The sequence below is a fragment of the Dyadobacter sp. HNCC25DJ184 genome (genome assembly GCF_056895215.1).
Genome location: NZ_JBXHAQ010000008.1, coordinates 1 through 57,671 on the forward strand (window position 1 = coordinate 1; position 57,671 = coordinate 57,671).

Genomic DNA, 57,671 nt, shown 5'->3' on the forward strand with positions numbered 1-57,671 from the left:
ATATTGATTCACTGCAAAAAAACTACTTTTTTAGTCGCCCCCCAACTTTTCGGACTGATCCTAAAAAATGTGACGAGCTGTTGTTCGCTATTTAGGTGGCGATGATGCGATTTTTAACAACGCGTTGCAAACGCTTAACCATAGCGACCCGATTGCAAATCGGGCCGAGCTTTGAGCGTTATTTCAATTTTGCGACTTGTTCCTCATATCTTTTTGGATCGTCTTTGGCTATTCTGGCGGTATCCAATGCTTTTTTTGCATATTTTACTGCTTCCTTTTTTTGACCCAATTTGCGATATGCTTCTGCTAATTCATAGTAAAGTCCGGCCATGGCTTTTGAATTCAATTCATCAGGTTTTGCGGATTTGATACCCTCATTTGCCCAAACAGGCATATTCGGCAGATAGGAATTGTCGGTCGCTTTTTCGTTAAAATATTTCATCAGGTATGCATAATCGGGAAGGCCGATATTTTTTGCATGCTGGCGGTATTCGTTAAACCGGTTTGCGGCGCCCTTTGTGTTTTTATCGCGCAAATATGCATCCAATTCTTTCAGCAAAAACCTTGCATCGGCATCCGCTTCGGCAGTTCCCAAATCCACCATACTCTTGCGCATCTGCAGAATTTTCGCAACGGGATAGGTGTCACCTTTTGGACCGTAGAGTGCATAATATAAAATGGCTTCACCGGCTTCCTTCACATCTCTCGTGGGATATTTAGTGCGGTATTCATCCAAATGAGTAAAGAAATAAATGGAAAGCGGATTGTCATAATCATTCATCAATCGCTGCAAAATGTAGAATCCCGTCTGGCTGATCATATCGGCAGGAGTAGTCAGCGTTTTTCCAAGTGCGTCGTTGACTTTATCCAAATTTGCCTGATCCTTGATCGTTTTGCAGTGTTTTCCATAATTGATCAAAAACGTCAATTCACGGTCGCCGTCCTTAAATCTTGCTGCATAACTTCCGGTACGTTTTGCGGGGTCCAGCGCCGTTGTCCCAATCGCTATGATTTCGTTGACAAAATTTGCTTTTAATTTATGTTCCGCGGGTGTTGCGAGATGTATCAGATTTCCATTGCTATCAAAAAAGAATAGCACAGGGAATTCCGGATATGCAACGCTTTTCAACTTTTGGAACGCGATCGATTCCTTAGAATTGGCCTCCGTTTTCCAGCTTACAAAATTCTTGTTATAAAAATCACCGACTCCCTTGTCTGCCAAAATAGGCGCAAGGGCTTCGCAATGTGGACAGCCGGTCAGATATACTTCCACAAAAAGCGGCTTGTTCGCTGCTTTTGCTTTTGCCAAAGCAGTTTGAAAATTTCCGGGTAAAAACTGAATCCCATCAGAACTCGCAGTCTGCGCAGTGGCGACAATTAGCGAAATATTTAGTATGAATATTGTAAGCAGAAATGACTTCAGATATTTACTGTTATACATGAGTGTAGTTTGGATGATGATTCTGGTGTAAAATAATGGAAATATTGATTGATGAAGAAACAGGAATGGGCATATTTTGTCAATACATCATCTATTAGCCGGGTGGAAGCCCCGAGGAGAATCCTTAGGCATATCCCGCGCTTTGCTCAATTGCTTTTTTGGCAGTCATTAGGTGTTGGGAATCAGGATGCAGGGGGAGTTTTTTTAAGAAATGATTCCGTATAACGCCGTTAAATAATTAAACATGCGCCTTTGAATAATTTACAGTATTTTGATATTAAATTGTAATTATCTACCCACAGGTTTGTGTGGTTTCCCAAAACTTGTGGATATCCTTTAACCATAAAATTCCTGAAAACATGGCAGACTGGGGTCCATTAGCTGCTCGGTACGAAACTGAACAGCCTCGTAAAATTCTTGCCCTCGATGGCGGAGGTATCAGAGGTGTTTTGACGCTTGAAATTTTGTATGAAATTGAACAACAGCTGAAAGCCAAATTAGGGAAAGGCGACAGTTTTCGCCTGAGTGATTATTTTGACTATATCGGAGGTACAAGTACGGGGGCAATTATCGCCGCCGGATTGTCGTTGGGCATGTCAGCTGGCCAGCTTCTGGATTTCTACGAGGCAAAGGGTGAAGCGATGTTTGATAAGGCATTTTTATTAAAAAAGGTAAAGTATTTTTACAATGACGGGCCGTTGGTAAAGGAACTTCAGAAGACCTTTGGTACGGGCAATATTTCCGTTCAAAGCGGGGTATTTAAAACCTTGCTGCTCGTCGTGACCATGAACCGTTCGACAGATTCTCCCTGGCCGATCAGCAACAATCCTTTTGCTAAATACAACCTCGTAACGCGCCCGGATTGTAATTTACAAATTCCACTATATCAGCTTGTTAGGGCGAGTACGGCCGCTCCTGCATATTTCCGTCCAGAGACGTTGCAGTGGGATAAGAATAACCCTGAGAAGACATTTGTTTTTGTCGATGGAGGTGTCACGCCATATAACAATCCTGCATTTTTACTGTACCGGATGGCAACTCAAAAACCATATGGTCTGAACTGGAAAACGGGTGAAAAGGAGTTGTTAATTGTATCTGTCGGCACGGGATCTGCGCCAAGCCCGGGTGCATATGACAATATTCTGGAAACAGTTAAAGAACTTCCAAACAACCTCATGTACGCCATGCAAGTGGATCAGGATATCAACTGCCGTACAGTGGGAAGGTGCATATATGGCGCACCGATCGACCGGGAAATGAACGATATGATCCCGCTTGATTCAAATGGAAAGATATTGCCGTTGTCGAGCGAAGCCAATCGTCACTTTAGCTATATGCGTTATAACGCGGATCTGAGTTGGGCAGGTTTGGATGCTTTGGGACTTAAAGATATTGACAGCGACGAGATCAGAGAAATGGACTCTGTTAAAAACATTGCAAACCTGCGGAGAGTTGGAAAAGCGGCAGCGAAGCAAGTAAGTATGGGCCATTTTGCTTCATTTTTGCCGACCGTGCCAACAGTCTGATTCTCACCAATTCCCTAAAAATCAACGATATGTCGTCAGTGTTCATCGTCCGTCCATTTGGAAACCGGCCGGTTCTTAAAAAAATCAAAAATAGCGCGGATACCGAGGTTGTTAATTTTGATTTTGATAAAGTAGAAAAAGAGCTTATCAAACCAGCCATGAATGCCTGCAAGCTTACGGGCGGCACCACGGGTGAAGTCTTTGCGGCCGGTAATATCATGGAGGATATGTTCTCGGAATTATTGCTGGCCGATATCGTAATTGCCGATATTACCATTCATAATGCCAATGTGTTTTATGAATTGGGCATAAGGCATTCACTGCGCGACAAACGGACGATTCTGATCAAAGGTTCTGGTTTTGATGAAACGCCTTTTGATATTATCGGTTACCGGTATACGGCATATTCGAAAGATAATCCGGCAGAAGCGCTCGAAGCGCTGATCAAATCAATGAAGGAGACTATTGAGGGTGATCGTAAGGACAGTCCGGTTTTTAATATTTTACCGCTACTCAAATCTCAGGATCCGGAGAGATTTTTGGCTATTCCGGAAGATTTTGTGAAGGAGGTAAGGATGGCGACAGATGCTAAATTTGAAGGTCGTCTTGCCTTGTTAGCATCGGAGACAGAAGGTTTTAGCTGGAAATTTCCTGCGCTTAGGTTCATCGGAGAAACATTATACAAGTTGAAAGCCTTTGCGAGCGCGAAGTCCATTTGGGAAAAAATTGATTTAAATAAACCTGGAGATAGCGACGCAAATGACAGACTCGCAACAATTTACCAGCGATTGGCGGATTTAGAACTTGCAACCAATACAGGTGGAGCAGATGCGTTGCTCTTTAAATCAGACCTGTCGATTGAAACTTTATTGAAAGACCCGAGCCTGACCGATACCAAAAAAGCCGAGACTTTTGCGCTTAAAGCAAGAAATGCAAAAACGCGTTGGGTAAATTCGTGGAAGGATCTGGAAGGTGATCAATTGGTAAAAATTGCGTTGTCATCGCCCCATCTGACTGATGCTATCAAATTCTATGAAAAGGGATTTTTTCAGAATCTGGATCACTTTTATTCTGGCTTGAACGCACTGGCGTTGCTTTTGATCCTTCTGGATTTGAGTCAGAGAAATCCGGAGGCTTGGGAGTTATTATTTGATAGTAGCTCGGAAGCGCAGCAAAAACGGCTGGAATATACTGATAAGGCTCAGAAATTGGCTCCGGCGGTAAAGTTCTCAATTGAATCCGCCAAGGTGAGGCAAGAGAGTTTGGATAAAATCGATATATGGATCGATATCAGTGCTGCCGATTTGATGTGTTTGACATCCGAAAATGCCGCCCGTGTGGCCAATATGTATACTCGGCTTTTGCCAAACGCCGATAATCAAAGTATCGATTCAATCGTCCGTCAGTTGCGGTTGTTTGAAAAATTGGGATTCAAAACCGCGAACGTAAATGCCGCTTTGGCCGTTTTTCCACCCGTTGACATAAGTCAAAAAACATATTATCTTCTTTTCACTGGTCATATGATCGACAAGCCGGACCGGGCCGAACCAAGATTTCCTGTATCTAAAGAGCTGGCGGTCAGGCAGAAAATCAAAGATCAAATAGAGGCCGAACAAGCAAGGCTGGGGCCTGATCGACCCTTGATGGCAATCACGGGAGGAGCCTGTGGAGGAGATATTCTTTTTCTGGAAGTTTGCCAGGAATTGGGTATTAAGTCGCAGATGTTTTTAGGATTACCTCGCGAGGATTTTCTGCAGTCGTCGGTCGATTTTGCCGGTATAGGTTGGCGGGACAGGTTTGATAAATTGTACCAGGCTTTGCCGCATCCCATATTATCAGAAAACAGTGATTTGCCGAAATGGCTGAGCAAAAAGCCAAATTACGATATCTGGTCGAGAAACAATTTATGGCTTTTAAATAATGCGTTGGTTAATGGAGGCATTAACGCAACTTTGATCGCTGTGTGGGATGGAAAGGGTGGTGATGGTCCGGGCGGAACCGAGCATATGGTGGCTGAAGCAAAGAAAAGAGGAGCTCGTGTTCTCGAAATCGATATCAAAACTGTCTCGGAATAACTTCCGGTCGACTATCAACATTAAAACAAAAACGGGAGATACCTGCCCGTTTTTGCTGTTTATTTTGACTCCTTCAGCACCATATCAATCGTGATCGCGCTTGCGAGAATGGCAACCTTATTTTCATTGTTGGCATAATTGCTATCGATATTGACATTGTACTTGTCGGCCGAGGTGAAAACTTCCTTCATGGCTCCCGCCCATTTTTTGCTGATGGTGCCTATTTGAGCTCCTGACTCGTTTTTGATATTAAAATTCCATGCTTTCCAGTCCCCGGTAATTTCCGCAATTTGTATTTCTGAATTGTTGAATATCCTGAAAACCGGTTTAAAGAATTTGAATTTTTGATTAACAGATCCAATCAGGTTTTCGTTGGCGTCATGAATCTTGATTTTTGACATAAACAGCGTCCATCCACGGGAGATGGTTGCTTCCAGTTGTTCGTCGGTATTTACAATTTCGAGTTTAAATGGAAGAATTGCTTTGTTGATCAGAATTCGCATTAGTTTGTGCCCAAGTGAAATCCTTTGTCGAACAGATCCAATATTTCGACCTGAATCATTATAAACCTGATAGGTGTTTTCGAACTTAAAAAAATTTACTTTTTCGTCAATGAAATAGCTGTGACCTTCAAAAAAACCGGTACTCATACAGGTGGATATAGTGGATGGTGAACCACAAATATACACGAATTCCAGAATGAGAAAAGAGATATAAGTCAAGCTGGGTCGAGGCGCATCAGAATATTTTTTAGCTGGTGTACATGCCTTTTAGAGTGGCAAAGTACAAAATATAGCCATTCGAGCCGGGTGAATTCTCCTATATTCGGAAATGTTGCGTCGCTGCAAGTCATTGATAAATCCAGACTTCCTGCAAGTGAAATCAACCTGTTCCTTATATCAAGTAAAGTTCGGATCGATGTTTCGCGATCATGTGGTCCTTTCGATGGGACGATAAATTCAGGTGCTTTGAGCTTAGTATCAAAGTTCAGGAAAACAGATGCAAGCATTTTGAAGTGCTGATCCGGCGCTCTTTCCGTTGGTTTGGTATTGTTGACAAGTACTTCAGGAAGGCCGCCTTCAGATTTTATCAAATGTTCGGCCAGTTGTCCTGCTGTCCAGCTTTCTTCAAACGGAACAACGTTGAATTCTTCGGCACTGAAAGCCATAAGGGTTTCCAGCAGCTCCAGTGTCGTTTCCTTCAGATCGTTAACGAGTTCTTCCGATGTCATAGCATGTTTTTTTAAGTGTGAACCAGGATAAATCAGAGACAAAACCAGTGCTAAAATCCGGACATTCTTTTCAATTTTTAGCGCGTCTTGTTCAAGCTCCACCTATTTTCAGTGTCGCAATAGTCTCATACCTTTCCTTGGACTTATACGGTCGCTTGTATATCACAATTTTGTCAAAAAATGAGGAGGTCGGGTAGGGAATACTTTCCGCTCTAAACTTATCGAAATAAGCGAATTGTGCGTATCGCGCGAGGGTGAGGTGCAACTTCAATTTCGTAGTTTTTACACCGAGTGCGTCCATCAATGTCTTATTGAATGCAAGTATATCGTCTGGATTTGTGATTGACAAATAGACGGTCAAGCCAGGGAATGATTTGACTTCACCGAAACTTACTGCCACCGGATCCAATCTGCTGATGGTTTCTTGGATCGTTGCAATGATATTCGCGTCGTCTTCATAAGTCACCTTTCCATCGATCGAAATATGATGTAATTTGGTAAGTTGAGAAGCCTTAATTCCTTCCTGCCGTGCTAATAACTCATTGATGTCCTTTAGGGTTTGGATAGTCGGATCGCTAGGGACAAGCAATGGATAATATTCATATTTAACTGCGGATGTTTCGAAAAGGTCGGTTTGGGATTCCATTTCAGGGAATTTAAAATGAATTAGATCCCGAAAATTAGACGTTATGGGGAAGAAAGGCAAGCAGCATTACATGCTATATCGTAAACCCAAAACAGTCAATTGGACTTTGAAATAAATGAAAGATGTAGTTAACAGCTAACGAAGTATTAAAACAGTACCTCGAAGAGTATGAGATTTATCTTCTAAGACAAGCCTAATAGTGAAAGGATATGAGCCAACAGCAACGGGACTTCCATGATACGTTCCGTCCCAAGGTTTTTGATATCCGGTTTTGTCGCTAAAAATTAACTGTCCCCAGCGGTTGTATATCAGGAGCTCAACTTTATCAAATTTCTCAATTCCGCGAATGCTCCACTGGTCGTTAGCGCCATCTCCGTTTGGTGAGAAAGCATCTGGTACCAGTAGCCAGTGAGCGGGGAAAGGAGGCTCGCAGACTATATTGACTTCAACGCTGGACTCGTTGCTGATACAATCACCAATACTGCACGAAGCGCGATATATGTAAACGTCGTCATCTCCCGAAGGCCTGACAGTAGGCGCGCCGGGATTCCAGTTGACCATGGCGCCGGCTATTGAGCACCCTGCATTGAGTGTTACCGTAGTATTCGGGCAAATTTCTGTCTGGCTGGCAGTCAGATTTGACACAAGGTCTACAAAGGGTATGGGAGCAGCCAAATTTAAAGGCGCATTACCCGAGGCTACGGTAAAGGTACCGCCATTCAAATTTTGTATCGTTCCCTGATTGTCTCCAATGTTGCTGTTTCCCGAAGAGTTTTCCATAATTGTCCCCGAGTTGGAAAATCCCGGACCGCCGGAAATAAAACTATTGGAAGCTACATTCAGCAGCGCATGGCAGCCTTGGTTATTGAAAATTCCAGCCTTGTTGTCAATGCCGACACTTCCGATCGCCGCTTTGTCGCCCATCACAATTTGTCCCATGTTTGTAAGGGTACCCGTCCCACGGTTAATGAAGCCAATCACAGTTTCAATATCTGCGGAGGACTGACTGGCATTGTTGATTGTCAGTTTGCTGCCCGAGGTGTTCGTAAATTGTGCGTTATTTGTTTCAAGAGCAAGCCCGATACTTTGAACGTTGGGGTCAGGTACTTTGACGGGAATCAAACTGATATCGATTTTTGAGGAATTGGTAAAGGAACCGGCTCCTACAATCAGGCCTGTGTTCGTCACACTTTCTATTATAATTTCTCCTCCTGTATTGTTTGCAAATGTTTTACCGACACACCAAAGTCCTACTCCTTTCGAAACTTTGATATTGATTTTTGAGTCGTTGATGAAATTTCCACCACTTACCAGACCAGTACTGTTTGTGTTGCTGATCTCAATTTCCCCGCCTTTGGCATTTGTGAAGTTACCAGTCTCAGCCAATTGAAAACCTTCCTGTAAACCAGGTCCGACGGTGGCGATTATTATTTTGCCCTCGTTAACCGTCTTGCCATATGTGATAAAACCGGAGCGTTTTGCCTGCACAATTTTGACCGAAGCACCCAACTTATTCTCGAACGTTCCGTCATTAATGAAGCCCCAAAATCCCATGATATTGGACTTTTCATCTCCAACTATTATGCTACCGCTATTCGTAAGTATTCCATGATTGTATAAGCCGATCTCAGCAAAACTGGAGGAGCTGCTAAATCCTTTGATCCAAAGCTCACCACCGGCGGAAATATTGAGGGTTGCATTTACTTCAATCGCGACAGAATATGCATCAACCGAAGAACTGATCAACGGCTGATTTGGTGCCTCAGGAATTACTACCTGGTCAGTGGACTGTGGTACGGTTCCATTGCTCCAGTTTGATGCAATACTCCAATCATCGCTGGTTCTTCCGGTCCACGTGTTTTGCTGCGCCAAACATGGCGAGCAGGCAAACAGAGCGATCAAGATATAGAGTATTACTTTCATCAAAGACAATTCGGGGATTGTGACGAAGTGCTGGAGTTGTTAAATATAGCTTAAAAGTAGAGTAAGTAAAGCAGGATATGTAAAATTACATCATAGTGTTCGATATATACTAATTTGATAGATGACAAAATATTTTGATAATTACCTTTCATATCTCTGCCATCTGCCTATCAGCTTTAGTATGCATTGTCATTCAGATTGATATCGACGAGAGCCAAACATTCTGCATATACAATGAATTAAGCTTGCCATCTCGTTCACGTCCGAACAAATTTGTACGATTTCGAACATCCTAAAAACGTAAAATGGTTCTTTACGGCCATTTAGGGCAATTTTTAAAACTGGCAAGGTATTTGTCTTGCATAATTATAACTAATAGTTTAAAGCAATGAAGAGGACTTTCCTGGGTGAGTTTGAGGAAATTGTTTTACTCGTCGTGGCGGGCTGCACTGGCGAGGCATATGGCGTAACAATTTTGGAAAACGTTGAGCAATATACCGGTAGATCCATTACTATGAGTGCCGTCCACGCCACACTTTACCGATTGGAAGACAAAGGGTTCTTAAGTTCAGAAATGGGAGGAGCCACCGCGGAAAGGGGAGGGAGAAGGAAAAGGTTCTTCCAGATCACGGCATACGGAAACCGGGCATTGCTGGAAATTCAGCAGATCAGACAGGAACTCTGGCGGGTTATTCCGGCTGAAAAGTTGCAATTGATTCAATCGTAGTCCTAAAAATCAGAAAGCGATGAATCGAAAGAACTTACAACCGTCAGCACCCCCTAAGTGGGTTGACCAAATTCTGGAAAAATGTTTGGCTCCGCATTTCCTTGAAGATATTTTGGGTGACTTACATGAAAATTATTCTAGACGTATATCAAGAACCGGAATTTTAAGGGCCAAGATTGAATATGCATTCGCGGCATTATTACACTTAAGACCATATTTCTTAAAAAGAAAGCCATCGGAATACTCTCATACACCTTTACTTAGTATCGATATGATCAGAAATTATTTTAAAATAGGAGTCAGGACACTCGCCAAGAACAAGGTATATAGCTTCATAAACATTACCGGGCTTGCCATTGGAATGGCAGTTGCCATTCTGATCGGCCTCTGGATTTTTGATGAAATTTCGTACGACCGAGATCATGAAAATTTCGACAGCATTGCTCAGGTAATGCAGCATCAAACGCGAAACGGCGAAATCGGTACACAGATGGCGATGCCATATCCACTTGCCAACGAGCTTCGCCAAAATTATGGCAGCAACTTCCGGCATGTGATCATGTCTACCTGGTCCAACATGCATATACTTGCATATGGGGATAAAAAAATAAGCAAGTCAGGGAATTATATGGACTCGGAAGCGCCCGAAATGCTAACATTAAAAATGGTGAAAGGGACTTGGTCGGCGCTAAAAGATCCATATTCAATCATGCTTTCTGAATCTGTTGCCAAGGCTTTTTTCGGCGAATCGGATCCAATGGATAAGATCATCAAACTGGACAACAGCCAAAATGTGAAGGTGACCGGAGTATATCAGGATTTGCCATACAACTCGTCGTTCAGAGATCTTGCTTTTGTTGCACCCTGGTCACTCAAGGAAATTACCAGTCCGGATTTGAAAACAATGGAGGATCCGTGGCGGCCCAACAACTTCCAGATATTTGTACAACTGGCCAAAAACACGGATATCGACGCGGTTTCGGCCAACATCAGGGATGTGAAAAAGAAGAATATTCGAAAAGAACAGCTGAAATTCAAGCCTGACGTATTCCTGAACCCAATGAGCAAATGGTATTTGTATTCCACTTTCAAAAATGGAGAAAGGGTAGGCGGAAGGATTGAAAATGTATGGTTGTTTGGTGTGATCGGAGCGTTTGTTTTGCTGCTGGCGTGCATCAATTTTATGAATTTGAGCACTGCCCGTTCAGAAAAAAGATCCAGGGAAGTAGGCATCCGCAAAGCGGTTGGTTCTGTACGACGTCAGTTGATCATCCAGTTTTTTAGCGAATCTTTTTTGGTGGTAGCTTTTGCCTTTATTGTTTGCCTCTTGTTGGTAGTGCTTATCCTGCCGTTTTTCAACGACGTGGCCGATAAAAAACTGGATATACCATGGAATAGGCCGCTATTCTGGGTTGCAGGATTTATTTTCAGTTCAATAACGGCTCTTATCGCAGGAAGTTATCCAGCGCTGTATTTGTCTTCCTTTCAGCCAATTAAGGTTCTCAAAGGCGCATATAAAGCCGGGAAATTTGCCGCTTTGCCGCGGAAAACATTGGTAGTTGTTCAATTTACTGTTTCCATTATACTGATCATCGGCACCATCGTGGTATTCCGCCAGATTCAGTATGCAAAGGACCGGCCGGTGGGGTATACCCGTGAGGGACTGATTACCAGTTATTTATCTACACCTGATATTCACACCCACTTCGACGCAGTCCGCAGCGAGTTAAAAAGCTCCGGCGCGATTGTAAATATGGCCGAATCGAGCAGTCCAACAACGAATTCGTGGTCTAGCACAAGTGGAATTGTTTGGAAAGGAAAAGATCCGACATTTTCTGTTGACTTTTTTTTCAATGAGGTTTCACATGATTATGGAAAAACGGTGGGATGGAAATTCATTGATGGCAGAGATTTTAGTCAAGAATTTGCCACCGATTCTTCGGGTTTGGTGATCAATGAAACCGCAGCCAAATTTATGGGTCTGAAAAATCCTGTGGGTGAAAACATGATGTGGTTTGACGAGCCTGTCCATGTAATCGGTGTTGTGAAGGATATGGTTGTCAATTCCCCCTATGAGCCAATCAGGCCATTGATATACAGTCTTGCTTCTGATCAGGGCGGGGTGGTGACCATGAGAGTCAATCCGGCAATAAGTACCACGGAGTCACTGAGCAAGATTGAGGCAGCTTTCAAAAAATATGATCCTGGCGCTCCTTTCCAATATAATTTCGTGGATCAGGAATACGCTGGCAAGTTTTATTATGAAATGCGCATTGCGAAGCTTACCACTTTTTTCTCCATTCTCGCCATCATCATTAGCTGTCTTGGGTTGTTCGGAGTAGCCTCATTTATCGCAGAGCAACGGACCAAGGAAATTGGCGTAAGAAAAGTTTTGGGAGCAACCGTAATGAATGTCTGGGGAATGTTATCGAAAGATTTTGTTTTTCTGGTACTTATTGCCCTCATGTTAGCAACGCCTGTTTCGTATTACTTCCTTGATAACTGGCTTCAAAAATATGAATATAGAACCAATATTGCCTGGTGGATATTTGCTGTAGCAGGCCTGGGTACGATGATAATCACTTTATTGACCGTCAGTTTCCAGGCGATCAAAGCCGCGACTATAAATCCGGTCAAGAGTTTGAGATCTGAATAGTACGTTGTCATATACCCTATGGACAGATTCGTGAGAGTCTGCCCATAGGGTTACTACTTTTGTCGACCACGACGACTGCTGAATCTACTTAACTTTGGCGCGTATCTCCTCGCGAGGTATCAGGAATTTGCAGGTGATTGTTTGAAGGATGTTCTGCAATTAAGACGTGGTCCTGATGTGACTCAGGTCACCAAGCACTACCATTTCTCAAAATAAAACCAGCCCCAATCGATCCAAACAGATTTTTAGCAGGTATATTATGATAGTTCAACCCGCTGAGATCATGAAAATTAATATAATATTTCTGCTTTTTGCGTTTCTTTCAATCGCATGTAAGGAGAGCGAAAATGAAATACCTGCTACCTCAAATCCGACTACAAACACCCCGGATACAGGCAAAGGCAAGCGCTATTTAGCGTTGGGCGACTCTTATACCATAGGCCAGAGCGTATCGATCCCAGAACGTTGGCCAGTTATATTGGCCAAAAATTTATCAAACCAGAATGTCAAAGTTTTGTCGCCCGATATTATTGCAGTCACAGGCTGGACAACTGCTAATTTGCTGACAGCGATCGAAAATGATAATCCCCCGAAAAACTATGACCTGGTATCATTGTTGATTGGCGTGAACAACCAATATCAGGGGCAATCCATTGATACTTTCAGAAAAGAATTTAAGCAGCTACTCCGTAAAAGTATCGAATTGGCCGACGGTGAGAGCAAACACGTTTTTGTATTGTCAATTCCCGATTGGGGAGTGAGCAGATATGGAGCTAGTTACGATCGAAAAGAGATCGCCAAAGAAATAGATCAGTTTAATAAAGTGGCAGAAGAGGAATGTATGAGTGCTGAAATACTCTTTATCAACATCACCGAAATTTCTAGGACTGCTCTCAACAACCCCTCAATGATCGCGAGCGATGGTCTCCATTTTTCCGGTCAAATGCACCAGTTGTGGGTGGATGCAGCACTTCCGAAGGTGAAAGCGAGGCTTTAAAATGTTTATAGGAGTTATATTCGTAAATAACTGGTTAGTTGTTAGTTACATTGGCTTATTACCATTGCTGGATTATAATTCCAATCTGATTATCCATCAACGCAAACTCTTTCGCACCCCAGGGCCTGAGGGTCACTTTGGGCAGGTTAGGGTGTAGCAGTTCCGGAAATTTTTTTGAAACATTGTCATACACTTCTTCAATATTTTCGGTGACAAGCCTGAATTCCGGATGGTCCTGTTTCGCATATTCTTCATTCTGAAAAATATTCACCCGCAGTCCATCTTTTTCAACCACGCAGAAAGGATTAGCTGAATTAATTTCACTATACCCGATCGTAAATTCCAGACAATCGACAAATGTTTTTATCCCAGATTGGATGTCGGGATAAAAGACGTTGGGAACCAGTTTTGTGAATTTCATTGGAATAGCGATGTGTTTGAATTTATATGCTTACAACGTCAAGTTATATAAAAAATGAAAGAGTTTGTTATTCTCGAAGTGCCCCTTCTGAAAGATCCTTTTATTGATCCAGAGAGATATTCGTTTTCGGAAACCGACGCCTGACAATCAGATAGGCCACGAGTAAATTAGGAACCCAACACAACCAGGCTACAATAGTATATGCTTTTACAAAATCACCAAAGATGATAATTAAAATAGGAAGCCATATGCGCAGTGTCACCGCGGCGAGGCAGGCAGCGTAACTATATATCATCATCTTCTCATGTCCGACAATTGACCTGTTCCGAATCTTGACATAAGCATTCACAGTAGTGCTAAACCATACTATTCCCAGGCAGATAAAGCCAATTGAAGGTATAATTCCACCGGTAGCATTAAACGCGATGAATATACCAGCTAGTGAACTGATAACGACCGAGACCAAGTAAATTATCCCAACTCGCCGATGGATGTTAAGATATTTGTTTCGCCAGCCCGGACTGAATTGAGTCCAACCTGTTAATAAGGCAACTCCACCCAAAACAATGTGCGTAAAAAAGCCAAAGTGCCATATTTTGTTGGCGAGTAGCTCGTCGGACTTTGAACCCAATAATCCGAATTTTGCATCATTGAAAAAGTATATGAGCGGGTAAAGTCCTATCACGATTGCAAGGACTGCCATTAATAGCCATAAAACCTTTCTTGTCATTGTTTTGACTGGGTTTGATTTAGTAGAATCCTTACAATTTATTACCGGATGTGGGTAATCCGTTCATCGTCATAATCGTCTGGCTCGGGTAATTGATGACAAAAGGTACCTTCCTCCCAATACTGACACTGGTGCAAAAATGAATATGGCCAACAACTGAGTCCAATGGCTGCCTTCTGCTTTGAAATATGAAAAAGTGGCAAAACCGGCGATGATTATTGCTAGTATATAATTTATTGTCAGGTTCTTAGGTTTGGATATAAGCTGCGCAATATACCCACAGGCGAATGAAGATACGACTCCATATATCGCCGTTATGATCATGAAGACAATAGTCGCTTCGCTGTGAGGTCTTTGTCCTGAAATTTTAAAAAATGCAAGAGATGTCACTACAAAAATGAGGTAGCCGACAACTATCGCTAAGATGTTTCTGATCATAAGTTTTTGGATGGGCCTCGATCCCCTCAAGTAGCATCAGACGTTGATATGCAATTTTGAATCCAAAATAAAGATTTTTTGCCGACCCGCATCTTTCAACGTGCCGAATATCCGGCAAATACTTTTTTTACCATCAAATCTTCATTACTGTCGTCCAGGATTACAACCTGATAGCTATCGCCGCCTTTTGCAACTTTGATCACGATATGTCCTTTGTCACTTTTCAATTTGTCGAGCATTTCGCCGATTACCAACTTGTTGGCTTCCAGCATATCTGTCGCGAAAACGTCACGGTCTCCTGCGTAAATCTGCTGGTTGTATATTCTCGCCAATACATCGTGGCCCGGGTGGTCGGATGACCAGGTAGGGATAACAATAACACGAGGTCGCAGCGCTGCGAGCAGGGATTCATTTTGTGAATCTCTGTTTCCATGGTGGTCAAGGATATGCGCTTCCACCGGACCGACAATTTTGGAAACCGGCGTTTCAACATCATTCCAAAGGGGCGCGCCAAATTGCAATACCCCCGGCATATCACCGCCCGAGAAATAATCAAATTTGCCGTAACTAAGTCTGATACCAATACTGCACATATTTTCAGATGGATATTGGCCGGTTTTCAGGCTTTTCAATTCCGGGAAAAGTGAGCGCGTATTCGTTCCCAAGCCAGTCCACAGTTCACCGTTCGCAATGATATTTCTGACTTCAAAAATTTGCGTATATGAGGCCGCGTTTCTTTTTAAGGTTATCTGGTCATTGTGCCCTGGTTTACTTTGCTCGAAAGTGATTCCATTTTTACTTTTCCAATCGACAAACTTTTTGTAATTCTTCATCACATTATCATTCTGCGCCTGAGGGTAAGAATAATCCGGATAGCCACGGTCGATGATTTTTTGAATAGGTATATACTCCGCAACCTCTGTGATTCCGGCCAGCATATAGTCGCCATTAGCCGCTTTTGCCGACTTGTCAAACGGCATACCCATATGGTCGTCATGAAAATGAGTGATTTGAGCGTAATTCAAAAAGGGTTGCAATTGGGCGTTCGTCATCACCTTCCGGATATATCTGGCTATCCATTCGCCGGGTTGTCTCTCGCCGCTCGGAGCCGCTTTGGTATTGCGGGCACTTTGAGTTCTCGGATCGGTGGGGTCCAGCGCACCAGCGTCGATGAGTAAGGTGGTGCCGTCAGGAAGCAGAAAAAATGTGGCATTTCCCCGACCGGTATTGATATGGTGAATTTCCATTTCGCCCTCTTTCCATGCCGGAAGCGATTCTCCTGCTTTTTGAGCAAGGGCATTGAACAGGAAAAGGTGAGAAAATATGAAAAGAGCGAAAAAGCGAAGGGCGTGAAATTTCTGAGCCATGGAATTAGATGTCTTTGGAATAGAATAAAGACAAATTACGGGCAGAAATACCTGCTAAGGTTAACGGTTGGATGATGATAACAAAAACTTAAACTGCACGATTAAACTAAGAGTTAAGAGAGTACCACGCAGGGTTTCGCGGAGTTTTTTTTTTCCCCTCATCCTTTCTCCCTTTCTTCCCTTTTCACCCTTCTTCCCAATTAGCTCAAAATATCCTTAACAACCTTCCCGTGTACATCCGTTAATCTGAATCTCCGGCCTTGGAATTTGTAGGTAAGTCGCTCGTGATCAACTCCCATCAGGTGCATTAGCGTTGCCTGAAAGTCATGCACGTGAACTGGATCTTTGACGATATTGTAGCTGAAATCGTCCGTCTCGCCGTAGCTGATACCTGGTTTTACACCGGCGCCGGCCATCCACATAGTGAAGCAGCGGGGATGGTGATCACGACCATAATCGTCTGCTGTCAGCTTGCCTTGAGAATATACCGTCCGGCCAAACTCACCGCCCCAGACAACAAGCGTATCATCTAAAAGACCACGCTGTTTGAGGTCGATAATGAGCGCAGCCGTTCCCTGATCGGTGGTTTTACACTGGTGCGCAATATTTTTTGGAAGCCCGCCGTGATTGTCCCAGCCCTGATGGTAAAGCTGCACAAATTTCACATCCTTTTCCAGTAATTTTCTGGCAAGCAAACAATTGGCGGCATATGTTCCGGAATCCCGGCTATCAGGGCCATATAGATCGAAAACCGAATCCGGCTCGTCGTTTGTATTCATTACATCGGGAACAGAAGTCTGCATCCGGTATGCCATCTCGTATTGAGCAATCCGCGCTTCCACTTCCGGATCACCATATGGTTCATTCTGAATCTGATTCAACTTGGAAAGATAGTCCAGCATTTCCTTCCTGTCGGCGCCATCATATCCTTCGGGATTATTGAGAAACAAAACCGGATCTTTGCCCGACCTGAATTGCACGCCCTGATGCTTGGATGGCAAAAATCCATTCCCCCAAAGCCGCGCGTACAGTGGTTGATCTTTCGAGCCATTTTTTGATACCAAAACAATGAATGTCGGCAGATTGTTATTGTCAGAACCAAGCCCGTAACTCATCCACGAACCGATAGAAGGACGTCCGGGAAGCTGGTTACCTGTTTGGAAAAATGTAATTGCCGGATCATGGTTAATTGCCTCAGAATTAATCGACTTGATCACGCAAAGTTCATCAACAACCTTGGCAGTATGCGGCATTAGTTCGCTCACCCAGGTTCCACTTTTGCCATGCTGGCTAAAATTGTAAATCGACGGTACCATCGGCAAAGCGCTCTGATTGGCACTCATTCCTGTTAAACGCTGGCCCTTTCTGACTGAATCCGGTAGATTCTGACCTGCTAGACTCACCAGTTTGGGCTTATAATCAAAGGTTTCAAACTGGGAAGGTCCTCCAGCCATAAAGAGATATACCACTCTTTTCGCTTTTGGCGCAATATGTGGTAAAGCTTTCAGAATTGCCTGTTCAAAATTCTCTTCACTTTCAATTGGAATAGGCGAATCAGAAGCAAACAATTTATTTGCTCCCCACAAAGAACCCAGTGCAGCAGCACCCAGCCCCAAAGAGGTTTTTGTCAAAAACTGCCGCCGGTCAAGCTTCTGATTAAGTTTGTTGAACTCGGGGGTATGAAGTCGAAACTCGTCGTGATGATGTCCCATATTATCTTTTGGTGAGAGTAGCGTCGGAGTTGAGTATTGTGCTCGAAACCACGGCGTTAGCTGCTATTAATGCCTTATTCAGTTTTGGATCTGTTTTATACTGACCTTCTGAAATCCATCCTTTTGACTTCTCTGGATTTGCTTTAAATTTTTGGTATTCGATATCTTGTAATTTTTCCAGCAGATCGATTTCCTTTTTCTCAGGCGTTCTTCCTGTCAATTTTCGATAGGCAGTTGTAATAGCCGTTTTCTTATCGGATATCCTTGCCATTTGCTCGCCAAGCACTTTCATCGCTTCGTTGAAAGTCGGATCGTTGAGGGTTACCAATGCTTGCAAAGGAGTATTGGTGCGCTGTCTTCTCACCACGCAAAAACTCCGGGACGTACCGTCGAAAGTGGAGAGGGTAGGATTTGGAACCGTTCGTTTCGCAAGTATATAAAGACTTCTTCGATACACCGATTGTCCTGAATCGGGGGTATAGGTAGCACTATTAATTTCCCACAAACCCTCTGGTTGATAAGGTTTTATACTTTTTCCGCCAATTGTGCTATTGAGTAATCCGCTGGCAAACAAGGCATTATCACGGATCATTTCTGCACTCATCCTGTTCGCAGGACCATGAGATAACCATCGATTTTCAGGATCTTTTTCTCTGGATTTCGCATCGCCGCGCGAACTTTGCCGGTAGGTAGCAGACATTACAATGAGCTTATTCAGTTTTTTAACATCCCATCCTGAATCCTGAAAAGTAATTGCCAACCAGTCCAGCAGCGCAAGATGGCTCGGCATTTCTCCCTGATTACCGAAGTCTTCTGTCGTTTTTACAATACCAGTTCCAAAGAAATTTTGCCAGAAACGATTAACAGCCACTCTCGCGGTCAATGGGTTATTTTTGTCGGTCAGCCAAAGTGCCAGCCCATATCTGTTTTTAGGCAAATTTTTTGGGAAAGCCAGAACCGATTCGGGTGTATTCGGGAAAACTTCCGGCCCGAACGAATCATAATTTCCACGTAAAAGGATATGAGACTTTTTACGGATCGGCGACTCTCTCATCACCATAATCTCGCGTATATTTTCTGTCGAATCAGCCAATTGTGATCGAAGAGCTACCAATTTTCCCCATTCTGAAAGTGCAATCGGAGATATAGCGGCGTCATAATATGCTTTCAGATTTGCCAAATCCGCCGGCTGCATTTTCGCTACCGCCGAGCTCCATGACGCTTTTCCGGCCAGAATTTTCACCTCAAAAGGGGTTAGGGTCCGGTTGTAAACCACAATATCGTCCACTTTCCCGTTCTTGAAGCCCAGTCCACGCCACCATCCGCCAATCTGAAGGCCAGGTTCTGGATCCCTTTTGAAAAGTATATCCTTAGTCAGCTGATCCATAGTGGTTTGCATCGCCAATTCATTCCCGTCCAGGAATAATTTCAAGCCTTTCGCCGCAGACGAGCCATCATACGTAATCGTAAGTTGTATCCATTTTTCTTTCGGAATATCCTGAATAGAAACTTTTGTAATCGCATCCGAAGGACTCGTATGGGCCATATTGAGTTCCAGCTTGTTATCTTTCAGATACAGGTGATATCCCCTGAAATTATACAATCGTTCCGCCTGACTTTTATGCAAAATCACGCCTTCACGCAAATCAGCCGGGATATTGATTTTAATGCCAATTGAAAATGGCTGCGATTTCCTAAAAACTCCTGTTTTACCCAAATCGAGAAAAGTATCGCCGTCCAGCAAAAGTCCGGTTCCATTTTCCGTTTTTATAAAAACCGGAGCCTCGCCTGGCTGCCCTGCATCCCGTTTCATCACGCCAACGTCAATAGATGCTTTTGTGCTTTTAAGTGATTGGTTATCAAGTGAATATTTGGCCTGTAATCCGTTTTGTGGGATATCTTCCTTGGTCAGTTTTTGGTAGAGCCCCTTTTTCAACCATTCATCAAAACCTTTCTGATCGGCTGTTGCTACCACCGAAAGCTGTTGTTCCTGCGTCTTGATTTGAGATTTGATATAGTCCAATGTTTTGCTTTGCTGGTCAGTAGGAAGCATCAGCGTTGGCGTAGGAAGCGCGTCGTTCCACGATATCTGACCAGCTTCTTTCACATTGTTGAAAAAGCTGAACAACTCATAATAGTTCTTTTGGGAAATCGGGTCAAATTTATGGTCGTGGCATTTCGCGCATCCAACCGACAGCCCCAGCATCGCGTCCCCAAAAGTGTTTGTGCGGTCTACAACATACTCAGTTTGAAATTCTTCCTCAATAACTCCTCCCTCCATATTCTGTTGATGATTGCGATTGAAGGCTGTGGCGATCAGCATATCCTTGGTGGGCTTCGGCATCAAATCACCTGCCAATTGCCAATGGACAAATTGGTCATAGTGCATGTTTTTGTTAAAAGCATTGATCACCCAATCCCGGTACGGCGACATATCCCGCAGTCTGTCAACAGTATAGCCGTGAGAATCAGCAAAACGAGCCAGGTCAAGCCAATCTACAGCCATTTTTTCGCCATAATGGGCCGAAGCCAGCAAACGATCTACCTGTTTTTCATATGCGTTTGGAGATTGATCGGCTAAAAATGCGTCGGTTTCATAAGGAGTAGGGGGCAGACCAGTCAGGTCAAGTGAGAGGCGGCGCAACAGCAATTCCTTATTCGCTTCGGGCGAGGGCGTCAATTTTTCCTTTTCGAGTTTTTCCAATACAAAATTGTCGATCGGATTGCGCACCCACTTATCATTCGTTTCAGGAATTTCAGGTTTTTCGGGTTTTACAAAAGCCCAATGCGGTTTATATTCCGCGCCATCCTCAATCCATTTGATCAAAATCGCCTTTTCCTTTGCTGTCAGTGTAAGGTGAGACGCTGGAGTTGGCATCATGTATTCGGGATCGCCAGACATGATCCGGTGGTAAAATTCACTGTTGGCCAGACTTCCGGGATCGATAGCGACTTTGCCCTTATTTTCTGGTAATTCTGAATACGCAACTTCCTTAACATCAAGCCTTAATCCTGCTTTTTGTTTGCTTTTATCCGGGCCGTGACAGGCGAAACATTTATCGGAAAGTACAGGTTTTACATCCTGATTATAGTCCAGTTTTTTTGGGAGTTCGTCGTATGCGGTTTGAATATCATCAGGAAGATCGGGTCCGCATGACATCAGGATTGTCAGATATCCTGCTACTAAAAGTAACTTTCGCAGCAACATTATAATGGGTTCAGGAATAGTTTAGATCAAATATATAATATAAATTTTTGTGTATTTAATACAATATTGACCATTCCTTGACTGGTTTTTGAATTTGGGGATAAAATTTGGTTTAAACGCAGTATTCGGGGGGTGATTCGCGGAGTTGCGCTGAGTTTTATTTGAGTTTAATTGTCCTAAGTTCAAGATAGGAAATAAAGGATGTACAGAATCTTACGTACTATTTTTTCACTGCGTAACTCAGCATGCCCCTCCCATTATTCTGCGTTTAAAACACCGTCAGGCTTTTTTTGGAAGCTATATATAAGGTACCCCAACGCTGGCAAAATGAATACACTGCCGATCAGTAGCGCCATAGCCAATGCATATATCGCTTTTTCCTGGCCGCTGTGCTCGAGCAGAGAAAGATATCCTCCATTTTTTAGCAATACAATTCTCGGAAAGTGCCGGAATGTGGTGGTAAGCAAAATCATGGTAACCTGAAAACCGGCTAATGGTCTCAGCCATTGAATGTTGCCGATATAAAGAAGATACCACATCAGCATCAGAGAAAGTGTTGCAGAAACAATAGCAGTTCTTCCCACCCAATTTCCGAAAACCCATTCCATCAAAGGAATATTCTCCCTAAAAGCGGAGCCAAAAACCAGGATTCCGCAGACAACAGCAGCAATATTGAAAAACTGAGCTTTGTGCGCAAAACGCAGCCGTTCGTCATCTGTTTTTGCTTCGCCAATAAGATAAACCGCGGCAAGGAAACCGCAAATGGACACAGTAAACAGGCCAACGGAAAATGAAAAAAGGTTAAGCCAGCTGAAAATATACGCTTCCATAAACGTCTTTGCATCCGTATCAATATGCCCGGAAACAGCGCTTCCGGCGATAATTCCTAGAAAAAGCGGCGTGATGAAACTGGAATATTCGAAAATGGGCGTGTAAATATTTTGCATATCATCCTTAATCGCGTCGTAATGCCGGAAAGTAAAGGCGGTTCCCCGCGCGATAATTCCTAAAAGCATGACTGTCAATGGGATATGGAGGTATATTGACATTGTGGAATAAATCACCGGAAAGCCTACGAACAATATTACAATCGCAATAATGAGCCACATATGGTTGGCTTCCCAGATCGGCCCGATGGCTTCGTAAAGCGTATTTGTTGTTCGGCCCTTGTTTTTTCGTGATGTAAAAAGCTCGATAATACCCGCCCCGAAATCGGCCCCGCCAAAGAGAAGATAAAGTAAAATAGAGGCCCAGAGGTATGTGATGACGACGTAAAGCATGGAAAAAGGGAGATTTGGATTAACAATTGTCGGTGTAACTTGACGGCGATTGGGCTTAATGGCTAACGGTGAAAAGGTTAAAGAAGGCGTTTTCGCTTAATTCTTCTGGCTTCAGCATAGTGCGTGAAACTGATACTAACTACCTTGCTGTGAAAAAATTTGATCTTAACCCTTTAACCATTAAGCTACTTTTCCGGCACGTCGTAAAGTATTCCCACCATTTTAATCTGACGATAAAGCATGAAAATGACGATAACGGCCAGCGAGACATATACTGCCGAAAATATATAAAATGAATATACTATTCCCGGCATAGGCGTCACGGCGTCCGATGTTCTCATGATTTTGTGGATGATCCATGGCTGCCTGCCGACTTCGGTTACTGTCCAACCGGCTTCGACTGCGATGAAACCTAATGGCGTGGCTGCGACGAAACATTTTAATAACCAGCCATTTACCAGCCATTGTTTTCTTTTCCAAAGGGCAAAAAAATACAGTAGTGCGATCAGCATCATCACCATTCCCATACCGACCATCACCTGGAAAGCATAATGTGTGACGGCCACGGGCGGTTGTTCATTTTCTGGAAAAGCATCCAAACCTGTTACTTCTGCAGTGAAATTTCCATGCGCCAAAAAGCTCAGAAAGCCAGGAAGCTTGATGGCGTAGTTTACCTTTTTTTTCTTTTCGTCAGGTATACCTCCAATAATTAGGCTTGCTTTTGGTTCCGTTTCAAAATGTGCCTCCATTGCAGCCAGTTTGGCTGGTTGCCGAATGGCAACATCTTTGGCTGAAATGTCACCGCTTAAGGGTTGTATCAAAGCCGCGACACAGCCAAATATAGCTGCAATTGTGAACGATTTGGTATGGAATTGAACATTTTTGGCTTTCAGGATCATGAGCGCATGAACACCAGCTACTGCGAAACCGGTGGCGGCGAATGCGGCAATTGTCATATGAAGAGCTTGCGAAAACCAGGCATCATTAAACATGGCGGCAATCGGATCGATATTGGAATATACCCCATCTTTATAATCAAAACCAGCCGGACTGTTCATCCAGGCATTAGCTGCGACGACCAGAATTCCAGAAGCCAATCCGCTTACCCCAACGATAACACCGGTGATCCAGTGAAACCATTTATTGAAGCGATCCCAGCCATATAGAAAGAACCCCAGCGCGATTGCTTCAATAAAAAACGCGGTCCCTTCTAGTGAAAATGGCATGCCGAATATCGGTCCGGCATGTTGCATAAATTTTGGCCAGAGCAACCCCAGTTCGAAAGACAAAACGGTACCTGAAACTGCACCAGTAGCGAAAAAAATAGCAACACCCTTCGACCAGACTTTCGTCACATTCTTGTATACAAGTTGACCAGTTCTGAGGTAGTAAAAGTGAGAAACGGCCATAAAAAACGGCATGACCATTCCGATACAGGAAAAAACGATATGAAAACCCAGCGAAAGGGCCATTTGCGAGCGTGCGGCAATAAATTCATTCATGGTATTGAGTTTTCAACCTGTCTGGAAATGCCTTATTAATAACTGATTTAAGAAAAAATATTAATATGGAAAAGGCTCGTAGCGGTGACTTAAAACTACTCATGGATTGCGGTAATTGCTATAAAAAAGTGGTTTAATAAATTGAACTTTTAAGTCGTCAAGGGTTCAGCTCGTTTGATTCTTTTGCAAAGGGCGCTATGCTTAAAAAATATCTGACCCCACCGTGGCCTGGGTCTTGTCATGCCAATTATATTCTTGCCTCGCGTTTCCCTCGATCATATCGAACCCCTGAAGGTCTCGCGGAGACACGGGCCACGGTTTTGTCAATCGAGGAGTTAAGTGTCCCCATATATTATATTTCAAATTTCCCATTTATTGCTCAGTCAGTAGGAAACAAAAGACCTCCGGCTTTTAGCTTGAAAGATATTTCTCCTATGGCTGACCTGTCTCGTCGTCATTTTCTGATTTCCTCTGTTGGCAGCTTGTCAACTATCGCGTTATCGGGATTTCACTCTACTGATAATAATCAATTATTACGCCTCGGCGGACCCATTTTTCTCAAATCAGATGATCCGGTTGAATTGGCCCGCGAGCACCGGCGGTTGGGATACAGTGCGGCATATGTTCCCAAACTGGCAATAGGAGAAACCGATAAAATTGCTGCTGTTCGCAAAGCATATGCGGCTGAAAATGTGGTGATTGCCGAAGTTGGAGCGTGGGTAAATATGCTCGATGCGGATTCGGAAAAACGAAAGGATAATATCAAATATGTGACCGAACGTCTGGCATTGGCGGAGGAGATTGGCGCGATCAATTGTGTCAACATTGGCGGTTCATACAATCCCGCGCAGTGGGATGGACCCGATCCCCGTAATATGACGACCGAATATTTCGATGCTACAGTCGAAAATGTCAGAAAGGTGATCGATGCGGTGAAGCCGAGTCGCGCCAAGTTTTCACTGGAAATGATGGGATGGAGTTTACCAGACGGGCCAGACTCGTATCTGAAATTCATCAAAGCAATTGACCGTCCGGCTTTTGGGGCGCATGTTGACATCGCCAATATTTTGAACAGTCCGGATCGATATTATAATAACACGCAGATTATCAATGAAACTTTCAAAAAGCTGGGCAAATGGATCACATCCTGTCACGCGAAAGATGTGTACGGAAAAGATGTTCATTTCGCTGAAACCATGCCTGGGAAAGGGGGAATGGATTATAGCGCCTATCTAAAAAACATCGTCGCCCAAAATCACGCTATTCCCCTGATGTTGGAACATCTTAGAACCCCTGAAGAGTATGACCAGGCGCGGGCATATGTAATGAAAAAGGCAGCGGAATTAAATATTAAATTGGCATGAAAGAACTTTAAATACGCTGAAATAAAAGCCTTTCGTTCAGCATTAATCTAAAAAAAACTAATTCCTAACGGCTAACAGCTACCAGCTAATAATGAATAGATTCAAAATATTACTTTCAATTATTTTAGCCGGGAGCTTTGAAGTGGCAGAAGCTCAGCAGGCGCATATCAATCTGGATTGGAATCCTCAGAAAAACACTCAAAATCTATTGCCGTTTGGAGCGTCGGTGATATCGCCGGAAGTGCATGACGATCATAGGATTACCTTTCGGATTAAAGCTCCTGAAGCCGGTAAAGTTGCGTTAACAGGTGGGCCGATTTTACTTGCCTTAAAACAAAAGGATCCTATTCCCTTTTCAAAAGGAGAGGATGGTAACTGGACGCTGACGGTTGGGCCTGTTAAACCGGATATGTATGTATATAAGTTGATTGTGGACGGTGTTACAGTTGTGGATCCCAATAATACTTTCGTCGGTTCGGGGAACCAACCAGGATATGGGACGGTAATTGTCCACGGCGACGGGCCAGCATATTATGATGCGAAACCAGTTCCTCATGGCACAATTACACGCCATATTTATCATTCGAATGTGCTGCAAGGTGAACGTGAAATGTTTGTTTACACCCCGCCCGGATATGATATCAAGAAGAAATATCCTGTGCTGTATCTGTTAGGAGGAAGCGGTGAATTGGCGGAAATGTGGAGTCAGGATGGGCGGGCCAATTTTATTGCGGATAACCTGCTTAGCGAAGGTAAAATGACGCCGATGATTATTGTTATGCCAAATAATCAGGTCTTTCACCGTAGTTCACCCGATCACGTGAACAAGACTTTTGACCTTTTTGAAACTGAATTGAAGAAGGAAATTATTCCGCTGACCGAGAAGAGCTACAGCGTAAAAAGTGATCAAAAATCTCGTGCAATTGCTGGTTTGTCGATGGGCGGACGGCATACGCAGATCATCGGTTTTAGAAATGTAGATCTCTTTAGTTCGTTCGGTATATTGAGTGCTGGAGATTTGGAGGCAGAGAAGGTCAATGCGTCATTTTTAAACGATCCGAATATCAGAAAGAAAGTTGGCTATATACTGATTGGCTTCGGGCCTCAGGAAGTTGATTTTGTCGGAAAACGTTCGGAGGCAACCCATTTAGCGCTGGAAAAACACGGCATTCCGCACGACTACTATATAGGTGGCGACGGCGCTCATGAATGGAGTACCTGGAGACATTTACTTTATTATAACCTGCTGCCCAATTTGTGGAAGGTGAAGTAATGCTTTTTTTAATATACTTCAATTAAATGCGTTGCGAACGCAGAACCATTGGGAACCGATTTCAAATCGGCTCCAGCGGTCCCGCGGTTTTATATCCATTATAGCGGTTTATATCACAAACGTCGACTCATTGGTCTTGTTAATGTCCCGTTAAAAACTGTTTAACTTGCTTCCGAATTTCAGTATCGTTAAATTTGAGTTGCCACGTTCGACAGTCATATGATTTTGTTGCCGATATCTGAAAAGCCGGAAGAGAACCAGCATTATTTCCAAAATCCATATTGCAGGGAGATCTTGGAAGTATATCCCGCATTTTATGGACGAGTCGGTTTTACTCCCCCCTGGATCGGCTATTTCGCTGAATTGGACGGTGTGTTGGTAGGTTGCGGCGGTTTCAAAGGAAGTCCAAAAAATGGTATCATCGAGATTGCATACGGAACTTTTGAAGAGTTTCGGCAACAGGGAATCGGAACCGAAATATGTCGCTTGCTTACGCAACTTTCTCTCCAGACTGACGCGCAAATTGTGGTATCTGCCCGAACACTTCCGGAAAGTAATTTCTCAACGCGCATACTTGAAAAGAATGGATTCGTATCGACAAATCATGTTTGGGATGAGGAAGATGGTTATGTAATGGAGTGGTTTTATAAGGGTAACTAATTTAAAATGACGCCTGCATCGAAGTCGCGGGGATGTCCTGACATCCAGTTTTACTCTGGATGGTTAGTGACACTTGGCAACAATAGGCTTAGGATATCTTAAATTAAAGACAGCTGTTTGGTACAGTATATCAAACACATTAAAGATTGTTCATGTCAAATATTAATGTAATTATTGAAGAAAGGCCAGCTGATATTGGCAACTTTCTGGTTGGTCGACTTTTGCCTTTCAGGGACAAACGAATGGTGGGTCCGTTTGCATTTATTGACCATATGGGGCCAGCCAATCTGAACGAATATCAGAATATTGACATCGGCCCACATCCCCATATAGGCCTTTCAACTTTGACATATCTGTTCGAAGGGGCGATTATGCATCGTGATACGTTGGGGTCAAACGTGGAAGTAAAACCAGGACAAGTGAATTGGATGACCTCGGGAAAAGGGATTGTCCACTCTGAAAGAACACCTGAATATCTGCGACATACCGATAAAAAGCTTCATGGATTGCAGATCTGGGTTGCATTACCGAAAGCCCTGGAGCAAATGGAACCTTCTTTTTATCATGCTAATGCGGAGGATATACCCTCCTGGGAATCGGACGGGGTGCATTTCAAGCTCATCGCTGGAAAGGTAATGGGGTATGAGTCGCCAGTCCCTGTTTACAGCGAGCTTTACCTTTTAGAAATTAAGTCGGACCAGCGGCAAACTGTGAAAATTGGTACTGAGCTTCTTGGAGAGACGGGTTTGTATATCCTCGAAGGGAGTATCGAAAATGACGGAAATATTTATGAACCCAAAAGAATCCTGGTCGCCAAGGAGGCTTCTCTTTGTGAGTTCGTGATGGAGGCGGGGACAACCGTGTATCTGTTTGGAGGAGACCCATTTGAGGAAGAACGTATTATATTCTGGAATTTTGTGTCCTCCGATAAAGCTCTGATCGAAAAAGCAAAAGAAGACTGGCAGGCCGGGCGATTTCCCGTTATTGAAGGTGAAACAGATCCGGTTCCATTACCGCTGCCGCCGTTGGGAGTGAAGTTGAAAAGTTGAATCGGAGGATACCTGGTCATTGTGTTCAAAAAAACTCACAACGGTTACAACTAATTCACTTCAATTCGACTCTTGGTTTTAAATAGAATTTCTCTGTCATGAAGAATATTATTGTATTCCTGATATTGATCCTTGCAGGAGCTGCTTGTAAGAAATCAAGTTCCGAAATTGACCCCGCAAAGACGAATCAAAGATTTGCTCCTAATAGTGTAGTGGTACAGATGAAAAAAGGGGTGGCCATTGATCAGGTTTTTGATTTCATCAATCAGTACGATCAGGAGGTTTCCTATATCGAATACAGTTACTACACGTCTTCTCTTCCATCCGACAGTTTGCAATATGTCCTTGATAATCTTAATTCCAAGCCTTATACTAACGATGCCGGGTGGAATGTGTCGGGGTACCTGCATTACCAGACGCAAGTCATTTATATTTTTCCCAGGCTTTATCACATGGAAAATCAGCAATATCAGAGCGACTGGTTAGCTTCGGTTAAGAAATTTAAACTTAAAGAATTAACAGACCGACCTGATGTTGGTGGTACTTTCCTGATGTTTAACGTGCCGGCCGGAAAAGAGAAAGAGTGGGTTGAGAAATTTCGAAAGAATTCACGCGTAAAGTCCGCTGAACTTGATTATTACGCTGACATTGTCCCGTTCTGATTTTTCTTCGTTAAGACTTATTTTGATTAAAATCCTTCCAACCGGGAGGATTTTTTGTTGCCCGGCAATTTATTCGCAGAAAGGTCATTAGCGAATGTAAGGAACTGCCTTTACATTTAAGCATATTAGCATAACCCACCGTGATCACTTTTATTTATTCCATGATGAGAAGGACTTTTACATTACTATTTATTATTCTTGTTCATTCTGGTAATTCTCAGGACATAAAACTTTGGTATAAACAGCCATCCAGACAATGGGAAGATGCCTTGCCAATCGGGAATGGGAAGCTCGCGGCCATGGTTTTTGGTGGAGTGGAAACGGAGCATATCCAATTTAACGAAGAAAGTTTGTGGACCGGGCAGCCCCGAAGTTATGCCCATAAAGGCGCCTACAAATATTTGGAGCAAATCCGAGCCCTGATCAATTCGAGAAAGCAAAAAGAGGCGGAGGATTTGGCAACTAAGGAATTTATGAGTGAACCGCTGCGCCAAATGGCATATCAGCCTTTCGGCGATCTATATCTCGACTTCCCGGATCATAAAAATCCCACCAATTACCGGCGCGAACTTGATTTGTCGGAAGGAGTGAGCAGGGTGACGTATGAGGCCAATGGTATTTCTTTTTCCAGAGAGGTTTTTGCCAGCTATCCGGCCAATGCAATCTTTTTACACCTTAATTCAAGCCAACGAAAAAAACTTAATTTCAAGATCAGGATAGACGCCGTTCATGTGCAAAAAGGTATATCAGGAAAAGGCAATGAGCTCATTTTGAACGTGAAAGTGGATGGTGGTGTATTGGAAGGCGTAGCGCGAGTGAAGCTGAAAACCGATGGGAAAGTGAAACAAACCGACGGGGTTATCGCCGTCACGGGTGCAACCAACGCGACGTTGGTTTTGGTGGCCGCGACTAATTTTGTCAACTATAAAACGGTCAACGCAAATCCTTCTGGAATCACAAATAAATTATTGAAAAAGGCCCCTGATTTTGATAAGGCAAAGGAGGGGCACATTGCTGATTATCAACGCCTTTTTGCAAGATTTAAATTGATGCTGCCTGCCGGAAGCAATTCTTCATTGCCAATTGATGAGCGTCTTTTGAGTTTTCAGAAAGATCCCAACGATCCTGCATTTTTGGCTTTATATGTTCAATACGCAAGATACCTGACGATATCAAGCAGCCGGCCCGGATCTGCTCCGGCAAACTTGCAGGGAAAATGGAATTATCAGCTCAAGCCGGCTTGGGACAGTAAGTATACTGTCAATATCAATACCGAGATGAACTATTGGCCGGTAGAAATGGCAAATTTGAGTGAGTGCCATGAGCCGCTTTTTGCGATGCTAAAAGATTTGTCGACAACTGGCGCGGAGGTCGCGAAGGAACATTATAATGCACCCGGCTGGCTGGTGCATCACAACACAGATATCTGGCGGGGTGCAGCACCTATCAATGGTTCTGATCACGGAATTTGGGTGACGGGTGGCGCCTGGCTGAGCTTGCATTTGTGGGAACATTATCGATTTACGCAGGATAAAGCGTTTTTGAAAACAACAGCATATCCACTGATGAAAGGTGCTGCCGAGTTCTTTACGGCTTTTTTGATAAAAGATACACGCACCGGAAAACTGATCAGTTCACCTTCCAATTCTCCTGAAAATGGCGGCCTCGTTGCCGGACCGACGATGGATCATCAGATTATCCGTGGCTTGTTTAATGCATGTGTTGAAGCTTCAGAAGTGCTGGGGCAGGATCAGCCTTTTGCCACCAAACTGAAAAATTTGGTACCGCAAATCGCTCCCAATCAAATAGGGAAGAATGGGCAATTGCAGGAGTGGATGACAGATATTGACGATATTACGAGTCATCATCGCCATGTATCGCATCTTTGGGGGGTATATCCGGGTGAAGAAATTGTCCCTGAAAAAACGCCTGAGTTGGTTACCGCGGCCAAGAAATCACTGACATATCGGGGAGATGATGGAACGGGGTGGAGCCTTGCCTGGAAAATTAATTATTGGGCCCGTTTTCGTGATGGAGAGCATGCATATACAATGATCCGGAAATTGTTTAATCCTATTATGGATGCGTCTGCTAAGAAAAGTGGAGGAGGCTCTTATCCCAATTTGTTTGATGCGCACCCGCCATTTCAGATCGATGGAAATTTTGGCGGCGCGGCGGGGATCCTGGAACTTCTGGTACAAAGCCATTTGGGAGAGCTGCATGTTCTGCCGGCTTTGCCAGAAGCATTGGCCGATGGGAAGATATCAGGCCTGGTGGCTCGGGGTGGGTTTGAATTGGTCATGGAATGGCAAGACGGAAAGCTCAAATCATTGGCTGTCACCTCTAAAGCCGGGAATAAGTGTACAATTAGATATGGGGACAATCGGGTGATTTTCCCGACGGAAAAAGGAAAAACCTATCGAATTGATCAGAATCTCAATTTATTTTAACCTTAATATCGTTTGCATTATAACGCAGGTGATATAAATAAACGGTTACAAAAGCCCTGATGGCAATTTAAAAATGATAGAGAATCTACCTTCGTATATTGCCGTTTTTTTCGGACTGACTACCGTTGCCACGCTGGTACTTTTTAGCTGGACAGTTGCAAATTCTGATTCTCAAATTGTTCGCAAAAGTGTATGGAAAATTGTTGCATTTTTAATCGGCTGGTTGACGCTTCAGGCGATTTTGACGCTGCAAAAGCTTTACAGTTTCGACACGACTTCTCTGCCACCGAAAATTATGTTATTTGGCATACTGCCAGCGCTGCTGACCATCCTGGTATTACTCACAACTGAGAAAGGTCGAAGGTTTATCGACAGCCTTCCTTTAGTCAATATCACCTATACCAATATCGTCAGAATTCCGGTCGAGTTAGTCCTATGGTTGCTTTTTCTGAACAAATCAATACCCGAGCTTATGACGTTTGAGGGCCGGAATTTTGATATCATTGCCGGAGTCACCGCCCCAATTATCGCATATTTTGGTATAGCGAAGGGAAAGTTGAGCGGCAGAATCTTATTGATCTGGAATTTTATTTGTGCAGGTCTTTTGTTGAATATAGTAACAAATGCTTTGCTATCAACGCCTTCTCCCTTGCAAAGGTTTGCTTTTGATCAGCCTAATATTGCAATCTTAAATTTTCCGTTTAGCTGGCTGCCAACATTTATAGTTCCGGTCATTTTACTAGGTCATTTAATATCTATCAGGCGACTTTTGAAGTAGGATAGAATTCTGAGAAATTTAGCCTCAACCCGAACTTTATCATGAAAATCAAACGATTTCTGTTTTCTCTTTTAATGGTGGTTTTTGCCGCATCGAGTATTTTTTCTCAGTCAATCGAACGCTGGGATCGGTTTGAGGTAATATTAAATGGACCCAAAACCGGCAATCCATTTCTTGATGTCACGCTTTCCGCGGAGTTCGTCAATGGTTCGGAGAAAATAAAAGCAGAAGGATTTTATGATGGTAATGGTCAATTTAAGATCAGATTCATGCCTTCAAAAACTGGCGAATGGAAATACAAAACTTCCAGTAATGTCAAACAGTTGAATGGTAAAAATGGCTCATTTCTATGCACGGAATCTACCGGAAATAACCACGGTCCCGTCAAAGTGGCCGATACCTATGCATTCAAGTACGCAGATGGAAAACGCTATTACCCATTCGGAACCACGCTATATGCCTGGACGCACCAACCGAAAGGACTGGAAGAACTAACCTTAAAAACGCTGAAAGATGCGCCGTTCAACAAAGTCAGGATGTGTGTTTTTCCTAAATATTATTCCAATGTAGAGAACGAGCCGGAGTTTTATCCTTACGAGAAGAAGGATTCGTTGAAATTGGCGGATGGAAAAACGAAGTTCGTGTGGGATGTTACAAAGTTCAACCCTGTCTTCTTCGATCATCTTGAAAAAAGGATTGATGATCTGAAGGCGTTGGGAATAGAGGCCGATATCATCATTTTTCATCCTTATGACAAAGGTCACTGGGGCTTCGATAGTTTGGGTCTGGAGAATGACGTTCGATATATTAAATACCTGACGGCCAGGTTGTCATCCTTCCGGAATGTATGGTGGTCGATGGCAAATGAATTTGACTATATCACAACCAAACCTCGCGAAGCCTGGGATATCTATACAAAGGCGGTCGTCAATTCCGATCCATATAAGCACCTTTGCTCCATTCATAATGGAAGTGTTTATTACGACAACTGGAAGCCGGAATTCACACATGTAAGTATCCAGAATGGATCGACGGTTGAGGATTTTGGGCGAGCGATATTACTTCGGGACGTGTTTTTCAAGCCCGTGATATACGATGAAGTTTGTTACGAAGGCGATCTTCCACAACGCTGGGGCCGGTTGAGTGGCGAAGAAATGACGGATGCTTTTTGGCAGGGCGTCATCGCGGGTACCTATGTAACACATGGCGAGACTTATAAAAACGATGGCGACACTATTTTTTGGGCAAAGGGAGGCCGACTAATCGGCAGTAGTCCGGCCAGAATCGGGTTTTTGCGGAAGATTTTAGAGGAAGCTCCAGGCCCGCTACAGCTGGCAGACCCGTGGAAGGATCACCATACTGCAATGGCCGACAGCAGCTATTATCTAGTATATTTCGGAAAAGAAATGCAGGCGGAATGGTCATTTAATTTGCCGAAAAAGGGCGGACCAGCGCATCAGAAAAAGTTCAAAGTCGAGATTCTGGATACCTGGAATATGAAGGTGATTGCCGTGCCGGGAGTTTTCGAAACTTCTGCGCCGGAGGGTTATCGCATTTTTGATAAGGAGCGTAAATCCGTACGTTTGCCAATGAAGCCTTATCTGGCGCTGCGCATCACGGAAGTGAAGTGATTTGCCAGAAATAACATATTGAAAAAGAATCAAATGAAAAATTGCTATTGCGGCTCGGAACAGCCGTTTTCGAAATGCTGCAGCCCGGTAATTAAAGGTGTAACTCCTGCCAACTCAGCCGAGAGACTGATGCGTTCACGATATAGTGCATATGTGGTAGCGGCTATCGATTATCTGATCGCAACTACACAGGTTATGGAGCGGGCCTTACTGAATAGAAGGGAGGTTGAAAATTGGGCGAAAAGTAATCGTTGGCAAAAACTGGAAATAATCAGTTCGGATACTTTTTCAGTAGAGTTCAAAGCTCATTTTGTCAATAAAGCTGGCCGAAAACAAGTGCACCATGAAAAGTCAACTTTTGTTTTTGAAGACGGACTTTGGTATTATCTGGACGGGGAGTTTTTTTGAAAATGTCGTTGACATGTGGCTCTATAACTCAGCCTTTTTTAAAGGCTTTTCGGTTAGGTTGCCATCCATCCAAAGTATTTTAATACTTGTATATTTATCTTGAGAGCTCTTTACAAATTCGATTTGTGCGTTTTCGTCTAGTAAGAAAATATCTTTTGCAACTGGTGTAAGTTTGAAAATATCATCCCCGCCACGTTCAGGATTTTTGCAGAGAAGCAGTCCTTTTTGAGTAAAGAAATTAATGCCACCAACATATGTTCCGGTATAGCTTTTTAGCTGTTTCTCAGAAAGGTATTGTGGATTCAGTTTACCTTTGGAGTCGTTCAATGCCCACTGAATTCTTCTTTTCTCTTTTTCAGTTTTTGCTTCTGACAATAGTTGGTTGTATATCATTTCCTGAGCTTTCGTCAAGGCGTCTTTTGCAGCAACTATTACGTCAGGAACCACGCCAACACCCTCCCAATCTTTTAAAGTTATAGGACTGACCGGGCGTGCGAAAGGTATTCTAACCGTAAATCCCTGACCAATCGCAAACTGGTCTGCGAGGTGTGCCCCACCTCCGGTTTTATCTCCAACAATTTTCGCTCTTTTTAATGCTTGCATCGTATAGGAAAAATCTTCGGCGCCCGAAAAAGTGTTTTTACTTGTCAGAATATAGATGGGCATAGAAAGAAATATGCCTTTTGAGTGGGTTGGATCTGTATATATTGAAATCGTATCTTTTTGGAACGACGATAGAATGTCGATGGTGTGGACCTTTTCTTTAAAAAAGTAGCTTTCCATTTCAAGGACCATTTCGGGACTGCCACCGCCATTGTAACGTAGATCGATGATCAGGACTTTGGTGTGTTTTAGAAATGTCATTGCCGAGCTCAGAATTTCTTTGGCCTCGCTTACCAGGTTTGTAAAGCCGTTTAACTGCATATACCCAATATTAGCCGGCAAAATTTCCAGCTTATTAATTCGGAAATTTCGGCTCTTTTCAAAATCTATTTCTTCCTGGATTTGTCTCTCTTGTTCATGGGCATTTTGCTCTTTCTTTTCAATACCTGAATCTTGATAAGACACCATGAAGTGGGAGTCATAATGAGTTTTTTGAATATCAGAAACCAATTGACTGGCTAGCCTATCAGGCTCGTGAATGTTATCGTACACTCCTTTATGAAATTGTTCCTTTAAATAACGGTTAATTATCGCAGCCTTGTCCGGAAAAATGTAATGTTGAGATAATGAACTTGTGAGGGAGTCAATTAAGGCTGCGATTTGGATGTTGCTATCTTTTGAGGTTGATTTTTGAGGAGTTTGGGCTACGCATTTGCCGGATAAATTAAGTGCAATATTTAAAAGGAAAAGGATTGAGAATATTTTCATCAGAAGGCAAGCGGGTTAGATTTTCGGAAAGATAGGTCAATTGGTTTCATGACAAAGAGATATGATCCTTTTCTGGCTCTTTGTCATGAAACCCGTTGTGCATGCAAAAGGAATTTCTTAATACTCATCATTTCGAAAGTAGAATCTTCCTGACTCTTCATTTTCATTCAAATATCAAGACTCATGATATTAAAAGTATATTCAATTACAGATCATGCAATGCGCCTCTCAAAAATCACACTCTTCGGTTTTATCACTTTGACGGGATTCCATCCGCTGATTGCACAGACTAACGCACTGACGAATACCAGCAACAGCAGATTTGCAAAACTGCATAGTGTTGATATGCAGTCGGTTAAGTGGAGTTCTGGTTTTTGGGCAGATCGTTTTAAAGTTTGTTCGGAAACGATGGTGCCTAATATGTGGAGCATATATACTGACCCGGAATTAAGTCATGCGTTTCTTAATTTTGAGATAGCGGCGGGCGTGAAGGATGGAAAATTCAAAGGGCCGTCGTTTCATGATGGTGATTTTTATAAAACATTTGAGGCCGTGGCAAGCCTGTATGCTACCACTCGCGACCCGAAGTTAGACAACCTGATGGACGACGCAATTGGCGTAATCGCGAAGGCGCAACGTGCTGACGGATATATCTATACCAAGGCTATTATTGAGCAAAAGGAGCGGGGACAAACCAAAATGTTTGATGACAGGCTGAGCTTCGAGGCTTATAATTTTGGACATTTGATGACGGCTGCCTGTGTGCATTTTCGGGCGACTGGCAAAACTTCGTTATTGGATGTCGCCAAAAAGGCTGCTGATTTCCTGATCGGTTTTTATGCCAATGCAACTCCTGAACAAGCCAGAAATGCAATTTGTCCTGCCCACTATATGGGTTTGACGGAGTTGTACAGAACGACGCAAGATGAGAAATATCTGACCCTCGTAACCCATTTGATTTCTATCAAAGGTGCTTCGGAAGGTACGGACGACAATCAGGATCGTATTCCGTTTTTGCAACAAACCCATGTAACTGGCCACGCGGTACGTGCCAATTATCTATATGCGGGCGTTGCTGATCTATACGCTGAAACGGGAGATCCGACCCTGCTGTCCCAACTTAATATCATGTGGGACGATGTCACACGGCATAAAATGTACGTAACCGGCGGCTGTGGGTCCCTTTACGATGGTGTCTCGCCGGACGGGACTTCTTACAAACCAGATGAAGTTCAGAAGATTCACCAGGCATATGGCCGTGATTATCAATTGCCGAATTTTACGGCTCACAACGAAACCTGCGCAAATATCGGGAACGTGCTTTGGAATTGGCGGATGCTTCAGATTACGGGCGATGCGAAATATGCTGATGTTATGGAGCTGGCGTTGTACAACAGCGTTTTGTCGGGGATCAATCTTCAGGGAAATAAATTCCTATATACCAATCCATTGAGTTATTCGGATTCATTGCCATTTAAACAGCGATGGTCAAAAGACAGACAAAGTTATATTTCAAAGTCAAACTGCTGTCCGCCCAATGGAGTCCGGACGATCTCGGAGGTGGCTCAATATGCTTATAGTCAAACAGAAAGTGCTCTATATTTTAACCTATACGGAGGTAATTCTTTAAAGACGAAAGTGGCTGGCGAAGCGCTGAATTTGTCGCAAAAAACAGACTATCCCTGGGACGGAAAGGTGAATGTAAGTATAGAAAATGCGCCATCCGGGGCGATTTCTTTATTTTTTCGGATACCTGGCTGGTGCAGCAATGCGAGTATTGCGGTGAATGGAAAAACGGCCGCAATGAGCTTGAGATCAGGATCATATACTGAATTAAAAAGAGTTTGGAGGTCTGGAGATCGTGTTGAGCTGATACTGCCTATGCCGGTGAAATTAATCGAATCAAATCCATTAGTGGAGGAAACTCGCAACCAGGTGGCGGTGAAGCGCGGGCCCATTGTATATTGTCTTGAGTCAGTCGACTTGCCCAAAGGACGAACCATTTTTGATATCGCGATAGGTGCCAGGAACAACTTGAAACCAGCAAACCTGAATATAGAGAATAGTCCGATCACTACTCTAATTGGAGATGCATTGTTGGTAGATAACTCCGATTGGCATAACAAGTTGTACCGAGAAGTTTCCACGACCTCTCCCAAAATAGTACCCGTTCGACTTGTTCCATATTATGCATGGGGTAACAGAGGTCATCACGATATGACGGTATGGCTGCCGCTGGTCAGATAGTAGATGACACTATGATTACTCTTTTTGATAGAAGAAATGACATAAATCATCCCGATTTATATGGCAAGTAGCGGCTTATAATTTAGATTGTGAGGGAAAAATTTGAAGGTTGAATGGGTGTAAAGTTGATATATAAATATGGTTTAAATTCAAAAATATCGAATTGTATCTATTTGGTATTCAATGGATTTTTGCTTCTATGCGTGCTTTCGGTTTTAATTTCCTCCTGCAAACAGCAAACAAATACTTCCGAAACTAATAAGGTCGGAAAAATTGAAACGCTTGCCGATTTAGGCGCACTGCCGATTTCGGTATCTCATCCAACTGACAACCCAACGAGCCCTGAAAAAGTCAATTTAGGGCGACTGCTTTTCTTTGATCCGATATTGTCTGGTAATAAGGATGTGTCCTGCGCGACATGCCACCAACCAGAATTTAATTACGCCGAATTCAGGGAAACTTCAATCGGAGTCAACGGGGTGGGGAGTGGAAGCAAACGCAGGTTCCTGGCTCACAATGATATACCTTTTGTCAAACGAAATTCTCAGGCCATATTGAATACAGCTTTTAATGGATTGAAAAACGGTGAAACCTATCTTCCTGACTCCGCGCCCATGTTTTGGGATATGCGTTCAAAAGGTTTAGAGGCACAGTCGCTCGAGCCTATCAAAACGTTGGAGGAAATGATGGGTCGGTCGTATCAAGATGAACATATTATTGATGAAATTCTGGCGCGGATCAAGAAGATTCCCGAATACAACACCTTGTTTAACAAGGCTTTCGCGGGAGAGAATGAGCCAGTTAACCAGAAAAATCTGGGTAAGGCGATTGCTGCATACGAGCGGACTTTAATTGCGACCAACAGCCGATTTGATCAATATATGAGGGGCGATAGCAATGCGCTTTCATCGGGAGAAAAGGACGGTTTGAATGCTTTCCTGAAAACAGGTTGTGCGAAATGCCATTCCGGACCGATGCTTTCGGACTACCAATTGCATGTTTTGGGTGTTCCGGATTCCGAAAGCCGTAAGGAGAGCGACACCGGAAGTCCGGCTAAAAAATATGCTTTTCGTACGCCGTCATTGCGTAATTTGAGATATACTAGCCCATATATGCATAGTGGCAAATTCGCGACGTTGGATCAGGTTCTGATGTTTTATGAGGATATAGCAGGCGGGAAAATATTGAATCCCAACCTAAAAATGGGTGATGTCGACACGCTCGCAACCCACATGGACGTCAATTTTAAAGACATTTCCAGTATCGTTGAATTCCTGAATTGCCTGAACGACGATAACTTCGACAAAAGTGTTCCGAAAAAAGTACCCAGTGGATTGAAGGTAATGGGCCGTTGAAAGTGCTTAAAAAGAAAGCTCAACTGTCTGATGATATGGGTTTGTATATCAGATAGTTGAGCTGTTTTGAAATTGTTTAGATCCCTGTCTACTCGACAATCAGAATCTTAATATTTTCCGATTTTGCCGCTGACTGCAGCCTCAGAATATATGCTCCCGGCGGAAGCGATAATTTCGAGATATCTATTTCCGATTTCGAGACCATATTCTTATCTCGCGTTGGGCTGATTGCGAACGATTTCCCGGACGAATTAACCAGCTGAAATCCTGTAGCGTTTTCAAATTCTGGTGCATATTCAACACTGAAATGTGCTCGCGCAGGATTTGGGTAGACGATGGATTTTTCCGGTTTCTTTTCAAGGATCGTCTCGGGCAGCAACTGACTTACTCTAGCGCTTGAATTGTCCAACGGCACCACCTCAATTGCTGAAATTTTCGGCCAATCTGCGCTTCCAACAGAGAATACTATATTCAACACCCCATCCGAAACCGTCACCGGAATCGTTTCGTTAATAGCCCTTAATGCGCCTCCGCTTTTTGCGAAGATATCATAGTTTGTCAGCACGCGGATTCCCTCAATATCAACATTGAAAGCTCTTTTTCCCGCTCCACCTGCCCCGCGACCCGCTACTCCAAACCAGATCTCAGCAAAATGAAGCACAACGTTGATACTGCCGTTGGTGACAGGAATGGCATAATTGAATGCCGCAGCGGATCGCTCGGTTCGGTAAAGTGCATCGTCCGTTGTATTGGCAATACTGACACCGTCAATCGATCTGACACGATCTGTTCCTTCAAAGTAAGTATCTGCCAAAAATTGACGGTTATCCTCTGTCGTGAATGCCGGTCCGCCGGAATTGATACGAATAGGGTCCATAATGGGTGGTGGAGCTTCGGTAACCGTAACAGTTATTTGTTGTTCAGACCACAACGGGAAGGCGTCATTATCGACAACCCGGATCGTGATTGGGTAGCTTCCGGCCGTTGTGGGTGTCCAGTTAAAAACCCCGGTGATTGGGTCAATCGATGCGCCTGCGGGAGGGTCAATGAGTAAAAAGGTGTCAGTTTGGCCGGGATCGTCTGTTGCCGTGACGATGAAACTAAGGGCTTGTCCGACGGAATCAGTTTTATCACCAATAGCGGCAATAACAGGCGGATTGTTAGGGCTTGGTATAATCTCAATGGCCGACACTTTTGGCAGGTCAGCCGCGCCGCTCCCGAAATTGATATTAAGTGTTCCGTCTGTAACAGTTACCGGTATTGTCTCCTGAATGGCTCGCAATGCCCCGCTGGCCTTCGAAAAAATATCATAGTTAGTCAGTTTTCTAGTGCCTTCAATATCCACATTGAATTGTCTTTTGCCTGCTCCTCCTGCTCCCCGACCTGGCACACCAAACCAGATTTCAGCAAAATGAAGCACAACCGTCATATTGCCGTTCGCGATTGGCACGCTATAGTTAAATGAACTTGCCGATCGTTCAGTCAGGTAGAGCGCATCATCAGTTGTATTGAGAATATCGCCACTTGCCAGCGAGCCCGTTCGGTCAACTCCACCGTAAAACATGTCTGCTACAAAATCACGATCTCCAGACGCATCAAAATAAGGACCACCTGAATTGATTCTGAAGGCACTGTTTGGCGGCGGATTTGAAACGGTTATCGTAATCGGCTCTTCATCGGAAAGTGCAGGCGAGCCATTATCTGTCACCTTTATTGTCACCGGGAAACTTCCGGTAGCCATTGGCGTCCAGCTAAATGCACCAGTCTGACTGTTAATAACAGCTCCTGGTGGCGGATTTGTTAATGAGAAGGTATTGGTCTGTGCGGGTTCATCTGCAGAGGTGGCAGTAAATGTGATAGGTATACCTACAACGACACTTTTATCGCCAATGGCGGTAAGTACCGGCGGTAAATTATTATTTGAAGATACTGTCAAATTGAAGCAAAATGTGGCTGGAGTAACCGAAGAAGAGCCACTCGCTGTGATCGTTCCGGTATATGATCCGGGGGCCAGACCGATCGGACTTGCTGTGACTTCAATATCTGATCCGTTCAGGTCCACCGTTCCGGTTCTGTTTTTGGTAACCTTCAACCAAAATGCATCTGAGGTCAGCGTATAAGGTGTTGCATCTTCGATGGCATATAGGAGGTTTTTAGCAACGATCGACTGGTTGCCTGTGGTCGACTTGGAAATACATGCCGTGCCAAAACCCAAAGTTCGGCTGTTGGTGCGAGGCACGTAGGCAGTGTAAGTCTCGGCTCGCGAGTTGTCATAACTATTCAAAGCACCACTATTGATCACTAACGTACTACCATAGACCTTGGCGCATAATCCCAGAAATTTTCCAGGTAGCGGGCTGTATGATGCCAGTGTTGTCCAGGCACCGGCGTTATTATTAGCCTGAGGATCGAACTGATATACTGTATTTTGCGGTAGGTCGCTGACTCCCTGCCCGGCTGCCATATAGATCTTTCCATCTACAGCAAAAGTTGAACCTTCAGCATGAGAACGGGCAATCGGAAGATCTGTCAAACGGGTCCATTTATCAGTAGAGGGGTCGTAAACATGACAGTACTTTTGATCCAACGCGCCGCAGTCGTGTTGAAACTGTCCTCCCAGCGCATATATCTTACCTGCAAGCGTTACATAACTAAAATGGTTTCGCGGAATGGGCATTGGGGCAGACTTGTTTTCCCAGGTTACCGTCTGACGGTTAGCCATATATCGATCCACATCAATCGTTAAATGAAGATTGGCCTGGTCGGCACACATTGTTGGCCCGAAACCGCCAAAAACGTGAATTGTCCGTCCGAGAAGTGCATATCCCCCGCCTCCGAGTGCAAAAGCAGCGCCTGTCGCAGGGTTCTTGATTGTGGGCCCGTTCGACCAGGTATTCGTAGTGATATTGTAGATAATCACCTGGCTGGTCGCTGGACCATGAGAGTCCACGGCCCGACCTCCGATCAACCATACATTGTCATCGACCAGTATAATCCCTTGATGTGTTACCTCTTTCCCGGCAGGAAAGGAGGCTATTTTAGTCCATTTATTAGTAGATATATTGTAGTATTCATTCGTTTTTTCAATAACCGGATTAATATTAAAACCACCGAAAACATACATTCTGTTTTGGTAAAGCGCGCATATCGCTTCGGCTCGTTTGGTAATCATATTGGCCTTTCGCGTCCATTGCGAGTTGGCAGTAAGCGGTGAAAGTAGAATCGTGAAAGTCAGGGAATTTAAAAAAATCCTTAAATACTCTTTTCTGACCGCGGAGATAAGGATTTTAAACAAGTAGATCATAAGGTAGGGATGAAATTGACGGTTGGTAATTCTGTTTAGTAAATCGGGAAGCCACGATTTTGGATCGGGGCAAAAAGGCAACCTGATATCAAGAGCGTTTGCCTTTAATCAAAAGCCAATGCCAGACTCTTGAATTCTCATCAATGAATAGAGACTCTCGTCTTACCTTCATGAACAAGCAATTCAGAGACAGGCCAGCCTTATAAGCAAAGCGTACTTGCGCTCACAGACGGCGCCCTGCTATATAGCTTTCCCGCGTCAGAATAGACGGGGATAGTGTATGTGGTGTTATCATAGGTTTCGGGCTTGAAAGCCATGGCGAAGCCAAGGAATATCAAATCCTGGGAAAGAGGTATCGCCGATGATACATACTTTCTCAGGAAACGAACCTGTCGCAGCAGTGAACGAGCAGTTGGACTTTCAACCCTGCATTTTTCTTCCTGAGTAGCTGATAGAAGCTTTGTATTAATATTATTACGTCGAAGGCATTTTATGCGTAATTCTGGCAGAAATAATAGCCATACAAAACCGACTTTATAAATCTTCATGTGTGTGGAAGTAACACCTGAAGAGTGTCACCCGAAATGATTGTACTGAAATTTGCTAAGCAATTCCTACAGACACAGATACATAAGAAAACGTATTTAATTAAAAAATAGAAACATTGAATAATTCGTCATTTGAGTTAAAAAGTAATTCTATCCTGGAGTCTAATTGTGTTGTTTATTATGTCAATATATAACGCTGATCTATTTGAAAGTTTTGTTCGTTGAATTACCTCATTTGTCAGATAACTTATAATCCATAAATTATTTTTTATGCTCTTTTCTGTGTTACGACAATATATTTGTACCGTCGTGCTATAGCGCAGTCTTTACCGATATATTCTGTCGCCGTTTTGGTAAGTCGTTCCGATGATTGATCTTGAAGGAGTTAAGCTATCGGATGTCTCATAGCGATCAACTCATAATTTCAAATAAAATTTTAGTATTTTCATAATTGTAGATATGAATAATTGATTACCCATTTCAGCCTGAAATTCAGATAGGTACTTTAATTTTTTTTTAAATATTTATGCAATCAGCCTCGCTGCCCCCATATGGCAGAACTAGCGAAATGTTGTCTGATTTTGTCAGCCTAAAAATCACAATGTCGAAGTTCTTCGATTCTTAAACATTTGATATTGAACATTTTAAGATTGATGCGAATGTAATAATGATTTTCGTAAATTTCATTATTTTGTCAACTTTAGTTTACCGATTTTTACTTATCGGTAACAAGTTATGAACTCTTTCTTATCCTTACTGAAATATTTCCAATTGTCCTATTTCTAAAAATCAACATATTTCTACAAAGCGAAATTCTTTAATTTTCTCAAAATTTACCCAGTCTTCAAATCAATTTTATATTTTTTATATTTAATATAGTTAATACTATTTTATTCTATATTAATGGTTTTAAAATTTCAATGAACTGTGCAAAGTTTTTATTGTTTAAAGTTAAATTGATATGGTATGAAATTTTATTTTCATAGAATTAATATTACGTTCCAAATAAGAAATTTTATTTGGATTCATATGGGAGAATTGTCGATTTTTTGGCATATACGTTTAATGATTAAAAATAGATCGAAATAAGAAAATGTTTTCCTGCTGATCCGATTCGATTGAGGTTGTTTCATTTTTATTAAAAGTGGAAATCGAAATAAAATTTGTGTTTTGTAAAAAATCCAACTGTCCTGATAGAGGGTGTCTGGAGAAATCTGCCGGATCGGAATATCTTCTCAGATAACTGGTTGGCGTCCCAGCTTGCTGATTTCCAGCGACTATCTCACGGAGTAGAGACTGATACCACCTAATATAGGCAATCCGCCACCTCGCGGTTTTTGATCGAAATTGGCGATGAGACCTCGTTTTCGAGCCATTTCCTCTTGCCAACAAAACAGATATGCTTATATTCGTTTTTTAGGATGTTTGCTAACTGGACGGATAGATATATACAATGAGGTTTTTGTCGGTTATTGTTTTTTCTTTGATTGGATTTTTTGTTGGAAATTTAACCGTTTTGGCCGATTCGCAGGATGAACAGAAGTTCCCATGGCTGAAAGAATACAGTAAATTCGCACGCCACGGAGACGTGTTTATTGTCAAAAAAATTGAAGTCAGCTGCCAGAACTACAGTAGTTTTTTAGTTGATCTGGACGGACGTAAACTGACGCCAGCGTACAGGGATATAGCAGATTTTTCGGAAGGCCTCGCGGAATTTGCATCCAAAGAAGATGGGGTGGATGGAAACAGCCTGCACGGCTTTATTAATGAGCGTGGAGAGGAGGTGATTCCTGCACGCTACACAGGAACTGATAAATTCTTTAATGGAAAAACATGGGTGATTTACCCGATGGGAGCCCAGTATGGCATGTCATTTATTGATAAAAAAGGGAAAGAGATTTATAAAGTGCCGGTCGCATATTTCAAGAATGACTTTCTGATATCGAAGGCCACTGTTGACCATGTTTGTAATCAGGACACAAAGGAGGATATTATATGGTGGCAAAAGGGTAAGATTTTTCTTCTGAACTGGAACTTTAGCCGGTTCAATCGGGAGGAAATTATGAAAGCGCCAGGTATATATCACTTCCTGTATGAAGGTAAATATGGTATCATTGACAAGAATATGATAATCCGCGTCCCCGTAGTTTTGGATGGAATTGACCCTAAATATAAGTTTTCAGGTCAGGGATTGGAGCGGGTTCAGTATGGTGAAAAGTTTGGTTTTATTAATCGGCATACCGGAAATTTAGTTACTCCGATCATTTATACCGATACCAGAAAACCCACGGCGGGGTTGTTTTGGGTAAAAAAAGATGGAAAATGGGGTTGTATTGATATCACAGGCAAAACTCGAATTCCCTTTTTATACGACGAGGCCACGGGTTTCACGGCGGAGGATCGCTCAGCAGTAGCGATTAATGGCAAATTCGGACACATAGATAAGAAAGGCAGAATCCGAACTCCGTTGAAATATGAGTTTGCATCCTATTTCAACCACGGCATTTCCATGATCCGGATTGGCGATAAATATGGATATATGAAGGTTGACGGGAAATTTATCACAGATATCGTATATGATAATGCGTTACCTTTTGATCATGAAACTACAACGGCTGACCGCCACGGAATCAGATATGAAATCAAGCAGGATGGAAGCGAATCTTTTATCGGATTTACCCCTGTTGTCGACGCGCTGCTGATTTTTCTGGTCCTGCTGGTTTTCGTCTGGCTCAACGGCAAGTTCGGGATTGTACAGCAATACTTTAAAAAGAAAAAATAGTTCCGATTCAGGACTATTAAAAGTGTCATTTCCGGTAAAAGACCTACCGGGTTTTCAAAACCTGGTAAGTCTAAAGACCCTGGCAAGTCTGATGTTCTGACAAGGCTAGCTTTTTTTCAAGTCATCCAGCTTCTTTTTAACTACATCATGCGGATACTTCAGTGCGAGGTTTCTGATTTCGTAACTGAATTGTGAAAATGTTTCTTCCCACAATTTAGCCTCACCTGGCTCGTAATCATAAAATCCCTGGGAATTGGAAACACCACGTCCTCCTTCTCTCACAATCTTGTCAATCAACTCAGGAACTTCCTGGCTATTGTTCAAAGTTTGGTTAAGTCGTTGCATTACAGTGTGATATGCGGCTACCCCAGTGAGATCCATCCAGCGGAATATCCCCACGAAAGTCATAAAATAACCTGCATTGTTTCGGCATGATCGATCTACGTCCTCCACGGTTGCATATCCATTTTCAACCAAACTAATCGCCTCCCGATACATGGCGTACATCAGGCGGTTTGTAATAAATCCGGCGATATCCTTTCTCACCAAAATCGGTTCCTTGCCCCAGTTATGCGACAGTTGGTACAGGTATTCGCCATTCTTGATATCCGAGTCGTCGCCGCAGATAATTTCAAGAAATCGGGTGGTGTGAGCGGGTTCAGCCCAATGAAGCCCTAAAAATCTGCCTGGAAATCGGGTGAGTTTTTGAAGCGTGCTGATCGGAATCGCTGAAGTATTGCTTGTCAGAATAGCCGTTTCAGAGATATACTCCTCTATTTTTTGATAGACCGATGCCTTAATATCCAAATTCTCAATCGTGCATTCGATCACAAGTTGACAGCGGGTTAATTCGCTGTATGATTGAGATATGGTCAGATTCTTTACATAAAATTCAGGTTGTTCCTTCGTGAGGCCGTTGGTATATGCTTTTTGCAGATGGCCCTTGATGCGCTCTTCAGCGTGCAAAAGGTCGGCCGGAATCGGGGCGAGCGCAACAACCGGATGACCGGCAATTAGCAAACAAGTGGCGATACTACAGCCCATGAGCCCGAGGCCGACGACGCTAACTGGTATTTCGTGCGTATTCACATTCATTAGGTTTAGGAATTGATAATGGAAGTCTTTCGCTAATATAGAATTTCATGGCTTCATTTATTGTGGAACTGCAAATATTGAATAATGATATATGCAGTGAAATTCAGAATTCTATAGTATTTTGACATGCTGACGACAAAAGCCAGAACGGGGTCGGAGATGGCTTGGGCAGTGGGATATTTGTTTGACGGAGAATTTTTTAGATCCTTTTCCAATGACTATTCGCAAGAATATTTCAATTATTCGATAACTATTTATATCACATTCAAACCTTCTCCCTCTTGTGACTTTCCCTCAAAAGAGATAATTTACACTATCGCTTCTGTACATTTTTTCATTTGAAAAGGTATATCCGGCGATTTACACATGCACATAGTTGAATCAAGCCTTTTGACCACCGATCTTCACGTAAAATTTCTGACAAATGAAAGCAGCCGTATTAAATCAATTAGGTACATCGCCTGTATATCAGGATTTTGCAGACCCGATCCCACAGTTTGAAGATCACCTTTTAATTAACCTGACTGCCGTTTCAATCAAGAATATCGACAAGTTGAGAGCAGGAGGGAAGCATTATGCCAGCTATACGAGGCTGCCAGTTGTGGTCGGTCTGGATGGTGTGGGTACTTTGGAAAGCGGCACCAGGGTATATGCTCAGGGGATTACTGGTATGATGGCTGAGAAGGCGCTCATTGATAAGGAAAGGTATATCATTTTGCCAGACAAAATTGACGATATCACTGCTGCAGCACTTCCGAATGCGGTGTTGGGGGCTACGATGGCGATTATTTCAAGAGGGCATATGCAAAAGGGACATACCGTTTTGATCAATGGCGCAACTGGCGTCACCGGCAAGTTGGCTGTGCAGGTGGCCAGGCATTACGGAGCTGCAAAGATCATTGCGACGGGACGAAATCCGGAATCATTGGAAAAGCTTAAATAATTAGGAGCTGACGTTACAATTTCTCTCCTTCAGGACGAAGCCGATATTGCCAAGCAACTGAAGGAAGTTCAGACTGCGCGACCGATCGACCTGGTGATCGATTATTTGTGGGGCCGACCGCTGGAATTAATTATCGATGCGTTTAAAGGTGGCGGTATCGGAGTGTATTCACATCCAGTTCGGATCGTTACGGTAGGAGATATGGCTGGAGAAAATATTACGCTGCCGTCTGCCATACTGAGAAGTTCCGCGATCGAGATCTTGGGCTCTGGTTTGGGGAGCCTGTCGCAGGAGGATTTCAAAAAGTTCAATGAATATATCCTTCCCGAAATGTTTCAGTTAGCCGCTGACGGTAAGCTGGAAATTGAAACGCAAACGGAGAAGCTAGAGAATATCGAAGCCGCATTGGAGTATGATCCGGATGCAGGGAAAAGAATGGTGATTTGTATTAATTAGTAAGGTATTATAGAGGTTTGGATGATCGTGCTCGAATTTTTTTGAAAATATGCTGTCACATTGTCTAAATCCGAAAGCGCCAATCGTCATGGGGGTGTAAACATATTGATCACCATTAAAATTTTCGCAAAATGTCAGAATTCATGATGATTTTCAGAAGCGCGTTCAATCCGGATTTTACACCTACACCGGAGCAACTCCAGGCCAATATCAAAAAATCGCAGGATTGGATTGGCGGTATTGCTGCCCAGGGTAAGTTTTAGGGAACGAACAGGTTAGGTGATGAAGGCAAGTCTTTAAAACCAAATAATGTGATAACTGACGGACCGTACACCGAGTTGAAGGAAATCGTGGGCATACGAATTAGCCAAAAGTTCTCCGGATCGGTTGATGATCGAAGGGCGGATTGCTAAATTGCAAAAATAGAAAAGTATATCAGCTTACATATGGACGCACAGAAATTTGCAAAGGAATGGATCGAATCGTGGAACTCACACGATTTGGATGTTATAATGACGCATTACGCTGATGATGTGGAAATTACGAGCCCGATGATCAAGCTTGCGGCGGGTATTGAGAGCGGGTCGTTAGTCGGAAAGCCTACGGTGAGGGCATATTGGGAAAAAGCACTTTCGAGAATCACAGACCTGCATTTTGAGCTAGTTGATGTTACGCAGGGAGTGAATTCGGTGGCGTTATATTACAAATCGGTCATGAACAAGATGTCGATTGAAGTCATGTTTTTTGACGAAAATGAAAAAGTAAATAGGATATTTGCACATTATTCCTAATCGCCGTAGTTGGGCTTGCAGGGATTTTGGATCAGTGAAAGGAGCAATATTCCAGAAAAGAAATAAGTACACCATGATACAGCACCCGGGTTTTAAATTCGCTCTACGCCTTCTCACTATTATTTGTTACGGATTACCCTGCGTGTTTTGGTTCGTGAGCTGTGATTCCATGGAATTTAAATATGCTTATAATCAGAAAGATGCAGATCAACTGGCTATGCAGGCTCAGACTAAAATGGCGGAAGCAATGGGAGGCGATACCGCGAATGTAGAAGTAAAAAGGATGTTTGCAGAGATGTCAGAAGACTCTCTTGTTGGAAGAAGGACAAAGTTTGAGCAAATCGTATATAAGGTAATCAGACCTGCCAAGAATTCAATTTCAGCCCTGGGAGCAATTGTGTATTTTAAAAATGTAGTTGGCAAGGTATCAATGGCTGCCAGCTTTTTCATATCCTTATTTTTATTAATTGCATTTAGATTTCTAAAAACGCAACTCGTCATTAAAAATCTGCTAATCATAAACCTGTTGTTTTTAAATGTGTTTATTGTCGACAGTTTCTTTTCCGATGTTGCTTTATTATGGGGAATGTGGGTGTTATTCATCGTAGTTTTTTTGCAAGTTTCCATTGAGGTCAGGACGTAGACTGGATTTTGCCAAAGCTACAAGCTACATGATTGAGCTGCCTTTTTGTTTTCTGATTTTGAGTCTGTGTTACGCTGTTAAAAGTTAGGTATATTTAACCCGATCAACTATGATCGTACGGCAATTCAACACACTAATAAACCATCTAACTTTACCAAATGATGAAAGATCAACGCCTTGCAGTTTTAATCGATGCGGATAATGTCCCATATTCCAATATCAAGGAAATGCTGGAAGAGATTGCTAAAAACGGCACGCCAACCATCAAGCGAATTTATGCGGATTGGACAAAACCAACAGTATCGGGCTGGAAGAATGTTTTGTTGGAGAATGCCATTACTCCCATTCAACAGTATAGCTATACGACAGGGAAGAATTCAAGCGATAGTGCATTGATTATCGATGCGATGGATATATTGTATTCTGGCAAGGTTGATGGATTTTGCATCGTGTCCAGCGACAGCGATTTCACTCGTCTCGCCATCAGGCTGCGTGAGGCGGGAATGGTTGTATATGGTTTTGGAGAAAAGAAAACACCGAAACCTTTCATAACGGCCTGCGACAAATTCATTTACATTGAAATATTAAAGCAAGAGAAGAAATTGCCTGTTGAAGCCGTTGCTACTACAAAAAAGAAAGGCAAAGTCAAAACAGAAACTACACCATTAAATTCGTTAGATCAGGAAACTATAAAGCTTATTACAGACAGCGTCGCCGACCTTGCAGATGAAGGCGGCTGGACGTTTTTGGCAAATTTGGGCAGCCTTATTTCAAAAAAGAAAACAGATTTTGATTCCAGAAATTACGGTTTTTCAAAACTGCTTCCTCTTATTAAAAGTATCGGCAGATTTGAAATTGATGAAAGAGATACGGGTGTGGGAAATGTTAAGCATGTTTATATAAGGATAAAATAATCTTCAATAATCGTTTTACAATTAAGAAATTCAGAGATATTAAGACTTAACTTTTCTAAACTTCTTAATGGTTTAATTTAGTTTCAAGCCCACAAAAAAGAGCCTGCAATTAAAAATTACAGACTCCCGGTTTATCGTTTGTTAGATTTAAAAACTAAAAGAAGGCGATTATTTGGAATATTTATCCAGTTCACTCTCGACTTCCGCTCTGGTTTTTCCTAATGCTTTCTGAAGTCGTCCCAGAAGTTCATCTTCTTTTCCTTCTTCATATAACAAATCATCATCTGTTAAATCGGCATATTGTTGTTTGAACTTTCCTTTGACTTCGTTCCAGTTACCTTTTATCTGCTGTGTTAAAGCGCTCATGATATTTGAATTTAAGTTTAAAGAATTGGATTGGTTGTGCAATCCGTTTTGATTAGATAGATAACGAAAATGATGCCTGGGGTTTTGGGGAGGAAAGGAGGATGGAGGAAAGGGAGAGGGGAAGTGGCTGATTTTTAGTTCGTTGTGTTCGATTTGGAGGTGCTTGATGGAAGTGAGCTATCGGTTTTTACCTACAAAAACTGAGTATCGTTTTCCCTAAAATGTTGGATTTTAAGGATTGAAATACTCAGTTTTATTTTGATATGTTGAAGGAGTTTTAATTCATTCTCAATTGGTATTACTCAGTTTTCAGAGATTTTACCGGATTTGATCCCTTTGATAGCTCACGGTGATTAGCGTGATAGCGAGTGCTCCATGAAAATCCACCAGTACACACAAACTCCTCATGCAGATCGCGCTGGATGTTTTCAAGCAGATGAGGCGCAAGAAACCATTTTGGAACGCAGTTTAACAAGCCACTGAATACCAGACTTCCATATCGACCCAAAGCTTGACGATACATTTGATACTTTAAAACAAGTATTGGGAAAAGAAAAACCGGGTATTCGCTCCTTAAAGTTTTAGAATTTAAGGAGCGAAATACCCGGTTTATAATCTGCAGTAAACCTTTTATACTTTTGCCAAGAGCTTGTCCAGTCTCACAATACTCTGCACCATCGAGCGGACGGAATGGTAATTTACTTTCCATGAATGGCTCATATGTTTCCATATCGGATCGCCCTGCCGAGTGAGAAGTGGCAGCCATTCTCCGACAGAATGGTGAATCATTTTGTCAAACACAAACCGATGCGTGGCGTCATAAGCTTTCAGATATTTGGTGTCGCCATATACCCGATAGGCATCCAGCATCCCGATCAGGACCTCGGCCTGTTGCCAGAATTCCTTTTCCCGATCATATACCTCACCCGCATGCGAGCCTTCGACATATACCCCACCATATTCCCAGTCGATGCCATTTTCAACAGCATGATCCAGTGATTTCAGCAATTGTGTATTGTAATCTTCGTATGAAACGCCAGCGATATCGAGTGCATGCATGAGCAACCACGCAAACTCAACATTGTGGCCATAGCTGGTGTTGTCTTCTGCCGAGCTTTTAAAACCGTCTTCCGAGAAGCGGTCCCAGCCCCAAATGATGTCAAATTTAATCTGCGGTGCCACGCTCCAGTCGGCCCAGAACTGCGGGATACCTGTGCCATATACCGGGTGCATGATTTTATTCATCAGCAAATCGATGATTTCCAGCAGTTTACGACGATGTACTTGTTTGCCGCTTGCTTCATAAAGCGTTGTGAAAGCCTCCATAAGGTGCATATGCGCATCCAACGTTTTGCGATCGCCTCCGGCAGCTCCGGGTCCTTTCAGGTCCCAATTGCGGTGGAACATTTCAAAATATCCGCCATAATAAGTATCTGCACCATGCTTTTGAAGCAGGTCGAAAACTTTTTCTGCATACTCCAAACCGATCGGATCGCCGGTAGCAAGGGTATATTCACTCAAACTGTAAATCGCGAAGCTGAGTCCGTAGACTATCTTTTCGTCGATTTTGACATTGCCTTTACGGTCCATAAGCCAGTAAAAACCACCATATTCCTGATCCCACATTTTATTGATCAGAAAGTCGACACCGTGTTTTGCAATGGCAGCATAGCGACCGTCGCCATATCCAGCGCGATGGGCGGACGAAAAAGTAAAAACAGTTCGGGTTTGCGCGATTAACGACTTCTCGTCTTCTCCCGAATCGTTGCCGGCATTGTCAAAATGGGTAATAAATCCGCCGTTCTCTTTATCCACGCAGCGCGATTCCCAAAATGGCAGAAGCTCGTTAGTCAAATGATGATGTGCTTCCTGCCGGTACTTAATTAGAGGATTCAAATTCATAAAAGTTAAAGAGGTATTGGAATAAGGTATTTGTTTTATAAAACAGGGTTAATGGTTAACCGGTTAATGCGGCGGCTTATAATTAACTTTTGGGTTTTATTTAAATTATTTATCTATCTGATTATGAATAACTTAGTGTTGATTGGTTGCTTTTGGACGAGCGTGCCTGACAGCTTCATCCCAGTTTAACCGTCTTTCCGGTCGCTGCCGCTTTGTAAATTGCTTCCACGATCCGGATATCCCGCATGCCTTCTTCTCCGGGAACAAGTTGTGGTTTGCCTTGCATAATGGCCAGTGCGTCTTCGTCCATTTGTTTAGCCTGTTGATTATCGACCGGGAAATTGATTTCCCCTAATGTGCTTGATCCTTTGTTGCTGGTATATGCCGAAAAGTTGTCCATATGCAACGACCCCTTGTCATAATTTACCTTCAGGAAGTTTGAATTAAGGCCATGACTTCCGGTACAATTCGCAACCGCCCCGCTCGGAAAATGAAGCTGAAAATGGGTAATCTCATCCGCATCCTTGAATATCTCCGGCCGGTTCGTAACATGTTGGGCTGTTAGAGAAATTGGTTCCTCTCCGGCCGCAAGTCTGGCTCCCTGTAATGCATATACCCCCATATCATACATTGCGCCTCCGCCCATTGCCCTTTTTACTTTCCAGTTTCCTGCCCGGCTTTCCTTGTATCCGGCTGCACAGGATATTAACTGCACATTTCCCAGCGCTTTTTCTTTGGCAATACGCATATACTCCTGGGTATTCGGGTCATGTTGACAACGATATCCGATCGATAAACTCCGTTTGTTGTCGTTGCAGACCTTAATCATTTCCTCACATTCTTTGACATTCAGTGCCATCGGTTTTTCACAAAAAACGTGTTTTCCAGCCTTCGCCGCCCTGATCGTAAATTCCTTGTGCATAGACGGCGGCAAGACTATATATATTACGTCAATATCGTCGTTGTTGGCTATCTGATCGAAGGTTGAATAGTTATAAATATTTTTGTCCGGGATATTATATTTATTTTTCCATGCTTCCGCTTTGTCGGGAGAGCCCGTAACAATACCAGCCAGATAGCAGTTTTTAGTTTTTTGAAGAGCAGGAGCGAGCAAGTCTGTGCTGTAATACCCCAGGCCAACCAATGCGACACCCAACCGGTCCTTGGGTTTACCAAAAGAAAAAACGTTCGGTGAAAACAAAGAAGCGGTAAGTAAACCAGCACCGGATAGGAGAAATTTTCGTCGCGAGAAAGGAGTAATGATCTGTGTTTGCATAGCCGTTTTTTTCTATTTAAGAGCGATGAGACAAGTAACTACTTAAAATACAGAAAGTAAATGTTCAAAGCTAGACCATCTAAACGCAGAGTTGGCAGGAGTTCAACGCAGATTTACGCAGAGTTTTACTTTGCAACATTACTCTGCGTTTAACGCCTTTGACCCTGCGTTAAAACAAACGACTATTCGCTATCAATCATTTGGAAATACTAATACATACCTCTTAATTCGCACTGTTATACTGTTCAACGCATAGTTATCAGGGGGGGCTCGTTGATATCCGATGGGTTTTTTGTTTTATTCTCTGCGTATCTCCGCGTTGAACTCCCATAACACTGCGTTTAAAAACATTTAGAAATAAACTTCCAACTCATGACCAATTCCGATATCGTCGAAGTATTAGAGCTTACCACCAAACTACTGGAACTTCACGGCGCTGATGCATTCAAGATCAAAAACTACGGCGTAGCCGCATTTTATCTTGATAAGTATAAGGAAAGCGAGCTCAGTGAAATGAGCCAGGAAGAGCTGTATAAATTGCAGGGTGTGGGCAAAAGTATGGCTGGAAAAGTGGAGGAAATTGCCAGAACCGGTACATTCCGCGAGTTGGAGGAACTGCTGGCCAATACACCTCCGGGAGTGCTTGATATGTTCAATATCAAAGGAATCGGACCCAAAAAGATAGCGGTTTTGTGGAAGGAATTGGGGATCGACAATTTGCACGAACTAGAACTGGCATGTATGAACGGGAGTGTTGCCAAAGTCAAAGGTTTCGGAGGAAGTACCCAACAAAAAATTCTGGATTCGCTGGCTTTTTTAAGAAGTCAGGAAGGAAAACTGAGGATGGATAAAGCACTTTATGTTGCATCTCAAATTGTGGAGCAACTGGAAAGTCATTTTGAAACGGTGGAAATTGCCGGAGAAATTCGGAGAAAGTCGGAGATTGTGGAAACGATCAAGATCATCGTGGAGACGGAATCAGCTGCGAAACTGATGACTGTTGTAGAGGGAATTGATATACTGATTGCCGATCCGCGAAAGTCATCGCCTTTTGTGTGGCGTGGAGAAATGGCGGATGTAAGAATTGCTGTTGAAATACTGGCGGTTAAGCCCGGGAGGTTTGTGAATGAGCTATTTTTGGAATCAGCATCCGAAGCGCATTTGGGATATGCTACTTCGCACGGAAGCACTGTTTGGAAGCAAGTGGTTTTGGAATCGTTTGACAATGAGCAGGCTATATATGAAAAGGCTGGCCTTCCTTATATCGTTCCGGAAATGCGGGAAGGGATTGGAGAATTTCAATGGGCCGAAAATCACAGTGCCGACGACCTCGTGACCTGGGATGACCTCAAGGGAATATTGCATAATCACAGTACATATTCCGACGGTCAGCATACGCTGGAACAAATGGCGCGGTATTGTCACGAACTTGGATTTGAGTACTTGGGTATTGCAGATCATTCACGTACAGCGATATATGCACAAGGTTTGGCTATTGAGGATGTACTTCGTCAGCATGAGGAGATTGAAAAATTGAATCAAAAATTTGCACAGGAAAATCCTGAAAAACCTTTTAAAATTTTGAAGGGGATTGAATCGGATATTCTGGGTGATGGTTCGCTGGATTATCCGGAAGATATTCTCGCGTCGTTTGACTATATCGTCGCGTCGGTCCACAGCAATTTGAATATGAGTTTGGAAAAAGCAACTTCTCGTTTGCTGACAGCTATCGAAAATCCATATACCACCATTCTTGGCCACCCAACAGGTCGCTTATTACTTTCAAGATCGGGTTATCCGATTGATCATAAGGTAATTATAGATGCCTGTGCAGCCAATAATGTGATCATGGAAATCAACGCATCACCATGGCGCCTGGACTTGGACTGGCGGTGGATTTCTTACTGCATCGAAAAAGGTGTAATGCTCAGCATCAATCCCGACGCTCACGCGATGGAAGGATATTTGGATATGCATTACGGAGTTGCAGTCGCGCGAAAGGGAGGGCTTACAAAGGATATGACTTTCAATGCTTTATCGTTGACAGATATGGAGGCCTTTATGAAAAAGAGGCTGGGAAGATAAATGTTTTTAAACCCAATGGGCGCGATGTTTTTTCGCAATGAATGCAAGAATTAACAGTGTCAACTAAAAGTCAAAAACAAGGTCTCGAAGGGCGTTAATTTGTGGTCTTAAAGTCCTGGTGCGCCTTGCTAAACCCGTCGCGTCCATTGTGTTTAAATCCTATTCTTTCGCTCCGGCAGCTTCCAAAATCCTGATCATTGGTTGATACTTTTGTCTTTTTGCATGAGTAAGAGCCGTAACTCCATCAGCATCAGGAATATTAACATCACAACCTGCGTCGACAAGCATTTGCAAAATTTGTACGAACTTTGGTCCCCCATTGGTCAAGATGACCGTTTCAAGCACCGCAGTCCAGCCGAGGTTATTCACATGATTGATAGGGAAGTCCTTGGTTTTCAATAGTTCAGCTACGGTCTCAACATGCCCTTTTTCAGAAGCCGGAATTAAAGCGCTACCGCCATATCGGTTGTAAACTTTGAAATCGGCCCCATGTGTTAGACACATTCTTACAATTTCAACATAACCCCTGGCACCTGCATATAGAAACGGACTGTCTTTGATGTCGTCCTGCGCATTTACATTTGCCCCTTTTTCGATCAATATTTTGGCTATTTCCACATGATTTCCGAGTGTGGCCAGCATCAATGGCGTTCGCTGGCGATCATCGCGGATTTCGATATCTGCGGCGGACGACACAAGTCGTTTTACCATTTCAATGTCGCCATTTTTAGCAGCATATAATAGGTCACTATTTTTTTGAGTAGTCATGTCTTTCTGGCACTGAACGCTAAGAGCGATGAAGATCGATAATGCGGTCAATAAAAGTTTAGTGGAAATATTTTCCCGGAATGATATCATATAAATCAACTAATTCATTGCTTCCTATCGCGAAAACCATTGCGCCTGTTGCGTTAAAATTTCATCTTTACCATTTTACTTCGCCGTCAAAACCTGCTCATCCGGTTTCGGCACGTAAGTCAGGATCGCATCGCGTAAAGTCTCGATCAATCTCGTTTTGACCTGCTGGCGATTCACAGATAAGAATATTTCCCGGTGAGGTTCCGGGAATCGAAAATTACGAATAAATTTCATTCGTTCTTCGCTTAATTCCATGACGGCCAGCTCGGGCAAAATCGTTATCCCGCCATTCCGATCGACCATTCTCATCAGCGTTTCGATACTTCCGGATCGATAATTGAAACTATGGCCGAATTCACTGTTTCTGCTCAATTCGCAAAGCTTTTGAATCTGAGTTCTGAAACAATGCCCTTCTTCCAAAAGCCATAGTTCGTTGGGTTCGATATCAGCCGGAAGGATATACTGTTTGTTATAAAGTCCGGTGTCTTTGGAAACGTATGCGTAAAATTTTTCTTTATATAAAGGCATGTCTTGCAGTGCTTTATCCTCCGAGGGGGAGGCGACAATCCCTGCGTCTATA

General features: G+C 43.1%; 47 protein-coding genes (1 of these 47 running past the window's edge). 24 read left to right on the forward strand and 23 right to left on the reverse strand.

The features are described 5' to 3' along the window. Positions 1–178: 178 nt before the first annotated feature. The gene (locus AC1XUD_RS13440) at positions 179–1,441 is read right to left on the reverse strand and encodes a thioredoxin family protein (protein WP_483361530.1); all 1,263 of its coding nucleotides are present in this window, start codon (positions 1,439–1,441) and stop codon (positions 179–181) included. A gap of 359 nt (positions 1,442–1,800) precedes the next feature. Here AC1XUD_RS13440 and AC1XUD_RS13445 point away from each other — a divergent pair, with 359 nt between their 5' ends. Continuing rightward, the gene (locus AC1XUD_RS13445) at positions 1,801–2,967 is read left to right on the forward strand and encodes a patatin-like phospholipase family protein (protein ID WP_483361531.1); all 1,167 of its coding nucleotides are present in this window, start codon (positions 1,801–1,803) and stop codon (positions 2,965–2,967) included. 29 nt (positions 2,968–2,996) lie between these two features. Beyond that, positions 2,997–5,042, forward strand: a complete 2,046-nt coding sequence (locus AC1XUD_RS13450) for a tetratricopeptide repeat-containing protein (protein ID WP_483361532.1) — start codon at positions 2,997–2,999, stop codon at positions 5,040–5,042. Positions 5,043–5,101: 59 nt separating this feature from the next. On the opposite strand, the gene AC1XUD_RS13455 is transcribed toward AC1XUD_RS13450, so the two are convergent. The 4 genes from AC1XUD_RS13455 to AC1XUD_RS13470 all read right to left on the reverse strand — a co-directional run bounded on the left by AC1XUD_RS13455 (position 5,102) and on the right by AC1XUD_RS13470 (position 8,842). Next, positions 5,102–5,692 (reverse strand): LURP-one-related/scramblase family protein, encoded by a 591-nt coding sequence (locus tag AC1XUD_RS13455; protein WP_483361533.1) that lies wholly within the window; start codon positions 5,690–5,692, stop codon positions 5,102–5,104. A 68-nt stretch (positions 5,693–5,760) separates the two neighbouring features. Then, complete coding sequence (locus tag AC1XUD_RS13460) at positions 5,761–6,273, reverse strand: DinB family protein (protein ID WP_483361534.1); 513 nt, start codon at positions 6,271–6,273, stop codon at positions 5,761–5,763. A 91-nt stretch (positions 6,274–6,364) separates the two neighbouring features. Further along, positions 6,365–6,919 carry a 2'-5' RNA ligase family protein gene (locus tag AC1XUD_RS13465; protein ID WP_483361535.1) on the reverse strand — a complete coding sequence of 185 codons (555 nt, stop codon included), beginning with the start codon at positions 6,917–6,919 and terminating at the stop codon, positions 6,365–6,367. Positions 6,920–7,054: 135 nt separating this feature from the next. Beyond that, complete coding sequence (locus tag AC1XUD_RS13470) at positions 7,055–8,842, reverse strand: T9SS type B sorting domain-containing protein (protein ID WP_483361536.1); 1,788 nt, start codon at positions 8,840–8,842, stop codon at positions 7,055–7,057. Positions 8,843–9,230: 388 nt separating this feature from the next. Between AC1XUD_RS13470 and AC1XUD_RS13475 the strand changes: the two genes are divergently transcribed. The 3 genes from AC1XUD_RS13475 to AC1XUD_RS13485 all read left to right on the forward strand — a co-directional run bounded on the left by AC1XUD_RS13475 (position 9,231) and on the right by AC1XUD_RS13485 (position 13,222). Next, positions 9,231–9,569 (forward strand): PadR family transcriptional regulator, encoded by a 339-nt coding sequence (locus AC1XUD_RS13475; RefSeq protein WP_483361537.1) that lies wholly within the window; start codon positions 9,231–9,233, stop codon positions 9,567–9,569. 19 nt (positions 9,570–9,588) lie between these two features. Next, the gene (locus AC1XUD_RS13480) at positions 9,589–12,225 is read left to right on the forward strand and encodes an ABC transporter permease (protein ID WP_483361538.1); all 2,637 of its coding nucleotides are present in this window, start codon (positions 9,589–9,591) and stop codon (positions 12,223–12,225) included. Between the two features lie 283 nt (positions 12,226–12,508). Continuing rightward, positions 12,509–13,222, forward strand: a complete 714-nt coding sequence (locus AC1XUD_RS13485) for an SGNH/GDSL hydrolase family protein (protein ID WP_483361539.1) — start codon at positions 12,509–12,511, stop codon at positions 13,220–13,222. A gap of 58 nt (positions 13,223–13,280) precedes the next feature. Here AC1XUD_RS13485 and AC1XUD_RS13490 read toward each other — a convergent pair whose 3' ends face one another. From AC1XUD_RS13490 to AC1XUD_RS13525, 8 genes are all read right to left on the reverse strand, one after another. Continuing rightward, the gene (locus AC1XUD_RS13490) at positions 13,281–13,643 is read right to left on the reverse strand and encodes a VOC family protein (RefSeq protein ID WP_483361540.1); all 363 of its coding nucleotides are present in this window, start codon (positions 13,641–13,643) and stop codon (positions 13,281–13,283) included. A 100-nt stretch (positions 13,644–13,743) separates the two neighbouring features. Further along, positions 13,744–14,373, reverse strand: a complete 630-nt coding sequence (locus AC1XUD_RS13495; protein ID WP_483361541.1) for a DUF2306 domain-containing protein — start codon at positions 14,371–14,373, stop codon at positions 13,744–13,746. A gap of 69 nt (positions 14,374–14,442) precedes the next feature. Continuing rightward, positions 14,443–14,811: a hypothetical protein gene (locus tag AC1XUD_RS13500; RefSeq protein ID WP_483361542.1), complete on the reverse strand. Its 369-nt coding sequence runs from the start codon at positions 14,809–14,811 to the stop codon at positions 14,443–14,445. Positions 14,812–14,906: 95 nt separating this feature from the next. Continuing rightward, positions 14,907–16,178: a ComEC/Rec2 family competence protein gene (locus AC1XUD_RS13505; RefSeq protein ID WP_483361543.1), complete on the reverse strand. Its 1,272-nt coding sequence runs from the start codon at positions 16,176–16,178 to the stop codon at positions 14,907–14,909. Between the two features lie 200 nt (positions 16,179–16,378). Further along, positions 16,379–17,890 carry a DUF1501 domain-containing protein gene (locus AC1XUD_RS13510; protein ID WP_483361544.1) on the reverse strand — a complete coding sequence of 504 codons (1,512 nt, stop codon included), beginning with the start codon at positions 17,888–17,890 and terminating at the stop codon, positions 16,379–16,381. A gap of 1 nt (position 17,891) precedes the next feature. After that, on the reverse strand, positions 17,892–21,098 hold the full coding sequence (locus AC1XUD_RS13515) for a DUF1553 domain-containing protein (protein WP_483361545.1): 3,207 nt from the start codon (positions 21,096–21,098) through the stop codon (positions 17,892–17,894). 257 nt (positions 21,099–21,355) lie between these two features. Further along, positions 21,356–22,378, reverse strand: a complete 1,023-nt coding sequence (locus tag AC1XUD_RS13520; protein ID WP_483361546.1) for a cytochrome d ubiquinol oxidase subunit II — start codon at positions 22,376–22,378, stop codon at positions 21,356–21,358. Positions 22,379–22,563: 185 nt separating this feature from the next. Further along, a complete protein-coding gene (locus AC1XUD_RS13525; RefSeq protein WP_483361547.1) occupies positions 22,564–23,880 on the reverse strand; it encodes a cytochrome ubiquinol oxidase subunit I in 1,317 nt (438 codons plus the stop codon). A gap of 434 nt (positions 23,881–24,314) precedes the next feature. On the opposite strand from AC1XUD_RS13525, the gene AC1XUD_RS13530 reads away from it, so the two are divergent. The 9 genes from AC1XUD_RS13530 to AC1XUD_RS13570 all read left to right on the forward strand — a co-directional run bounded on the left by AC1XUD_RS13530 (position 24,315) and on the right by AC1XUD_RS13570 (position 34,155). Beyond that, a complete protein-coding gene (locus AC1XUD_RS13530) occupies positions 24,315–25,244 on the forward strand; it encodes a sugar phosphate isomerase/epimerase family protein (protein WP_483361548.1) in 930 nt (309 codons plus the stop codon). A gap of 91 nt (positions 25,245–25,335) precedes the next feature. Beyond that, positions 25,336–26,517 carry an esterase gene (locus AC1XUD_RS13535; protein ID WP_483361549.1) on the forward strand — a complete coding sequence of 394 codons (1,182 nt, stop codon included), beginning with the start codon at positions 25,336–25,338 and terminating at the stop codon, positions 26,515–26,517. A gap of 219 nt (positions 26,518–26,736) precedes the next feature. Continuing rightward, the gene (locus tag AC1XUD_RS13540; RefSeq protein ID WP_483361550.1) at positions 26,737–27,177 is read left to right on the forward strand and encodes a GNAT family N-acetyltransferase; all 441 of its coding nucleotides are present in this window, start codon (positions 26,737–26,739) and stop codon (positions 27,175–27,177) included. 152 nt (positions 27,178–27,329) lie between these two features. Then, positions 27,330–28,226 (forward strand): pirin family protein, encoded by an 897-nt coding sequence (locus tag AC1XUD_RS13545; protein ID WP_483361551.1) that lies wholly within the window; start codon positions 27,330–27,332, stop codon positions 28,224–28,226. A 98-nt stretch (positions 28,227–28,324) separates the two neighbouring features. Next, on the forward strand, positions 28,325–28,888 hold the full coding sequence (locus tag AC1XUD_RS13550) for a hypothetical protein (protein WP_483361552.1): 564 nt from the start codon (positions 28,325–28,327) through the stop codon (positions 28,886–28,888). 161 nt (positions 28,889–29,049) lie between these two features. Further along, complete coding sequence (locus AC1XUD_RS13555) at positions 29,050–31,338, forward strand: glycoside hydrolase family 95 protein (RefSeq protein ID WP_483361553.1); 2,289 nt, start codon at positions 29,050–29,052, stop codon at positions 31,336–31,338. A 73-nt stretch (positions 31,339–31,411) separates the two neighbouring features. After that, entirely contained in the window at positions 31,412–32,116 is a 705-nt protein-coding gene (locus tag AC1XUD_RS13560) for a hypothetical protein (RefSeq protein ID WP_483361554.1), read from the forward strand. A gap of 41 nt (positions 32,117–32,157) precedes the next feature. Next, a complete protein-coding gene (locus tag AC1XUD_RS13565; protein ID WP_483361555.1) occupies positions 32,158–33,747 on the forward strand; it encodes a DUF5060 domain-containing protein in 1,590 nt (529 codons plus the stop codon). 33 nt (positions 33,748–33,780) lie between these two features. Then, complete coding sequence (locus AC1XUD_RS13570) at positions 33,781–34,155, forward strand: YchJ family protein (RefSeq protein WP_483361556.1); 375 nt, start codon at positions 33,781–33,783, stop codon at positions 34,153–34,155. 21 nt (positions 34,156–34,176) lie between these two features. Here AC1XUD_RS13570 and AC1XUD_RS13575 read toward each other — a convergent pair whose 3' ends face one another. Further along, positions 34,177–35,526 (reverse strand): S41 family peptidase, encoded by a 1,350-nt coding sequence (locus tag AC1XUD_RS13575; protein WP_483361557.1) that lies wholly within the window; start codon positions 35,524–35,526, stop codon positions 34,177–34,179. Between the two features lie 183 nt (positions 35,527–35,709). Here AC1XUD_RS13575 and AC1XUD_RS13580 point away from each other — a divergent pair, with 183 nt between their 5' ends. Both AC1XUD_RS13580 and AC1XUD_RS13585 read left to right on the forward strand, forming a co-directional pair. Continuing rightward, positions 35,710–37,773, forward strand: coding sequence for an aceric acid hydrolase (locus tag AC1XUD_RS13580; RefSeq protein ID WP_483361558.1), 2,064 nt, complete (start codon positions 35,710–35,712; stop codon positions 37,771–37,773). Positions 37,774–37,976: 203 nt separating this feature from the next. Beyond that, positions 37,977–39,128, forward strand: a complete 1,152-nt coding sequence (locus AC1XUD_RS13585; protein WP_483361559.1) for a cytochrome-c peroxidase — start codon at positions 37,977–37,979, stop codon at positions 39,126–39,128. Between the two features lie 88 nt (positions 39,129–39,216). On the opposite strand, the gene AC1XUD_RS13590 is transcribed toward AC1XUD_RS13585, so the two are convergent. Both AC1XUD_RS13590 and AC1XUD_RS13595 read right to left on the reverse strand, forming a co-directional pair. Beyond that, complete coding sequence (locus AC1XUD_RS13590) at positions 39,217–42,432, reverse strand: malectin domain-containing carbohydrate-binding protein (RefSeq protein WP_483361560.1); 3,216 nt, start codon at positions 42,430–42,432, stop codon at positions 39,217–39,219. 200 nt (positions 42,433–42,632) lie between these two features. Beyond that, entirely contained in the window at positions 42,633–42,980 is a 348-nt protein-coding gene (locus tag AC1XUD_RS13595; protein WP_483361561.1) for a hypothetical protein, read from the reverse strand. Positions 42,981–44,433: 1,453 nt separating this feature from the next. Between AC1XUD_RS13595 and AC1XUD_RS13600 the strand changes: the two genes are divergently transcribed. Continuing rightward, positions 44,434–45,762, forward strand: coding sequence for a WG repeat-containing protein (locus AC1XUD_RS13600; RefSeq protein WP_483361562.1), 1,329 nt, complete (start codon positions 44,434–44,436; stop codon positions 45,760–45,762). 105 nt (positions 45,763–45,867) lie between these two features. Here the strand turns inward: AC1XUD_RS13600 and AC1XUD_RS13605 are convergent, their stop codons facing one another. After that, positions 45,868–46,857, reverse strand: a complete 990-nt coding sequence (locus tag AC1XUD_RS13605; protein ID WP_483361563.1) for a 3-hydroxyacyl-CoA dehydrogenase family protein — start codon at positions 46,855–46,857, stop codon at positions 45,868–45,870. A gap of 424 nt (positions 46,858–47,281) precedes the next feature. On the opposite strand from AC1XUD_RS13605, the gene AC1XUD_RS13610 reads away from it, so the two are divergent. The 6 genes from AC1XUD_RS13610 (at position 47,282) to AC1XUD_RS13635 (ending at position 50,604) form a co-directional block, all read left to right on the forward strand. After that, entirely contained in the window at positions 47,282–47,800 is a 519-nt protein-coding gene (locus tag AC1XUD_RS13610; protein ID WP_483361564.1) for a hypothetical protein, read from the forward strand. 93 nt (positions 47,801–47,893) lie between these two features. Beyond that, positions 47,894–48,256 carry a hypothetical protein gene (locus AC1XUD_RS13615; protein WP_483361565.1) on the forward strand — a complete coding sequence of 121 codons (363 nt, stop codon included), beginning with the start codon at positions 47,894–47,896 and terminating at the stop codon, positions 48,254–48,256. A gap of 131 nt (positions 48,257–48,387) precedes the next feature. Then, entirely contained in the window at positions 48,388–48,519 is a 132-nt protein-coding gene (locus AC1XUD_RS13620; protein ID WP_483361566.1) for a hypothetical protein, read from the forward strand. 183 nt (positions 48,520–48,702) lie between these two features. Beyond that, positions 48,703–49,047: a nuclear transport factor 2 family protein gene (locus tag AC1XUD_RS13625; protein WP_483361567.1), complete on the forward strand. Its 345-nt coding sequence runs from the start codon at positions 48,703–48,705 to the stop codon at positions 49,045–49,047. A 169-nt stretch (positions 49,048–49,216) separates the two neighbouring features. Next, complete coding sequence (locus AC1XUD_RS13630; protein ID WP_483361568.1) at positions 49,217–49,690, forward strand: hypothetical protein; 474 nt, start codon at positions 49,217–49,219, stop codon at positions 49,688–49,690. 158 nt (positions 49,691–49,848) lie between these two features. After that, positions 49,849–50,604 (forward strand): NYN domain-containing protein, encoded by a 756-nt coding sequence (locus AC1XUD_RS13635; protein ID WP_483361569.1) that lies wholly within the window; start codon positions 49,849–49,851, stop codon positions 50,602–50,604. A gap of 168 nt (positions 50,605–50,772) precedes the next feature. On the opposite strand, the gene AC1XUD_RS13640 is transcribed toward AC1XUD_RS13635, so the two are convergent. From AC1XUD_RS13640 to AC1XUD_RS13655, 4 genes are all read right to left on the reverse strand, one after another. Next, the gene (locus tag AC1XUD_RS13640) at positions 50,773–50,970 is read right to left on the reverse strand and encodes a CsbD family protein (RefSeq protein WP_483361570.1); all 198 of its coding nucleotides are present in this window, start codon (positions 50,968–50,970) and stop codon (positions 50,773–50,775) included. A gap of 298 nt (positions 50,971–51,268) precedes the next feature. Beyond that, the gene (locus tag AC1XUD_RS13645; protein ID WP_483361571.1) at positions 51,269–51,493 is read right to left on the reverse strand and encodes a hypothetical protein; all 225 of its coding nucleotides are present in this window, start codon (positions 51,491–51,493) and stop codon (positions 51,269–51,271) included. 107 nt (positions 51,494–51,600) lie between these two features. Then, a complete protein-coding gene (locus AC1XUD_RS13650; protein WP_483361572.1) occupies positions 51,601–52,872 on the reverse strand; it encodes an AGE family epimerase/isomerase in 1,272 nt (423 codons plus the stop codon). Positions 52,873–53,047: 175 nt separating this feature from the next. Next, the gene (locus AC1XUD_RS13655; protein ID WP_483361573.1) at positions 53,048–54,148 is read right to left on the reverse strand and encodes a Gfo/Idh/MocA family protein; all 1,101 of its coding nucleotides are present in this window, start codon (positions 54,146–54,148) and stop codon (positions 53,048–53,050) included. A 372-nt stretch (positions 54,149–54,520) separates the two neighbouring features. On the opposite strand from AC1XUD_RS13655, the gene AC1XUD_RS13660 reads away from it, so the two are divergent. Beyond that, positions 54,521–56,233, forward strand: a complete 1,713-nt coding sequence (locus tag AC1XUD_RS13660; protein ID WP_483361574.1) for a PHP domain-containing protein — start codon at positions 54,521–54,523, stop codon at positions 56,231–56,233. Positions 56,234–56,392: 159 nt separating this feature from the next. On the opposite strand, the gene AC1XUD_RS13665 is transcribed toward AC1XUD_RS13660, so the two are convergent. Then, positions 56,393–57,001 (reverse strand): ankyrin repeat domain-containing protein, encoded by a 609-nt coding sequence (locus AC1XUD_RS13665; RefSeq protein ID WP_483361575.1) that lies wholly within the window; start codon positions 56,999–57,001, stop codon positions 56,393–56,395. Positions 57,002–57,166: 165 nt separating this feature from the next. Further along, a protein-coding gene (locus tag AC1XUD_RS13670; RefSeq protein WP_483361576.1) for a LysR substrate-binding domain-containing protein crosses the window boundary here: on the reverse strand, positions 57,167–57,671 show its 3' portion. The gene runs 419 nt beyond the window's last position; only the last 505 of its 924 coding nucleotides appear in the window; its start codon lies off the right edge, out of view; it ends in the stop codon at positions 57,167–57,169.

Excerpts from the sequence above, each read along its gene's own strand:
- AC1XUD_RS13440 (WP_483361530.1), bottom strand. The coding sequence starts at position 1,441 with ATGTATAACAGTAAATATCTGAAGTCATTTCTGCTTACAATATTCATA.
- AC1XUD_RS13445 (WP_483361531.1), top strand. The coding sequence starts at position 1,801 with ATGGCAGACTGGGGTCCATTAGCTGCTCGGTACGAAACTGAACAGCCT.
- AC1XUD_RS13450 (WP_483361532.1), top strand. The coding sequence starts at position 2,997 with ATGTCGTCAGTGTTCATCGTCCGTCCATTTGGAAACCGGCCGGTTCTT.
- AC1XUD_RS13455 (WP_483361533.1), bottom strand. The coding sequence starts at position 5,692 with ATGAGTACCGGTTTTTTTGAAGGTCACAGCTATTTCATTGACGAAAAA.
- AC1XUD_RS13460 (WP_483361534.1), bottom strand. The coding sequence starts at position 6,273 with ATGACATCGGAAGAACTCGTTAACGATCTGAAGGAAACGACACTGGAG.
- AC1XUD_RS13465 (WP_483361535.1), bottom strand. The coding sequence starts at position 6,919 with ATGGAATCCCAAACCGACCTTTTCGAAACATCCGCAGTTAAATATGAA.
- AC1XUD_RS13470 (WP_483361536.1), bottom strand. The coding sequence starts at position 8,842 with ATGAAAGTAATACTCTATATCTTGATCGCTCTGTTTGCCTGCTCGCCA.
- AC1XUD_RS13475 (WP_483361537.1), top strand. The coding sequence starts at position 9,231 with ATGAAGAGGACTTTCCTGGGTGAGTTTGAGGAAATTGTTTTACTCGTC.
- AC1XUD_RS13480 (WP_483361538.1), top strand. The coding sequence starts at position 9,589 with ATGAATCGAAAGAACTTACAACCGTCAGCACCCCCTAAGTGGGTTGAC.
- AC1XUD_RS13485 (WP_483361539.1), top strand. The coding sequence starts at position 12,509 with ATGAAAATTAATATAATATTTCTGCTTTTTGCGTTTCTTTCAATCGCA.
- AC1XUD_RS13490 (WP_483361540.1), bottom strand. The coding sequence starts at position 13,643 with ATGAAATTCACAAAACTGGTTCCCAACGTCTTTTATCCCGACATCCAA.
- AC1XUD_RS13495 (WP_483361541.1), bottom strand. The coding sequence starts at position 14,373 with ATGACAAGAAAGGTTTTATGGCTATTAATGGCAGTCCTTGCAATCGTG.
- AC1XUD_RS13500 (WP_483361542.1), bottom strand. The coding sequence starts at position 14,811 with ATGATCAGAAACATCTTAGCGATAGTTGTCGGCTACCTCATTTTTGTA.
- AC1XUD_RS13505 (WP_483361543.1), bottom strand. The coding sequence starts at position 16,178 with ATGGCTCAGAAATTTCACGCCCTTCGCTTTTTCGCTCTTTTCATATTT.
- AC1XUD_RS13510 (WP_483361544.1), bottom strand. The coding sequence starts at position 17,890 with ATGGGACATCATCACGACGAGTTTCGACTTCATACCCCCGAGTTCAAC.
- AC1XUD_RS13515 (WP_483361545.1), bottom strand. The coding sequence starts at position 21,098 with ATGTTGCTGCGAAAGTTACTTTTAGTAGCAGGATATCTGACAATCCTG.
- AC1XUD_RS13520 (WP_483361546.1), bottom strand. The coding sequence starts at position 22,378 with ATGCTTTACGTCGTCATCACATACCTCTGGGCCTCTATTTTACTTTAT.
- AC1XUD_RS13525 (WP_483361547.1), bottom strand. The coding sequence starts at position 23,880 with ATGAATGAATTTATTGCCGCACGCTCGCAAATGGCCCTTTCGCTGGGT.
- AC1XUD_RS13530 (WP_483361548.1), top strand. The coding sequence starts at position 24,315 with ATGGCTGACCTGTCTCGTCGTCATTTTCTGATTTCCTCTGTTGGCAGC.
- AC1XUD_RS13535 (WP_483361549.1), top strand. The coding sequence starts at position 25,336 with ATGAATAGATTCAAAATATTACTTTCAATTATTTTAGCCGGGAGCTTT.
- AC1XUD_RS13540 (WP_483361550.1), top strand. The coding sequence starts at position 26,737 with ATGATTTTGTTGCCGATATCTGAAAAGCCGGAAGAGAACCAGCATTAT.
- AC1XUD_RS13545 (WP_483361551.1), top strand. The coding sequence starts at position 27,330 with ATGTCAAATATTAATGTAATTATTGAAGAAAGGCCAGCTGATATTGGC.
- AC1XUD_RS13550 (WP_483361552.1), top strand. The coding sequence starts at position 28,325 with ATGAAGAATATTATTGTATTCCTGATATTGATCCTTGCAGGAGCTGCT.
- AC1XUD_RS13555 (WP_483361553.1), top strand. The coding sequence starts at position 29,050 with ATGATGAGAAGGACTTTTACATTACTATTTATTATTCTTGTTCATTCT.
- AC1XUD_RS13560 (WP_483361554.1), top strand. The coding sequence starts at position 31,412 with ATGATAGAGAATCTACCTTCGTATATTGCCGTTTTTTTCGGACTGACT.
- AC1XUD_RS13565 (WP_483361555.1), top strand. The coding sequence starts at position 32,158 with ATGAAAATCAAACGATTTCTGTTTTCTCTTTTAATGGTGGTTTTTGCC.
- AC1XUD_RS13570 (WP_483361556.1), top strand. The coding sequence starts at position 33,781 with ATGAAAAATTGCTATTGCGGCTCGGAACAGCCGTTTTCGAAATGCTGC.
- AC1XUD_RS13575 (WP_483361557.1), bottom strand. The coding sequence starts at position 35,526 with ATGAAAATATTCTCAATCCTTTTCCTTTTAAATATTGCACTTAATTTA.
- AC1XUD_RS13580 (WP_483361558.1), top strand. The coding sequence starts at position 35,710 with ATGATATTAAAAGTATATTCAATTACAGATCATGCAATGCGCCTCTCA.
- AC1XUD_RS13590 (WP_483361560.1), bottom strand. The coding sequence starts at position 42,432 with ATGATCTACTTGTTTAAAATCCTTATCTCCGCGGTCAGAAAAGAGTAT.
- AC1XUD_RS13595 (WP_483361561.1), bottom strand. The coding sequence starts at position 42,980 with ATGAAGATTTATAAAGTCGGTTTTGTATGGCTATTATTTCTGCCAGAA.
- AC1XUD_RS13600 (WP_483361562.1), top strand. The coding sequence starts at position 44,434 with ATGAGGTTTTTGTCGGTTATTGTTTTTTCTTTGATTGGATTTTTTGTT.
- AC1XUD_RS13605 (WP_483361563.1), bottom strand. The coding sequence starts at position 46,857 with ATGAATGTGAATACGCACGAAATACCAGTTAGCGTCGTCGGCCTCGGG.
- AC1XUD_RS13610 (WP_483361564.1), top strand. The coding sequence starts at position 47,282 with ATGAAAGCAGCCGTATTAAATCAATTAGGTACATCGCCTGTATATCAG.
- AC1XUD_RS13620 (WP_483361566.1), top strand. The coding sequence starts at position 48,388 with ATGTCAGAATTCATGATGATTTTCAGAAGCGCGTTCAATCCGGATTTT.
- AC1XUD_RS13625 (WP_483361567.1), top strand. The coding sequence starts at position 48,703 with ATGGACGCACAGAAATTTGCAAAGGAATGGATCGAATCGTGGAACTCA.
- AC1XUD_RS13630 (WP_483361568.1), top strand. The coding sequence starts at position 49,217 with ATGGAATTTAAATATGCTTATAATCAGAAAGATGCAGATCAACTGGCT.
- AC1XUD_RS13635 (WP_483361569.1), top strand. The coding sequence starts at position 49,849 with ATGATGAAAGATCAACGCCTTGCAGTTTTAATCGATGCGGATAATGTC.
- AC1XUD_RS13640 (WP_483361570.1), bottom strand. The coding sequence starts at position 50,970 with ATGAGCGCTTTAACACAGCAGATAAAAGGTAACTGGAACGAAGTCAAA.
- AC1XUD_RS13645 (WP_483361571.1), bottom strand. The coding sequence starts at position 51,493 with ATGTATCGTCAAGCTTTGGGTCGATATGGAAGTCTGGTATTCAGTGGC.
- AC1XUD_RS13650 (WP_483361572.1), bottom strand. The coding sequence starts at position 52,872 with ATGAATTTGAATCCTCTAATTAAGTACCGGCAGGAAGCACATCATCAT.
- AC1XUD_RS13655 (WP_483361573.1), bottom strand. The coding sequence starts at position 54,148 with ATGCAAACACAGATCATTACTCCTTTCTCGCGACGAAAATTTCTCCTA.
- AC1XUD_RS13660 (WP_483361574.1), top strand. The coding sequence starts at position 54,521 with ATGACCAATTCCGATATCGTCGAAGTATTAGAGCTTACCACCAAACTA.
- AC1XUD_RS13665 (WP_483361575.1), bottom strand. The coding sequence starts at position 57,001 with ATGACTACTCAAAAAAATAGTGACCTATTATATGCTGCTAAAAATGGC.